At 72.2% G+C, this 54667-nt stretch carries 57 protein-coding genes and 3 tRNA genes (1 of these 60 cut by a window edge); 31 read left to right on the forward strand and 29 right to left on the reverse strand.

Features of this window, described 5'->3' with window-relative positions; translation table 11 throughout:
• Positions 1-124: 124 nt before the first annotated feature.
• Complete coding sequence (locus JQN70_RS18030; RefSeq protein ID WP_204132774.1) at positions 125-1243, forward strand: type IV toxin-antitoxin system AbiEi family antitoxin domain-containing protein; 1119 nt, start codon at positions 125-127, stop codon at positions 1241-1243.
• Here JQN70_RS18030 and JQN70_RS18035 read toward each other — a convergent pair.
• The 4 genes from JQN70_RS18035 to JQN70_RS18050 form a co-directional block, all read right to left on the reverse strand.
• Entirely contained in the window at positions 1216-2172 is a 957-nt protein-coding gene (locus JQN70_RS18035; protein ID WP_204132865.1) for an inorganic phosphate transporter, read from the reverse strand. The two genes, JQN70_RS18030 and JQN70_RS18035, sit on opposite strands and share 28 nt — an antisense overlap.
• 45 nt (positions 2173-2217) lie before the next feature.
• On the reverse strand, positions 2218-2841 hold the full coding sequence (locus JQN70_RS18040; protein ID WP_204132775.1) for a DUF47 domain-containing protein: 624 nt from the start codon (positions 2839-2841) through the stop codon (positions 2218-2220).
• A gap of 91 nt (positions 2842-2932) precedes the next feature.
• Positions 2933-3151: a hypothetical protein gene (locus JQN70_RS18045; protein ID WP_204132776.1), complete on the reverse strand. Its 219-nt coding sequence runs from the start codon at positions 3149-3151 to the stop codon at positions 2933-2935.
• Between the two features lie 289 nt (positions 3152-3440).
• Complete coding sequence (locus JQN70_RS18050) at positions 3441-4085, reverse strand: hypothetical protein (protein WP_204132777.1); 645 nt, start codon at positions 4083-4085, stop codon at positions 3441-3443.
• Positions 4086-4227: 142 nt separating this feature from the next.
• Between JQN70_RS18050 and JQN70_RS18055 the strand changes: the two genes are divergently transcribed.
• The 6 genes from JQN70_RS18055 (at position 4228) to JQN70_RS18080 (ending at position 9589) form a co-directional block, all read left to right on the forward strand.
• On the forward strand, positions 4228-5361 hold the full coding sequence (locus JQN70_RS18055) for a YihY/virulence factor BrkB family protein (protein WP_204132778.1): 1134 nt from the start codon (positions 4228-4230) through the stop codon (positions 5359-5361).
• A 101-nt stretch (positions 5362-5462) separates the two neighbouring features.
• Positions 5463-6530, forward strand: coding sequence for a serine/threonine-protein kinase (locus tag JQN70_RS18060; RefSeq protein ID WP_307836072.1), 1068 nt, complete (start codon positions 5463-5465; stop codon positions 6528-6530).
• Between the two features lie 172 nt (positions 6531-6702).
• Positions 6703-6993 (forward strand): DUF4193 family protein, encoded by a 291-nt coding sequence (locus JQN70_RS18065; RefSeq protein ID WP_204132779.1) that lies wholly within the window; start codon positions 6703-6705, stop codon positions 6991-6993.
• A 40-nt stretch (positions 6994-7033) separates the two neighbouring features.
• Positions 7034-7678 (forward strand): PadR family transcriptional regulator, encoded by a 645-nt coding sequence (locus JQN70_RS18070; protein ID WP_204132780.1) that lies wholly within the window; start codon positions 7034-7036, stop codon positions 7676-7678.
• Between the two features lie 154 nt (positions 7679-7832).
• On the forward strand, positions 7833-8837 hold the full coding sequence (locus JQN70_RS18075; protein WP_204132781.1) for an ATP-binding cassette domain-containing protein: 1005 nt from the start codon (positions 7833-7835) through the stop codon (positions 8835-8837).
• Complete coding sequence (locus JQN70_RS18080) at positions 8834-9589, forward strand: ABC transporter permease (RefSeq protein ID WP_204132782.1); 756 nt, start codon at positions 8834-8836, stop codon at positions 9587-9589. The genes JQN70_RS18075 and JQN70_RS18080 overlap by 4 nt, the downstream gene beginning before the upstream one ends.
• A gap of 40 nt (positions 9590-9629) precedes the next feature.
• On the opposite strand, the gene JQN70_RS18085 is transcribed toward JQN70_RS18080, so the two are convergent.
• A complete protein-coding gene (locus JQN70_RS18085; RefSeq protein WP_204132783.1) occupies positions 9630-10133 on the reverse strand; it encodes a DinB family protein in 504 nt (167 codons plus the stop codon).
• Positions 10134-10312: 179 nt separating this feature from the next.
• Here JQN70_RS18085 and JQN70_RS18090 point away from each other — a divergent pair, with 179 nt between their 5' ends.
• Positions 10313-11272, forward strand: coding sequence for an endonuclease/exonuclease/phosphatase family protein (locus JQN70_RS18090; RefSeq protein ID WP_204132784.1), 960 nt, complete (start codon positions 10313-10315; stop codon positions 11270-11272).
• Between the two features lie 60 nt (positions 11273-11332).
• On the forward strand, positions 11333-12196 hold the full coding sequence (locus JQN70_RS18095) for a hypothetical protein (RefSeq protein ID WP_204132785.1): 864 nt from the start codon (positions 11333-11335) through the stop codon (positions 12194-12196).
• A gap of 14 nt (positions 12197-12210) precedes the next feature.
• Here JQN70_RS18095 and JQN70_RS18100 read toward each other — a convergent pair whose 3' ends face one another.
• Both JQN70_RS18100 and JQN70_RS18105 read right to left on the reverse strand, forming a co-directional pair.
• Positions 12211-13740, reverse strand: a complete 1530-nt coding sequence (locus JQN70_RS18100; protein ID WP_204132786.1) for a hypothetical protein — start codon at positions 13738-13740, stop codon at positions 12211-12213.
• On the reverse strand, positions 13730-14224 hold the full coding sequence (locus tag JQN70_RS18105) for a SigE family RNA polymerase sigma factor (protein ID WP_204132787.1): 495 nt from the start codon (positions 14222-14224) through the stop codon (positions 13730-13732). The genes JQN70_RS18100 and JQN70_RS18105 overlap by 11 nt, the downstream gene beginning before the upstream one ends.
• Before the next feature lie 231 nt (positions 14225-14455).
• Here JQN70_RS18105 and JQN70_RS18110 point away from each other — a divergent pair.
• The 5 genes from JQN70_RS18110 to JQN70_RS21175 all read left to right on the forward strand — a co-directional run bounded on the left by JQN70_RS18110 (position 14456) and on the right by JQN70_RS21175 (position 17200).
• Positions 14456-14531: transfer RNA gene (locus JQN70_RS18110), tRNA-Lys, on the forward strand.
• A gap of 221 nt (positions 14532-14752) precedes the next feature.
• Positions 14753-15076, forward strand: a complete 324-nt coding sequence (locus JQN70_RS18115; protein WP_204132788.1) for a histone-like nucleoid-structuring protein Lsr2 — start codon at positions 14753-14755, stop codon at positions 15074-15076.
• Between the two features lie 71 nt (positions 15077-15147).
• Positions 15148-15414: a hypothetical protein gene (locus tag JQN70_RS18120; RefSeq protein ID WP_204132789.1), complete on the forward strand. Its 267-nt coding sequence runs from the start codon at positions 15148-15150 to the stop codon at positions 15412-15414.
• A gap of 330 nt (positions 15415-15744) precedes the next feature.
• Positions 15745-16200 (forward strand): hypothetical protein, encoded by a 456-nt coding sequence (locus JQN70_RS18125; protein WP_204132790.1) that lies wholly within the window; start codon positions 15745-15747, stop codon positions 16198-16200.
• A 394-nt stretch (positions 16201-16594) separates the two neighbouring features.
• Entirely contained in the window at positions 16595-17200 is a 606-nt protein-coding gene (locus JQN70_RS21175) for a DUF732 domain-containing protein (protein ID WP_350339812.1), read from the forward strand.
• Between the two features lie 322 nt (positions 17201-17522).
• Here the strand turns inward: JQN70_RS21175 and JQN70_RS18135 are convergent, their stop codons facing one another.
• Complete coding sequence (locus tag JQN70_RS18135; RefSeq protein WP_204132792.1) at positions 17523-18461, reverse strand: hypothetical protein; 939 nt, start codon at positions 18459-18461, stop codon at positions 17523-17525.
• Positions 18462-18846: 385 nt separating this feature from the next.
• Here JQN70_RS18135 and JQN70_RS20405 point away from each other — a divergent pair, with 385 nt between their 5' ends.
• The 3 genes from JQN70_RS20405 to mraY all read left to right on the forward strand — a co-directional run bounded on the left by JQN70_RS20405 (position 18847) and on the right by mraY (position 23988).
• Positions 18847-18927, forward strand: a complete 81-nt coding sequence (locus JQN70_RS20405) for a hypothetical protein (RefSeq protein WP_326521463.1) — start codon at positions 18847-18849, stop codon at positions 18925-18927.
• 429 nt (positions 18928-19356) lie between these two features.
• Positions 19357-22671: an RCC1 domain-containing protein gene (locus JQN70_RS21110; RefSeq protein ID WP_204132793.1), complete on the forward strand. Its 3315-nt coding sequence runs from the start codon at positions 19357-19359 to the stop codon at positions 22669-22671.
• A gap of 204 nt (positions 22672-22875) precedes the next feature.
• A complete protein-coding gene (mraY, locus tag JQN70_RS18150; protein WP_204132867.1) occupies positions 22876-23988 on the forward strand; it encodes a phospho-N-acetylmuramoyl-pentapeptide-transferase in 1113 nt (370 codons plus the stop codon).
• A 28-nt stretch (positions 23989-24016) separates the two neighbouring features.
• On the opposite strand, the gene JQN70_RS18155 is transcribed toward mraY, so the two are convergent.
• The 4 genes from JQN70_RS18155 to JQN70_RS18170 form a co-directional block, all read right to left on the reverse strand.
• The gene (locus JQN70_RS18155) at positions 24017-24979 is read right to left on the reverse strand and encodes an aldo/keto reductase (protein ID WP_204132868.1); all 963 of its coding nucleotides are present in this window, start codon (positions 24977-24979) and stop codon (positions 24017-24019) included.
• 55 nt (positions 24980-25034) lie between these two features.
• Positions 25035-27188, reverse strand: a complete 2154-nt coding sequence (locus JQN70_RS18160) for a M1 family metallopeptidase (protein ID WP_204132794.1) — start codon at positions 27186-27188, stop codon at positions 25035-25037.
• Positions 27189-27347: 159 nt separating this feature from the next.
• A complete protein-coding gene (locus tag JQN70_RS18165) occupies positions 27348-28367 on the reverse strand; it encodes an NADP-dependent oxidoreductase (RefSeq protein WP_204132795.1) in 1020 nt (339 codons plus the stop codon).
• Positions 28368-28480: 113 nt separating this feature from the next.
• Positions 28481-28660 (reverse strand): hypothetical protein, encoded by a 180-nt coding sequence (locus tag JQN70_RS18170; protein ID WP_204132796.1) that lies wholly within the window; start codon positions 28658-28660, stop codon positions 28481-28483.
• Positions 28661-28732: 72 nt separating this feature from the next.
• On the opposite strand from JQN70_RS18170, the gene JQN70_RS18175 reads away from it, so the two are divergent.
• The 3 genes from JQN70_RS18175 (at position 28733) to JQN70_RS18185 (ending at position 30807) form a co-directional block, all read left to right on the forward strand.
• Positions 28733-29200 (forward strand): MarR family winged helix-turn-helix transcriptional regulator, encoded by a 468-nt coding sequence (locus JQN70_RS18175; protein ID WP_307836073.1) that lies wholly within the window; start codon positions 28733-28735, stop codon positions 29198-29200.
• A 228-nt stretch (positions 29201-29428) separates the two neighbouring features.
• Positions 29429-30007: a TMEM165/GDT1 family protein gene (locus JQN70_RS18180; protein ID WP_204132797.1), complete on the forward strand. Its 579-nt coding sequence runs from the start codon at positions 29429-29431 to the stop codon at positions 30005-30007.
• Positions 29998-30807: a transglutaminase-like domain-containing protein gene (locus JQN70_RS18185; RefSeq protein WP_204132798.1), complete on the forward strand. Its 810-nt coding sequence runs from the start codon at positions 29998-30000 to the stop codon at positions 30805-30807. The genes JQN70_RS18180 and JQN70_RS18185 overlap by 10 nt, the downstream gene beginning before the upstream one ends.
• Positions 30808-30817: 10 nt before the next feature.
• Here JQN70_RS18185 and JQN70_RS18190 read toward each other — a convergent pair whose 3' ends face one another.
• The 11 genes from JQN70_RS18190 to JQN70_RS18240 all read right to left on the reverse strand — a co-directional run bounded on the left by JQN70_RS18190 (position 30818) and on the right by JQN70_RS18240 (position 41507).
• The gene (locus JQN70_RS18190) at positions 30818-31123 is read right to left on the reverse strand and encodes a glutaredoxin domain-containing protein (protein ID WP_204132799.1); all 306 of its coding nucleotides are present in this window, start codon (positions 31121-31123) and stop codon (positions 30818-30820) included.
• Positions 31124-31155: 32 nt separating this feature from the next.
• The gene (locus JQN70_RS18195; RefSeq protein WP_204132800.1) at positions 31156-32322 is read right to left on the reverse strand and encodes an AGE family epimerase/isomerase; all 1167 of its coding nucleotides are present in this window, start codon (positions 32320-32322) and stop codon (positions 31156-31158) included.
• Positions 32319-33152: a D-hexose-6-phosphate mutarotase gene (locus JQN70_RS18200; protein WP_204132801.1), complete on the reverse strand. Its 834-nt coding sequence runs from the start codon at positions 33150-33152 to the stop codon at positions 32319-32321. The genes JQN70_RS18195 and JQN70_RS18200 overlap by 4 nt, the downstream gene beginning before the upstream one ends.
• Positions 33153-33216: 64 nt before the next feature.
• A complete protein-coding gene (locus JQN70_RS18205) occupies positions 33217-34275 on the reverse strand; it encodes a TerC/Alx family metal homeostasis membrane protein (protein ID WP_307836074.1) in 1059 nt (352 codons plus the stop codon).
• A 362-nt stretch (positions 34276-34637) separates the two neighbouring features.
• On the reverse strand, positions 34638-36002 hold the full coding sequence (locus JQN70_RS18210; RefSeq protein WP_204132802.1) for a cryptochrome/photolyase family protein: 1365 nt from the start codon (positions 36000-36002) through the stop codon (positions 34638-34640).
• Between the two features lie 13 nt (positions 36003-36015).
• The gene (locus JQN70_RS18215) at positions 36016-36738 is read right to left on the reverse strand and encodes a CPBP family intramembrane glutamic endopeptidase (protein WP_204132803.1); all 723 of its coding nucleotides are present in this window, start codon (positions 36736-36738) and stop codon (positions 36016-36018) included.
• 10 nt (positions 36739-36748) lie between these two features.
• Complete coding sequence (locus JQN70_RS18220; RefSeq protein WP_204132804.1) at positions 36749-37786, reverse strand: NAD(P)H-binding protein; 1038 nt, start codon at positions 37784-37786, stop codon at positions 36749-36751.
• A complete protein-coding gene (locus tag JQN70_RS18225) occupies positions 37783-38214 on the reverse strand; it encodes an SRPBCC family protein (RefSeq protein ID WP_204132805.1) in 432 nt (143 codons plus the stop codon). Before JQN70_RS18225 ends, JQN70_RS18220 begins: the two co-directional genes overlap by 4 nt.
• Positions 38211-39467: an SAM-dependent methyltransferase gene (locus JQN70_RS18230; protein ID WP_204132806.1), complete on the reverse strand. Its 1257-nt coding sequence runs from the start codon at positions 39465-39467 to the stop codon at positions 38211-38213. The genes JQN70_RS18225 and JQN70_RS18230 overlap by 4 nt, the downstream gene beginning before the upstream one ends.
• Positions 39464-40219: a DUF1365 domain-containing protein gene (locus tag JQN70_RS18235; RefSeq protein WP_307836075.1), complete on the reverse strand. Its 756-nt coding sequence runs from the start codon at positions 40217-40219 to the stop codon at positions 39464-39466. Before JQN70_RS18235 ends, JQN70_RS18230 begins: the two co-directional genes overlap by 4 nt.
• Positions 40220-40223: 4 nt before the next feature.
• Entirely contained in the window at positions 40224-41507 is a 1284-nt protein-coding gene (locus tag JQN70_RS18240) for an NAD(P)/FAD-dependent oxidoreductase (RefSeq protein ID WP_204132807.1), read from the reverse strand.
• Positions 41508-41607: 100 nt separating this feature from the next.
• Between JQN70_RS18240 and JQN70_RS18245 the strand changes: the two genes are divergently transcribed.
• The 3 genes from JQN70_RS18245 to JQN70_RS18255 all read left to right on the forward strand — a co-directional run bounded on the left by JQN70_RS18245 (position 41608) and on the right by JQN70_RS18255 (position 44766).
• The gene (locus JQN70_RS18245; RefSeq protein WP_239111842.1) at positions 41608-42603 is read left to right on the forward strand and encodes a MerR family transcriptional regulator; all 996 of its coding nucleotides are present in this window, start codon (positions 41608-41610) and stop codon (positions 42601-42603) included.
• A 73-nt stretch (positions 42604-42676) separates the two neighbouring features.
• Positions 42677-43969, forward strand: coding sequence for an SAM-dependent methyltransferase (locus tag JQN70_RS18250; protein ID WP_204132872.1), 1293 nt, complete (start codon positions 42677-42679; stop codon positions 43967-43969).
• A complete protein-coding gene (locus tag JQN70_RS18255; protein ID WP_204132809.1) occupies positions 43969-44766 on the forward strand; it encodes a DUF1295 domain-containing protein in 798 nt (265 codons plus the stop codon). Before JQN70_RS18250 ends, JQN70_RS18255 begins: the two co-directional genes overlap by 1 nt.
• Here the strand turns inward: JQN70_RS18255 and JQN70_RS18260 are convergent.
• The 3 genes from JQN70_RS18260 to JQN70_RS18270 all read right to left on the reverse strand — a co-directional run bounded on the left by JQN70_RS18260 (position 44706) and on the right by JQN70_RS18270 (position 46754).
• Entirely contained in the window at positions 44706-45206 is a 501-nt protein-coding gene (locus tag JQN70_RS18260; RefSeq protein ID WP_204132810.1) for a DUF2177 family protein, read from the reverse strand. The two genes, JQN70_RS18255 and JQN70_RS18260, sit on opposite strands and share 61 nt — an antisense overlap.
• A 26-nt stretch (positions 45207-45232) precedes the next feature.
• Positions 45233-45412, reverse strand: a complete 180-nt coding sequence (locus tag JQN70_RS18265) for a YegP family protein (protein ID WP_204132811.1) — start codon at positions 45410-45412, stop codon at positions 45233-45235.
• 94 nt (positions 45413-45506) lie between these two features.
• Positions 45507-46754 carry a DUF445 domain-containing protein gene (locus tag JQN70_RS18270; protein WP_239111843.1) on the reverse strand — a complete coding sequence of 416 codons (1248 nt, stop codon included), beginning with the start codon at positions 46752-46754 and terminating at the stop codon, positions 45507-45509.
• A 60-nt stretch (positions 46755-46814) separates the two neighbouring features.
• Between JQN70_RS18270 and JQN70_RS18275 the strand changes: the two genes are divergently transcribed.
• Both JQN70_RS18275 and JQN70_RS18280 read left to right on the forward strand, forming a co-directional pair.
• Positions 46815-48251 carry a GuaB1 family IMP dehydrogenase-related protein gene (locus JQN70_RS18275; RefSeq protein WP_204132812.1) on the forward strand — a complete coding sequence of 479 codons (1437 nt, stop codon included), beginning with the start codon at positions 46815-46817 and terminating at the stop codon, positions 48249-48251.
• 21 nt (positions 48252-48272) lie between these two features.
• Positions 48273-49487, forward strand: coding sequence for a cysteine desulfurase-like protein (locus JQN70_RS18280; RefSeq protein ID WP_204132813.1), 1215 nt, complete (start codon positions 48273-48275; stop codon positions 49485-49487).
• A 44-nt stretch (positions 49488-49531) separates the two neighbouring features.
• Here JQN70_RS18280 and JQN70_RS18285 read toward each other — a convergent pair whose 3' ends face one another.
• Positions 49532-49987, reverse strand: a complete 456-nt coding sequence (locus JQN70_RS18285; protein ID WP_204132814.1) for a hypothetical protein — start codon at positions 49985-49987, stop codon at positions 49532-49534.
• A gap of 114 nt (positions 49988-50101) precedes the next feature.
• Here JQN70_RS18285 and JQN70_RS18290 point away from each other — a divergent pair, with 114 nt between their 5' ends.
• Both JQN70_RS18290 and JQN70_RS18295 read left to right on the forward strand, forming a co-directional pair.
• Positions 50102-51151: a PHP domain-containing protein gene (locus JQN70_RS18290; protein WP_204132815.1), complete on the forward strand. Its 1050-nt coding sequence runs from the start codon at positions 50102-50104 to the stop codon at positions 51149-51151.
• Positions 51152-51303: 152 nt separating this feature from the next.
• Positions 51304-52149: an aldo/keto reductase gene (locus JQN70_RS18295; RefSeq protein ID WP_204132816.1), complete on the forward strand. Its 846-nt coding sequence runs from the start codon at positions 51304-51306 to the stop codon at positions 52147-52149.
• Between the two features lie 13 nt (positions 52150-52162).
• Here JQN70_RS18295 and JQN70_RS21115 read toward each other — a convergent pair whose 3' ends face one another.
• Both JQN70_RS21115 and JQN70_RS18305 read right to left on the reverse strand, forming a co-directional pair.
• Entirely contained in the window at positions 52163-52729 is a 567-nt protein-coding gene (locus JQN70_RS21115) for a Clp protease N-terminal domain-containing protein (protein ID WP_204132817.1), read from the reverse strand.
• Between the two features lie 3 nt (positions 52730-52732).
• Positions 52733-52945: a helix-turn-helix domain-containing protein gene (locus tag JQN70_RS18305; RefSeq protein WP_239111834.1), complete on the reverse strand. Its 213-nt coding sequence runs from the start codon at positions 52943-52945 to the stop codon at positions 52733-52735.
• A 146-nt stretch (positions 52946-53091) separates the two neighbouring features.
• Here JQN70_RS18305 and JQN70_RS18310 point away from each other — a divergent pair, with 146 nt between their 5' ends.
• The 4 genes from JQN70_RS18310 to JQN70_RS18325 form a co-directional block, all read left to right on the forward strand.
• On the forward strand, positions 53092-54063 hold the full coding sequence (locus JQN70_RS18310; protein WP_204132819.1) for a hypothetical protein: 972 nt from the start codon (positions 53092-53094) through the stop codon (positions 54061-54063).
• On the forward strand, positions 54060-54449 hold the full coding sequence (locus JQN70_RS18315) for a GntR family transcriptional regulator (RefSeq protein WP_204132820.1): 390 nt from the start codon (positions 54060-54062) through the stop codon (positions 54447-54449). The genes JQN70_RS18310 and JQN70_RS18315 overlap by 4 nt, the downstream gene beginning before the upstream one ends.
• A 107-nt stretch (positions 54450-54556) precedes the next feature.
• Positions 54557-54629 (forward strand) — tRNA-Glu (locus JQN70_RS18320).
• Positions 54630-54648: 19 nt separating this feature from the next.
• Positions 54649-54667 (forward strand) — tRNA-Asp (locus JQN70_RS18325); it runs 55 nt beyond the window's last position.

Here is a 54667-nt window from a genome sequence, read left to right on the forward strand (position 1 = left end):
GCGGCGGAACTCGCAATGAGTGGGAGGTCGACGCGAATCCACAGGCGCTCCCGAGGTGGGCCGCCGTCCACAGATGCTCGTCCGGGCCTGTCCGGGACGCGGTGGCGCCCGGAGCATCAGTCGGATGTTGCTGCTTCCCCGGCTCCTGGCGCTGCCCCAACCGTTCTTCCTCGACGACGCCGCGCAGGCTCACCTGTCACGTCACCAGGTCACCCGCGAGGTCGAGCGCGAGGTGCTCACGCGGCTGCACCGGGGCCTGTACGCGGTGACGGACACCTGGCACGCCACTCCTCCGTGGGACCAGCACCTCGGCCTGGTCCACGCTGCGCACCGGGCGCACCCCGGGTACGTGACGAGCCACGTCAGCGCCGCGCGCCTCCACGGCCTCCCCCTGCCCGGTCGCCGGCTCCCGCAGGCCGTCCTCACCGTCGACGACGACTCCACCACCAGCGGGCACGAGTGGCTCGACCTGCGGCGCGGCGAGCTCCCCGGCGACGAGCGCACCACGCTGGCGGACATCGACGTGACGACGATCCCGCGCACGGTCGTCGACTGCGCGCGCTCCCTCCGGCTCCCCGAGGCGGTCGCCATCGCGGATGCCGCCCTCCGGGCCGGCAGGTGCACCGCGGACGACCTCGTCCGGGTGCGTCGTGGCCAGCGTCGCTGGCCCGGCGTGACCCGCGCCGACGTTGTCTTCGCCCACGCAGACCCCCGGCGCGAGAGCTGGCTCGAGTCGGCCTCCGCGGTGACCTTCCACAGCTGGGGTGTGCCCCTCGGCGTCCCTCAGGTCGACGTGTTCTCGCCGGACGGTGAGTGGCTCGCGCGGGTGGACGTGGCGTGGGCCTCCCTCGGCGTCGTCGGGGAGGCCGACGGACGCGGGAAGTTCCTCGGCGCCCCCGAGCTCGGTCTCGGGGACGTGCCGGCCGACGTCGCCCGGAGGCTGCTGCGCTCGCACGACCGTGCCGAGTCCCTTCGCGGCCTCGGCCTCCAGGTCGTGCGCTGGACCTCGCAGGAGCGCGCGTCCTCACCCCGTACGGTCGTCGCACGCTGGCACCGTGCGGTCGCGGCGGCGGCGGCGTCCTCGCACCGCGCGGTCTTCCGGTGCTCGTGCTGTCGGTTACCGCCCACTGATTGCGAGTTCGACCGCTTTCCCGGGCTCACATCGGCGCGTCGAGCGGCACAACTCGCAAGAAGTCGGGTGGGGCGGGGGTGGGGTCAGACCAAGGGGGAGAGGACGACGTAGACGAGGGCGGCGGCGAGGCCCGCGCCGGGGAAGGTCAGCACCCACGCGACGACGATCGAGCGGGCCACGCCCCAGCGCACCGCCTTGGCCGACCGGGTCGACCCCACCCCGGTGATCGCCGCGGTGATGGCGTGCGTCGTCGAGATCGGCGCGCCCGTCATCGTCGCGACCCAGAGCACCGACGCCGCCGTCGCCTCGGCCGCGAACCCCTGCGGCGGGTCGAGGTGGATGATGCCGCGCCCGAGCGTCCGCATGATGCGCCACCCGCCGGCGTACGTCCCCGCCGACAGCACGACGGCCGACAGCGCGATGACCCACCACGGGATCGACCCGTCCGTCGCCGACCGGTGCCCGCCGGCGACGAGCGCCAGCGTCACGACGCCGGCCGTCTTCGACGCGTCCTGCATCCCGTGCCCGAAGGCCATGGCCGCCGCGGACACCGTCTGCGCGTACCGGAACCCGCGCACCGCCGGGCCGGGCCGCGCCCGCCGGAACAGCCAGAGGATGAGCGTCATCACGGCGAACCCGCCGACCAGCCCGACGACCGGCGACAGCACCATCGGGACCGCGACCTTGTCGATCACGGTGTCCCACTTGACAGTCGCCCCGGCAGCGAGCGCCGCTCCCCCGAGCCCGCCGATCAGCGCGTGCGTCGACGACGACGGCAGCCCGCGCCACCAGGTCAGCAGGTTCCACCCGGTCGCCCCGACGAGGGCCCCGATGCACAGGAGGATGCCCGCCGACCCCACCGGCACCGACACGATGTCGCCGCCGATGGTCTCGGCCACCCGCACGCCGACGAACCCGCCGAGCAGGTTCATCACGGCGGCCAGGCCGAGCGCGATGCGGGGCGTCAGCGCCCGCGTCGAGACCGAGGTCGCGATGGCGTTCGCCGCGTCGTGGAAGCCGTTGGTGTACGTGAACCCCATCGCGAGGACGACGACGAGGGCGGCGGGCCACCAGTCCACGGCCGGTCAGGACTCCCGGACGGCGATGGCCTCGACGGTGCGCGCGACGTGCTCGAAGCCGTTGGCCGTCGCCTCGAGCGCGTCGATGATGTCCTTGTGCTTCATCACCGTGATGGCGTCGGCCTTCTTCGCGGTGAAGAGGTCGGCGAGCATCCGGCGGTACTGCTTGTTCGCGCGGTTCTCGAGCCGGTTGATCTCGACCCAGTACGCGCCCATCTCCTTCATCGAGCGCAGCTGCGGCATCGCGTCGTGCGTGAGGTCGGCCATCCGCGCGATGACCTCGACCTGCTTGGCGACCCGCGGCAGCACCTCGTCGACCTGGTAGAGCACGATGAGGTCGACCGCGGCCTCCATGAGGTCGACGCACTGGTCGAGCGCGACGGCGAGGGCGTGGATGTCGGCCCGGTCGAAGGGCGTGACGAACGACCCGCCGACCTTGCGGATGATCGCGTGCGTCGCCTCGTCGGCCGCGGCCTCGATCTCGTGCATCCGCCCGAGGATGACCTCGCGCTCGTCGCCGTCGGCGCCGAGGAGCGCGGTGAGCTCACCCGCGCCCTCCACCAGCTGGCGCGCCGACGCGGCGAACAGCTCGTAGAAGGTGGGGTCCTGGGGGGTGAGGCGAAAGCCCACGATGTGCGTCTCCCGGGGAACGGCCTGGTGCTGGGTACAGGCTAGGGCCACGACGGGCCCCCCACGCAGCGGACCCCCGAACCACCCCCGCTCAGCCCGGCCCGGAGCCCTCCGGCCCGCCGCCGTCGGCGTCCGACCCCTCGCCGTCCGACCCCTCGTCATCGGACCCCTCGCCGTCGACGCCGAGGATCTCGTCGATGCGCTCCTGGCTCATCGGACCGGTGCTCGCCGACGCCTCGAGGACGAGCGCACCGACGAGGTCGATCTCGTCCTGCAGCGCGTCGTCGGTGAGTGAGGGGTCACCGGTCATCGCCCCACCGTAGAGCGTCGGGCGGGCGCGCCGACAGTGCTCGACGGGCGACTTTGGGTCCATGCCCGGACAACGCGCGAGGGGGGTGGCGGGTGCCGGACCGGGAGCGCCTCACGGCGCGTGGCCGCTCGGAGCGGCTGATGTTGGGACCCGGGGCTGCCGCGGTCCGGCACCCACGAGAGACCCTAACGCGTCGGTCGCCCGACGGTGTTCCCGATGCCCGATGTTCTCCCACCCCGGACGCGTCGTCGCAGGTCAGCCGGCCGGGGCCGTCACCACGCCCGAACCCTCAGTCGAGGTCGCCGGCCCGCCAGAGGTTCGCGCAGGCGCGCAGGTCCTCGCCGGTCGCGAGCAGGGCCGACCCGGTGCGGGTCAGCTCGCTGGCGCCACCGGGGTCGAGCCGGTCGCTGTCGTGGGCGAGCTCGGCCCGCCCGGCCGCGATGACGGCGCAGAACGCGGCGGCCCGCTCGAGGGCCACCGCGAGGTCACCCGCGAAGACGCCGGCGAGGATCTGGTCGGCGACCCGCTGCAGCTCCTCGGGCTGCGGGGGCTCGGCGATGCCGGCCACGGCGTGGGCGACGTCGGTGAAGCGGATGCCGGCGGCGTACTCGCGGCTGGCCTGCTCGGGGCTGCGGCGCACCCACTCGCGCAGCGCGTAGAGCCGCCACAGGGCGCCGGGCAGCGAGCGGGCCGGGCGCGAGGCCCAGAGGTCGGCGACGGTGGACAGCCCCAGGTCGTCGACGAGCGAGACGAGGCGGGTCGTCACCGCGGGGTCGTGCGCCGAGCGGCCCGTCCCGACGAGGATCGCCGCCGTCTGGTGCGCGACCTCGGTGGTCTCGGCGGGGCCGGGCAGCATCCCACCGTGCGCCTCGAGCGCATCGGGCCCGAAGTGCACGGGGCGGCGCGGCAGCGGCCGGCGTCCCTCCTCACTCATCCCCCGAGTCTGTCACCCCGGTCCCGCCCGCGGTCCGGGGACGGCGACCACACCGTCCCTGACGTGCACGGACCCCGCCCTGCCCCGTTAGGTTGGGAGGGACCCGGCGCCCGCGTGCGCCACCGACGGCGTGAGGACGACGATGGCGACGCAAGGAGCAGCGCGCGAGCGCACCGCACCACCCGCCGACCACGGCGCCACGGCCGACTCGCCCACCGACGTCAGCCCCCGCGGGTGGCGCACGACGGCGACCTCGGCCTTCTCCGAGTTCCAACGCGACCAGTGCACCGACCTCGCCGCGGCCCTGACCTACTACTCCGTGCTCGCCGTTTTCCCCGCGATCCTCGCGCTCGTCTCCCTGCTCGGCGTCTTCGGGCAGGGCGAGTCCACGACCCAGGCCCTCCTCGACGTCGTCCGCCAGCTCGGGCAGACCGACGCCGCCGCTCAGCTCGAGGAGCCCGTGCGGGCGATGGTCGGCGCGAGCGGCGCCGGTTTCGCCCTCGTGCTCGGCATCGCCACCGCCCTCTTCTCGGCCTCCGGCTACGTGGGCGCCTTCGGGCGGGCGATGAACCGCGTCTACCAGGTCCCCGAGGGGCGCCCGGTCTGGAAGCTGCGCCCACAGCAGGTGCTCATCACCCTCGGGCTCGTCCTCATGGCCGCGATCGTGCTCGTCGGGCTCGTGGTCAGCGGGCCGCTGGCCAAGGTCGTCGGCAGCCGCATCGGCCTCGAGGACGCCACCGTCACGGTCTTCGACGTCGCGAAGTGGCCGGTGATGCTCGGCGTCGTCGTCGTCATGGTCGCCGTCCTCTACTACTGGACCCCGAACGTCCGCCAGCCCCGCTTCCGCTGGGTGTCGGTCGGGGCGGGGGTGGCCATCGTGGCCTGGGTGCTGGCGTCGGTGGGCTTCGGGTTCTACGTCACGACCTTCGGGTCGTACGCCAAGACCTACGGTTCGCTGGCCGGCATCGTCGTCTTCCTCCTGTGGCTGTGGATCACGAACCTCGCGCTGCTCTTCGGCGCCGAGGTCGACGCCGAGCTCGAGCGGGTCCGCGAGCTGGAGTCGGGCATCAAGGCCGAGCGCTCGGTGCAGCTGCCGCTCAAGGACTCCTCGGGCGCCGACAAGGCGCGGGGGAAGTACGACGAGCGGGTGCGCGAGGGTCGGCGCATCCGCCGCCGCGCGGGAGCGCCGGATGCCCGCGGGGCCGACGGCGGCGCCGGCGCGACCCTCGAGCCGCTGCCCTCCGAGACGGCCCGCGCCGGCCGCCACGACCGCTGACCGGCGGGCTCGGCGGGGCGCTTCGACAAACCCTGAACATCGCAGGTCGGAGAGGCCTTCCGGGGCGCTACGATCCTCGACGTGCACACAGGCCCCGTCCGGTGAACCGGCTCCAGCCCGAGTATCTCCTCGGTCACCGCTACCGCCTGGGCGCCCGCATCGCCTCCGGGGGCATGGGCGACGTCTGGCGGGCCGAGGACACGGTGCTCGACCGGACGGTCGCGGTCAAGGTGCTGCGGCCCAGCACCGACGGCGAGCCGGTCTTCGTGCGGCGCTTCCGCGACGAGGCCCTCTACGCCGCCGCCCTCAGCCACCCGAACATCGCGGCGCTCTTCGACTACGGCGAGGAGGACTCGCTCGCGTTCCTCGTCATGGAGCTCGTCGAGGGCGAGCCGCTCTCCGAGCTCGTGCGCCGCGAGGGTCCCCTCCCGGTCGAGCGGGTGCGCGCGGTGCTCGCCCAGGCCGCGCTCGCGCTCGGCGCCGCCCACGAGGCCGGGGTCGTCCACCGCGACGTCAAGCCGGCCAACATCCTCGTCACCGCCGACGGCACGGTGAAGCTCACCGACTTCGGCATCGCCCGCGCGGTCGACGGCAGCGGCCACACGCAGACCGGCGAGATCGTCGGCACGCCGCACTACCTCTCCCCGGAGCAGGCGCTCGGCGAGCCGGCCACCGGCGCGAGCGACCTCTACGCCCTCGGTGTCGTCGCGCACGAGATGCTCACCGGCCGGCGACCCTTCGACCGCAACACGCCGGTGGCCACGGCGCTGGCGCAGGTCAACGACCCGCCTCCCGCCCTGCCGCCGCACGTGGGCGGCAGCCTGCGCGCGCTCGTCGAGCAGTGCCTCGAGAAGCGGCCCGACGCCCGCCCGGCGAGCGCCCGCGAGCTCGGCGAGCGACTGGGGCTCCCGGAGTCCGACCTCGGCGAGGCCGGCCGGGTCGCGGTCGAGGTCGTCGGCAGCGCGGCGCGCGTCGAGGCGCACGGGACGCCGGTCACCGACCCGACGCCCACCCCGGACGTCCCGGAGGCCCTGTCCCGGCGTCTCGGACGACGTCGAGTGCCGCGCCAACCGCGACCCGCCGCGCCCCGGGTCCACTGGGCCTGGGTCCCCGCCACCGGGGTCGTGGCGGCCGTCCTCGTCGCCCTGGCCCTCGGGCTGACCCGGTGAGCGCCCGCCCGTCGGGGGCCGTCGGGAACACCCGGGCCCGGCCCACCGTTGTGCGGTCACGACGACCACCGCCACGGCGAGGACGTCCCACCGACCAGCTCAGCTCACCTCGACCCCTCGGCACCCCGGTCCACCGGCGACGCCGACCCCGACTCTGATGGGAGGGCCACCCATGGCCACCGACTACGACGCTCCTCGGGTCCGCGAGGGCGAGGAGGACAAGCCCGACAACCTCGTCGAGCTCGGCGCCTCCCGCGCCCGCGCGACGACCGACCTCCTCGAGGAGGACACCGAGGCCGTCGACGGGCACACCCTGCCCGGCGCCGACCTGTCCAACCTCTCGCTCGAGGTGCACGTCGTGCCCCGCCAGGCCGACGAGTTCTCCTGCATCAGCTGCTTCCTGCTGGTCCACCGCTCGCAGGAGTCCAAGCCCGGCACGAGCATCTGCCGCGACTGCGCCTGACCCCGGGGGACTTCGGGGGTCCGGCTCCTACACTGCCGACATGGCGGCCACCGAGACGCGTCTGCTCCTCCTCGGCTCGGTGATGATCTTCGAGCCGGTCAACGGCTACCAGATCCGTCGCGAGCTGGTGTCGTGGAACGTCGAGGAGTGGGCACACGTCAACCCGGGCTCGATCTACTCGGGACTGACCACCCTCGCCCGCCGCGGCGAGCTCGAGCGGCACGACCTCGTCGACGGCACGCGCCCCGTGGCGGTCTACACGACGACGCCGACCGGGCGCGAGGCCTTCGGGCGGATGTGGCGCGAGGCGGTCGAGACCGTCGACCTGCTCTCCCCGCTGGGGTTCCACACGGCGATCGCGCTCATGGCCCTCGTGCCGCGCGAGGAGGTGGCCGACGCCCTCGCCGCCCGGCTCTCCGCCCTCGACGTCGGTGTGCTGCGCCAGGTCGAGACGCAGGGATCGATGGAGCACTCGCCGCCGCACGTGCGCGCGATGGCCGACCTCTGGATGGGGTTGGCACAGACCGAGCGTGAGTGGATCGTCACGACGCTGCGCCGCGTGCGCGCCGGTGAGCTCGACCTGCTCGGCGAGGAGCCGACCTGGGCCCCCCGTGCCGACGACCCGGGGTGGGAGATGGCCCGCGACCGCGCGCGCTACGTCGAGATGATCGCCGCCCGCGGCTGACCCGGCCGCGACCCTTGCCCCCGCCCCGACCGATGAGTTCCTGTCGGTGGGCCGGTCCATCCTGTCCGGAGGCGCCGCTCCATCCCGCTTGACGCCTCTTGTTCAATGTTGAACACTGATCGGTGTTCAAGCTTGACCACCCAGGAGGACCACCATGATCCACGCACGAGGGCTCGTGCAGACCTTCACGACCCGGGAGGGCCGCCAGAAGAAGGAGGTCCGGGCCGTCGACGGGGTCGACCTCGACGTCGCCGAGGGCGAGGTCGTCGGCTTCCTCGGCCCCAACGGCGCCGGCAAGACGACGACGCTGCGGATGCTCACGACGCTGCTCCGGCCGACCCAGGGCACCGCCACGGTCGCCGGCTTCGACGTCGTCCGCGAGTCGGCGCAGGTGCGCCGCAACATCGGCTACGTGTCGCAGAGCGGCTCGACCGGCAGTTTCGCCCGGGCCGGTGACGAGGTCGTCGACCACGGGATGCTCTACGGCCTCTCGCAGGCCGAAGCGACCCGGCGGGGCAAGGAGCTCTTCGACCAGCTCGACCTCCCGGGGCTCTGGACCCGCCAGCCGAAGTCGATGTCCGGGGGCCAGCGCCGCCGGCTCGACATCGCGATGGGCCTGGTCCACGACCCCACTCTCGTCTTCCTCGACGAACCGACCACCGGGCTCGACCCCCAGGCCCGGGCCAACCTCTGGGAGCACATCGCCGGGCTGCGCACCGAGCGCGGGGCGACCGTCTTCCTCACGACGCACTACCTCGACGAGGCCGACGCCCTCTCCGACCGCATCGTCATCATCGACCATGGCCGCATCGTCGCCGCCGACACGAGCGACAACCTCAAGGCCCAGGTCGCCGGCGACCTCGTCGACCTCGAGGTCAGCGACGCCTCCCGCGTCGGCGAGGCGGCCGCCCGGCTCGAGGCCGTCGCCGAGAGCGTCGAGGTCGACGGCTCGCACGCCCGGGGTCGGGTGCCGCGGGCGGCCAAGGTCGTCCCCGGCCTGATGGCCGACCTCAGCGGGGCCGGCCTCGAGCTCGCGTCCATCGAGGTCAAGCGCCCGACGCTCGACGACGTCTTCCTCACCCTCACCGGCCGCTCGCTGCGCGACGCCGAGTCCGGTCCCGCCACACCCGATCCCGTCGAGGCAGGAGTCCCCGCATGACCTTCCTCCGCCAGTCCTTCATCGTCTTCCGCCGGCAGCTGCGGATGAACCTGCGCAACCCCGCGTGGGTGCTCATCGGGCTCATGCAGCCGGTGCTCTACCTCTTCCTCTTCGGTCCGCTCCTCGAGCCCATCGCCAAGCAGTTCGGGTACGCCAACCACTGGACGTTCTTCGTGCCCGGGATGCTCGTGCAGCTGAGCCTCTTCGGGGCCTTCTTCGCCGGCTTCGGGCTGATCTCGGAGTGGCGCGACGGCGTCGTCGAGGCCGAGCGGGTCACGCCGGCCAGCCGCGTCGCGCTGCTCACGGGGCGCCTGATGCGCGACGAGCTCCAGCTGCTCGTCCAGGCCGGTGTCCTCATCGGGCTCGGCTACGCCCTCGGGATGGACGCGGCCGGCGGTGGCGCGGCGATGGGCGTCGTCATCACCCTGCTCGTCGGTGGCGCCTGCGCCGCGGCCTCGAACGCGCTTGCGCTGACCACGAAGAGCGAGGACGTCATGGCGCCGGTCATCAACGTCGTGATGATGCCCGTGCTGCTGCTCTCGGGCATCCTCCTGCCGATGACCCTCGGCAAGCAGTGGCTGCAGACCGCCAGCGACTTCATGCCGATCAAGTGGGTCACCGATGCCGTCCGCTCGACCTTCCTCGGCGAGTTCGGCAACGACAAGGTGCTCTACGGCACCCTGTGGGCGGTGGGACTGTTCGTCGTCGCGATGTGGTGGGGCACCTCGACCTTCCGCAAGGAGGACACCTGAGCATCGACCGGGCGTGACGGCCGGCGGCGTCGCCCGGGGGTCAGTCCCCGGTGACGCCGTCGGCCATCTCGCGCAGGAGGTCGAGGTGGCCGTTGTGGCGGGCGTTCTCCTCGATGAGGTGGAGCAGCACCCAGCGCAGCGTCGGGTGCTCGCCGGTGCGGAACGGCGTCACCGCACGGTCGTCGAGGTCGAGGTCGGCGATGATCGCGTCGGTGACCCGCGCCTGCTCCTCGTAACCGGCGAGGACCTCGGCGAGCGGCAGGGTGGCACCGTCGACGAACTCCTGGTCGGGCGACTCGTCGGTCCACGGCCCGCGGTCGGGGCCGCCGACGAACCGGTTCTCGACCCACGAGTGCTCGACCCAGCGCATGTGGTTGACCACCCCGCCGATGCTCATGAGCGGTGAGGTGCCGAGCGGCGCCTCGGCAGAGCGTCCGTCGGCGAGGTCGCGGCACTTCTCAGCGGCGGTGTCACGGGTGTATTGGAGCATCGTGAGGAGCGTCGTGCGCTCGTCCCAGGCGGCGGGGGTGTCGGTTCTCGGCATGCCGCCACAGTAGGCCGGACCTCCGACGGGTTCATCCCCGATTCGTGCGCGACGGCGCGCACCGTCGGTCGTCGACGGCTTTGCGAGTTCTCGCAGTGCGCTTGCGGCGCGCGGACCCCCGGGCTCAGGATCGGCGTCGAGCGCCCTGCGTGGGGGCGCCGAGACGAAGGGGGATTCCCATGGGGCTCAGGACGATTGCTGCACGGCTGGCGCCGGGGGTGGCGCTGGCCGCCGCCGTCGCCGGCGCTCCGGCACTCCCGGCGCAGGCCGCCGCCACCGCTCCGGAGGCGTACCGGCTCAAGGTGGTCGAGCACAACATCGAGGGCGGGCCGGGCTTCGGTGGGGCGCCCGAGGCCCTCGCCGGCGTCAACGCGCAGATCACCGCGTTCGACCCCGACGTCGTCATGCTCACCGAGGTGTGTGCCAACCAGCGCGACGAGTTCGTCAAGAAGCACCCGGGGTGGACGGTCTACTTCTCGGTCATGGTCGAGGTCCAGGCCAGCTGTGGGAACAAGAGCACCAACCCGAACCTCCGCCAGGGCCAGCTGCTCGCCTCCCCGCACCACCTGAGCAACGTGTCGAACGACAACCTCGGCGACGCCGACGCCGACGACCCGAACCGGGTCAAGCAGTTCAAGCTCCTGTGCGCCGACGTGAAGATCGGAACCCGGGCCGATGACAGCCTCCGCGCGTGCGTGACGCACCTGCGCGCGCACCGGGAGCCCGAGGACCATGCAGCGCGTGAGCGGCAGACCGCCCGCATCCGTGCCCTGCTGCACGACCGCATCTGGACGCAGGGGCAGGCGGTGACCGTCGGCGGCGACTTCAACGCCCAGCCGAACTTCAACGCGATGGACAGCATGTACTACCTCAAGCGCGACAGCACGTTCGGCGGCTCGGGCGACTTCCACGAGGCCGAGCAGACCGACCCGCAGTGGTTCTCCACCCACGGACCGTCCGTCACCTGCCGGGCCACCGTCTGCCGCACCGGTGAGCGCACGATCGGCACCGATCTGAAGTACGACTACCTCTTCATCTCGCGCAACGTGACCCACGGCGGACGGGTCAGTGGACTGGTGCTCGACACGTACGAGTCCGACCACCACGTCTACCGGGCGTTCTTCGACATCACCTACTGAGGCGGTGGTCCGACGCGGCCGGTGGGCCCGTCGGGCGCTCCCGCCTGCGAGGATCGGGGGATGGGTCTCGCCGACATCGCCTCCGAGCTCTACGGGCTGCCGCCCGAGGAGTTCACCGCGGCGCGCAATACCGCTGCGGCAGAGGCGAAGTCGTCGGGAGATACGGACCTCGCGGCGGCGGTCAAGGCGTTGCGCAAGCCGTCGGTCGGCGCCTGGCTGCTCAACCGGCTCGTGCGCGAGCACGGTGCGGAGGTCGAGCAGGTGCTCGAGCTCGGTGCCCGGCTGCGAGCCGCCCAGGGGACGCTGGCGGCGGCCGAGCTGCGAGCGCTCGACACGCAGCGTCGGGCGTTGACGCGGGCCGTCGCTGGGCAGGCGGTGGCCATCGGGCAGTCGTCGGGGAGGTCGGTGTCGGCCGCCGTGGCCGCCGCCGTCGAGGAGACGCTGCGCTCGGCGATGGTCGACCCGGACGCCGGGACGGCACTGACGTCGGGCCTGCTCGTCGACACCTTCTCGGCCTCGGGCCTCGACCCCGTGGACCTGTCGCGCGCGGTGGCCGTCGAGGGCGCCGCGCCCCGACCCCGCCGGACCTCGACGTCGGAGGGTGACGACGGGCCCGACCCCGCGGCCGTGGCCGCCGCGCGGCGCGGCGTCGAGACCGCGGAGACCGGGTTGCGGCAGGCGCGTGAGGCTGCCGAGTCCGCCCGCCAGGTGGGGGTCGCCGCCCGCCGGCAGCGCGACGAGGTGGAGTCCGAGCTGGCTGCCGCCCGGCGCCGGGTCGAGGAGCTCGAGGAGCGGCTGGCCACGGCCACCACGGCCGACGAGGACGCTCGACGCCGCCAGCACACCGCGACCCGCGACGAGCGCACCGCGGTCGAGGCGGCCCAGAAGGCCCAGCGCGCGCTCGACGCGCTCCTCGACGGCTGATCGCCCGGGCCCGCCTACAGGCCCGCGTCCCGGAGGACCTGGCGGGCGAGGACCAGCTCGGCGTCGACGAGCGCCCGCTGCTTGCGCAGGGGCCCTTGGTACTCGACCACGAGCGGCGCCTGCGCCGCGGCGAGGAGGTCGGCCAGACGCTGCACGGTGTGGGTCTGCTGCTTGCACGTGACGTCGGCGACGGCAATGGCCACGTCGCCGGACTCGACGCGTCCCTCGTCGAGTGCACCGGTGTCGATGCCCGCCGGCACCAACGACCCGGGCTCGGTGGTCAGCCCGCGCGCCTGCATGCACCGCGCCCAGTCCTCGATCGCCTGGCGGTAGGGCGCCGACTGCTCGGCGCGGGTCTCGGCGGCCGGGATCTCGGTCGACCAGGCACCCTCGTCCGGCTGCCGGTTCAGCTGCCGGAGCACCGGGTCCTCCCGCGCGCACGCGGCCGCGGCGGCGGCCTGCCGTGCGGCGAGCTGGGGGTCGGTCGTCGACCGGTCGGCGAGCGCGGCAGCCTTCGCGCTGGACGTGTACTCGAGGTATCCGTACCGCGTCGCGTCGGCCATCCGCCAGACCCCAAAGCGACGCGGCGGGGGGTCGGGGATGACGCGCCGCAGCGGGTCGGCCGGGGTCACGCCCCTGGCCTGCTGGCAGTGGATCATCGCGACGCGGGCGGCCGAGACGATGTCCTCCGACTCGGCCTGGGTCGGCCAGTAGGCGTCGTAGGGCAGGGCGATCGTGCCGGTGGCCTCGTCGACCGTGGCGGTCGTCGGCACCGGGACGGCGGGCACCGTGTCGGCGGCCGCCGCGAGCTGCGGCAGCGCGGCATCGACCGTGCGCTTGCCGGAGCAGATGCGCAGCGTCGCGCCCGCGAGGTCGGCCGCGCCGGTGACCACCCCGAACGTGGCCGACCAGCCTGCCCCGGCCGCGACGGTGGAGGTCTTCGCGAGCTCGACGGGCTCGGCGTCGGCCTCGAGCGTGACGCCGCAGACCCGTTGCCCCTCGGGCAGGAGCACGACGACGTCCACGGTCACCGGGGTCGGGTTGCCGAGGCGGTCGAGCGGGCTGCCGTCGACGCCCCCCACCCAGAACGCGGCGTCCGGCCGGCCGGTCAGCGGGGTGGTCGTGACGGCGGCGGACACCGTCCGGCCCCCTCCGCGGGACACGGCGACCGCCAACCCCTCGCACGTGTCCGTGTGCACCTGCACGCGGACGGACCGGTCGCCGGTCGGAGGTCCGGAGTCGAGCCACGGCGTCCCACCGACGTCGACGCCGTTCTCGGCGTTCGGGGGCGTCCCGCCGGGCGCGAGGTCGGCCAAGCGGCAGTCGGTCTGGCCCGTCCGGGCCGGGCTCGGCGCGAACACCGAGCGCGGCCAGGGGGCGGTCAACACCGGCACCGCGACGGCCGCGACGAGTGCTGCGGCTCCCCCGCGCCGGAGGCGGTGCCGCAGCCGTCGACGTCGGCCGCCCGCGAGGACGGCGTCGGCATCGAGGGCCATCGGAGGCGCGATCACTCGCTCGAGGAGGTCGGTCAGCTCATCGGACATGGGGGTTCTCCTCCCGCTGGTGCAGGACACGGAGCTTGGCCAGACCCCGTGAGGCACAGGACTTGACGGTGCCCGTGCTGACGTCGAGGGCGTCGGCGGCCTCCGCCTCCGACAGTCCGACGTAGTAGCGGAGGACGACCACCTGGCGCTCGCGCAGCGGCAACCCCCGCAGAAGGGCGACGACGTAGTCACCGTCCTCGGGGCCGACGTCCGTGCTCCCGCGCTCGGGCGGTGTGGCCATCGCGACCTCCCGGCCGGAGCGCCGCTGCTGGTCCAGGTGCAGGTTGAGGACGACCCGGCGCGTGTAGGCCAGCGGGGAGGTGTCCCGCAGGTGCCCCCAGCGGAGGTACACCCGCTCCAGCGCGGCCTGGACCAGCTCCTCGGCCTGCCCGGAGTCGCCGCAGATGAACCACGCGGACTTCAGGAGGCGGGGGGAGACGGCGCGGACGAACTCCACGAACTCCTCGTCGCGCTCGCTCGTCACGCGTCCCCCCGTTCCACCACCGGTCGTGTACACCCCCTCAACGCAGAACCCGCGGCGGAGGTTGAGTCCCACGCGCGACTTTCTGCCCACCCTCACACCGCGATGCCGCACGGTACCGCTCCGGCCCCTGGGGTCGGTCGGGTTCGTGGCCGGGGCCGGCACCTCGGAAGCGACGGACTACCCTCGGCCCATCGGAGACGGGCCGGGCAGCACCCCGGTCGGCGCCGCCGAGGGCCTCTAGCTCAATTGGCAGAGCTGCAGACTTTTAATCTGTAGGTTGTCGGTTCGAATCCGACGGGGCCCACCATCGCCGCAGGTCAACTGCTGTTCCGCCGATCCGCTCCATCCCAGAAAGCACGCGATGTGGCGATGCGTGTGGCTACGTGCCGTCACATCCGCCGCCTCGGCTGGAACATCTGCCATGAGCACCGGCCCCGCCAGGTCACGGTCCCGGCGACGGCTTGCGATGTGGTCAGCGACACTTGCTGTGGTTGACTCCGACGAACGAAATTCCTGGAAAGGAACCTCATGGCCCAGCGAACGGTCACGATTCTCTCGGACGACCTCGACGGCAAGGAGAGCGCGGACATCCAGACCGTGGCTTTCGGCTTCGACGGTGCGAGTTACGAGATCGACCTGTCGAAGAAGAACCGCGCTGCAATGGAGAGGGCTCTTGCGCCGTACCTCAACGCCGCGCGCAAAGCGACGAGCACCCGCGCACGAACGACCCCTTCTCGCCGCGCCACCGTGACGTCCGATGACCGTGACTGGCTGCGCAAGAATGGCTTTCCGGACGTCAAGGACCGGGGCCGGCTCACCAAAGCGGCGACCGATGCGCTGAAGGGCCGCTGAGCACCGACCTTCATTCGCAGCGCCTGCACGGTCCGCTTCCTCACTGTCTGTTGACCGACGATGTGATCGCGGTGCAGCCCGTCGACGCGAGCGAGTTCGACCTGGATTACATTGCGACGGCCCTGCAGAGCGCGGTCACGGCGGGCGGATTCCTTTACGAGGCCAAGTTGTTTGCCACTCGCGTCAAGGAGCTCAGCATCGCGGTCCCAATCGACGAAGCGGGCGCCTTGGATCTCGACCAGCAGCGGCAGATCGCATCAGCATCCAAGCGCTTCCAGTCAATCGTGGCGCGCCTTGCTGAGGTTGGCCGATGGAGCACAGAGGCACGCATAATCTGAGCTCGCGTCAATAAGGAAGCGACCGCGATGACCCACGTGCTGGACCTCATCCTCAGCGTCGCCGCGGCCGGTACCCGACACCGCGGGAAGGACCCGCCCGGAACGTCTTTCGTCGATCCGCACCACCTCGACCAACACTTGCAGCTATCGTCTGAGTTCGAGGTGCTGGACGCCGATCCGTCCGTGCTCCCGGGGGACATTCACGCTCATTCTGACCGACAGCTCATGCTTGAGCGAACCGGACAAGATCACTATGAGCCTGAACCTCACGGTCGACTCTGTGCTCAGCGCCCTCGAGTCCATCGACGTGTTCTGAGCAAGGAGATCTTCGTGTCCAACACCGTCATGACCGCCGCTTTCGGCTCGAGCCGGCGCTTCTCCGGACTTCCCGGCTTCGTCACCGTGTTCGCCGAGTATGTCGTCGGAGGAAGCGGTGTCATGGTCTTCCACGATCTCGACAGCGGGCGGCGTGTCCGCATTTGCCCGGGTGAGGTCACGGAGCCGGTGGCTCTCATGGCCGGATTCGCCCTGATCTCCGGGATCGAGCTCGGCGATGCCGCTGATCTCGCAACGCGTCTTCAGGCCTCGGGATCCGACGTTGAGCTCTCGGCGGAGGACGCCGAGGTCCTACAGGCGGTGGTTAGCGGCTATGAAGTTTCGCTCGTCGTGACGTTCCTGAGTGGCGCTGCCAATCTCGCCAGCGCTGACTTCGCCGACACAAGCTGGACTGTGCGCGTCGCGGTGGCTGCCGACTATCCCGACCCCTCCTTTGCCACCGTCGGCTGACTCAGCTCACGCCTAGGCCACCCGGGGCAAAAGAAACGTCCTCGCACGACCGCGTTGGCCGAAGCCACAGCCGGTGGCGTACCCGTTGTGCGCCAGCAGACTTGGCCCCACTCAACCCTGATCCGAGCCCTGATCTGTGACGGGCTGGACTCGCGAACGCGCCACGGTGCTCGAGAGCAGGACGCAGATTCGACAAACCCTTGCGGGGACTCGCGCCCCCTGTTGATCGAAGGTCACAAGCATGAACTCACAGAACAACATTGAAGGCTGGTCCCTTCAGTACCTTCCAGACGGACGCTGCCGTCACTGCAGCAAGCCTGTCGAGGCGGCCGCACGATCGATCCACCCCAGGTACTGCTCCGCCTTACAACTGGAACCGGTGCAGCCGACGGGCATGCCGCATACGGATCCGCGGGACGAGTCGGCTGAAGTGCCTCCGCCAGTTCCACCAGTTCCTCCGGCGGGTTGGCATGCCGACCCGAGTGAGCCGCGGCAGTGGCGCTTCTGGGATGGGGCCCTCTGGACCGAACATACCCACCCAATCTCAAGCGACCAGCCCATTCTGCCGCAAGCAGATCTCGCCCAGAATCCCACGGCCGAAGGGACCTCAGGACAGTCGCAGCACAGAGCACGATCCCGCACTCGAATTGCGTTGCTGGTTGCTGGCGGTCTCTGTCTGTTAGTCGTCGCCGTTGGTTGGGCAGGTGCAGCTGTCTTGAAGTCACACGCCGACGGTGCATTCTTGGAGGAGATGCACCAAGACCCAGGGTGGTCGGGGTTCGGAGACGAGGAAGCCGAACTGCTAGTAGAGTTTGGACGAGGAGTCTGCGAGGGCTTCGACAATGGAATGGACGGGGTTGAGGTCTACGCGACGCTGGTCAACTCGATCGGAACCGCCAACGATCCAGATGGGATCCCTGCCCAGCAGGTTAGCAGCTTGATGGACCACGCGATCGCGGCCTACTGTCCGGCCCGCGCTAATCTCTGGACTGACCATTAAGCAGTTCAGAGTCGCCCAACCCTGCCGATGAACCGAACGAAGCGGCAAGTAACGGTCGTTCGAGAAGAGCGGTTGGACTGCAAGCCAAGGTTGAGGCCAAAGCCGCCTGGCTGTTCGAGCGCAGAGCATCGGGGCAGCGACTCGGGAGCTGGCCCGGTATGCGCGTTCCGCTTCGATGGCCACCTTCTGGCCAACCACGTCTACGGTGACACCGCCAACCATTCGCCCGTTCTCCATCTTCGTCGCGTCATCGGAGGCCGACTCTTCGACAACCATCTGGGATCACACTCGAGGCGGTACGGGAGAGCGTAAGCGCCGATCACTACGGCGACGAAACACCTGCCGTGTCAGGGTGAATGGCGAGCATCTCCTGCACAATTTCCACGCCGGGAACCGAGATCGTCGCCGTGTTGATCTTCTCTTGCGCCCTGAGCGGTTGGGTTCCGTCCAAGAAATCGTCCGAAACGTCACGTAGGCTGACGAGTTCTTCCCGTCGATTCGATTCAGAAAGTGGCTGCGAGTCGATAAGTTCAGTGTAGTCGCAGATCTTTGTACCCTCCTTCAACTTGCCTGCTGTCGTAACGCCGAACGCGTAGTTGTTGAAGGATGCTCCTTGGAAGCCTGCCACTTCATAGTAGTTGAGGATGTGGGCCCCACAGCCCCCTCCCATCGCCCGAAGTCCGTTAGTGGATCGCTCGGCCTCTACGAAAGTGGTCTTACCCAGAATCAACCAAGGTACATCCTTCTCTGCGTTCCCCGTTGCTGGGTTGTAGACGTAGTGTCGACCAACAGTCATTTCATCATCTGTTCGACTGGTAAAAGTGAGCGCCACTACGTCATCGTTGTCCGAGATAAATGCTTCAATGTACAGTGTGTCGAGGACGTACAACTCGTCACGAAGTGTGGTTCCGCCTGCTTCAATGTCACGCCGAATCACCGATACCGGCTCGCGGTCCAGCGCCTTTTCAAGACTGTCGCGGGTGCCTCCCAGTGTGATCGCGTCCACCGCCCTTTGATCAAAGCCGGGCTGGCGGTGTGTCCACCAACTATGTACCCACCCAGAGATTGGGCCGAGACCCAACACAGCAACAACTATCAGAGATAGAATTCGGCCAACGAAGCTCAGATTCTCCCACCAAGCCTTAAACTTCTCCATCTTGGAGTTCGTGCTCATCTTTGCTTCGGCGGCTGGACTAGCCTTCGCCTGCACTTTGCCCGAGCTCCCGCTCTTTCCCTTGGCGTTCTTAGCGCTCTTTGACACCCCCGCAGGCTCCCACAGTGCCCGCCAAAGCGCCTACCGAACGAGCGAGGTTGACCAGCCCGCGTCCAGCGCCAGATCTTGAGAGACACCACGCGCTAGTCCTCCGTGCATGAGACCTTCCCGCAACCCTGATCAAGGCTGCCTGCCTTCGGCCACGGCGATGCCCGGCAGTGCCGAGCGCATGCACCGCCATGGTCGTTTCCATGGGGAGGATCGACAACATCGATGATCCTGAGCGCCGCGCGCCCACAGCGCGGTGCCCGTTGGTGGTTGCAGTCGTGACCGACGACCGCGGACGGGTGCTGCTCATCCACAAGACCGGCAATGATCTGTGGGCGCTGCCGGGGGAGGCCACGAGATCGGGGAGTCGATCGTGGACACGGTGGTGCGGGAGGTGAAGGAGGAGACGGGGTTCGACGTCGAGGTCGAGACCATCACGGGGCACCTACACAAAGCCGTCGGCTAGGTTCGCGAGCATTGCTGAAGGTCAGCGCCGGCAGACACGGGCGGGGACACATGTGCGGTCACATCACCCACCGAAGAACGACCACCAGCCACCGCGTGCATGAGGCATTCGCGCAGTTCATCGCCCTGTTGCAGCCTGCCTGAGAACAGGCTCTCAGCCTTCCGTAGGTTGTGGGTTCGAGTCCCACGAAGACCGCAGTACTGCTTCCCCGATGCTGGACGAGCGGGCCGACTGTGGGCAAGGGGAACCCCAGGCCGCGGAGGGGTCTGCCGGTCGCGGTCCGTCGACGTCGGTCCTCCCTCCGACGTCGTCGGCGAACAAGCCCTTCCGTTCGCGTGCGGCGTCTGCCAGCATCCAGCCACCGATCGGTGCGATGTCGATTCAGCAGGGGGCATCATGCGAGCTCATCCGACTCGTTGGTTGGCCGTCGTGGTCACGGTCGTCGTCGGCGCCGCCGGGGCGCTCTCCGGTGCGACGGCGTCTGCCGCTGCCACCGCGGACGGCACCTACAGACAGCAGGGCGTCGGGTTCGTCCCCTTGACCCCGGCTCGGCTGCTGGACACGCGGATCGGGTTGGGCGCCCCGTCCGCCCGAGTCCCGGCCGGCGGCTCGGTCACGGTGCAGGTCACCGGACGTGGCGGCGTCCCCACGGATGGGGTGGCCGCGGTCGCCGTCAACGCCACCGCTGTTCAGCCGGCCAAGGCTGGCTACGCGACCGTCTACCCGGCCGGGTCGTCGCGCCCGGTCGCCTCCAACCTGAACTTCTCCGCGGGCGCCACCGTCGCCAACCACGTGCTCGCCAAGCTCGGCGACGGAGGCCGGCTGACGCTGTACTCCAACGTCGCCACGGACCTGCTCCTGGACCTGTCCGGCTACTACCCGGACGACGCGAAGTACGCACCCCTCGCGCCCGCACGCATCCTGGACACCCGCTCCGGGCTCGGCGCCCCCAAGGCTCGGGCTGCCGCTGGCGGTACCGTCACGGTCACCGTCCTCGGCCGAGGAGGCGTCCCTGCCGTCGGCGTGGACGCCGTCGTGCTGAACGCGACCGCGGTCGCCGCCTCGTCCGGTGGATACACCACCGTGTACCCCGGTGGACAGCCGCGCCCGTCCACGTCCACCCTGAACTACGCGAGCGGCGGAACCGTGCCAGCTCTCGCCATCGTCAAGGTCGGCGCGAGCGGGGCGGTGTCCCTGTACACCTCGAGCGGGGCCGACCTGCTGGCCGACGTCATGGGCTACATCCCCGCCGGGTCCGACTTCGCGCCGCTGGCCTCCCCCACCCGACTGGTCGACACCCGCAGCGGCACCGGCGCCCCCAAGGCCCGCTTGAGTGCCGGCGGCCTCCTGACCGTGACGGTGGCCGGCGCCGGTGGGATCCCGGACACCCAGGTCGGCAGCGCCATCCTCAACATCACTGCCGTCAATCCCGCCCGATCCGGGCATCTGACGGTGTACCCCACCGGCTCGACCCGCCCCAGCACGTCCTTGGTGAACTACACGGCCGGCACCAACAGGGCGAACTCCGTTCTCGCCCGACTGGGAGGCACCGGGCAGGTCACGGTCTACTCCGAGTCCGCCACGGATCTCGTCGTGGACGTGTCCGGGTACGTCGCGACACCGCTGACCGTGACGATGACCCAACCGGCCACCACCGCGGTGGTCCCACCCGAGACCACCACCGCCGTGACTGCCCCCGCCGACATCGGAGGCGCCGGCACCGTCACCACCACCGCCCCGGTGCCCGATCCCGGTGGGTACCTGTACCTGCCGCCCGGCGGCGCCAACGGCGACGGAGTCGTCGGCAAGGTGACCACCGTCACGAGCTCGAGTGGGGTGACCACGGCGGACATCGTCGCCGTCCCGCTCGAGGAGGCCTTCCCCGCCGGTCACATCGAAGGGACCACCAGCGCCGCCGACCCGCTCCTCGATCTGGCGCCGATTGCCCCGGGCCAGGCGCCGGCTCTCCGCTCCGGCGCGCGAGCGTCAGGGATCGTGCCGAGGTGCACTACCGGCACCAGCGCCGGGGTCACCCTCAGGGCGTCTGCCCCCATGCGCGTTAGCGTCCTCGCAGACTGGGGCATCGGGGTACGCACGCACGTCCGCGTGTCCGTCACGACCTCCCTGACGTTCGAGGGCGCGGTGGAGCTCAACGGTGGGGTCACGTGCTCGTGGTCCTCGACACCGGTTCCGCTCGGCATGGCAGGACCCTTCGTGGCGAGCGGGACGGTGGAGGTCAACCTGGAGGTGAGTGGCGCCTTGCAGGCCGGTGTCGCGTACACCACGACGACGACGGATGGGTTCGACTGGTGGGACGGTGAAACGCCCACCCGCATCCACACCCAGAGCAAGGACGTCAGCTGGAAGACCCCGAACGGTGTGGCGAAGGTGCGCTTCTCCGTCGGCCCGAGTGTCTCACTCAAGCTCGGCGGGGCAGTGGGTCCGTACGTCTCGGCCGGTGTGTACGCCGAGTTCACGGTCGACCCGGCAGGGGCGCCGTGGTGGACCTTGGAGTTCGGCATCGAGGCCAAGGCAGGCGTCAAGCTCGACATCCTGTTCCTGGCACACCAGGACTACTCCCTCGCACAGGCGGTGGTCTTCCACACCCAGGTCGCGCAGGCCACCAACCCCTACCCCGGGGCAGGAAAGTGGGGCAAGACGATCAGCGTCGGGCGGACCCACGCGTGCGCAGTGACACCGACCGGCGGCGTGAAGTGCTGGGGCGACAACGGGTCCGGCCAGCTGGGAAACGGCACCTACACCTCCTCACGAACGCCGGTGCAGGTGAGCGGCCTTGCGTCCGGCGTCGTCGCGGTCACCGCAGGCAATCGCTTCACGTGTGCCTTGACCCGTCTGGGTGCCGTCAAGTGCTGGGGCCAGAACCTGGACGGGCAGCTCGGCACGGGCAGCACGCCGGAGTCAACGAACACGCCTCTGCCGGTCAAGGGGCTCAGCTCCGGGGTGGCCCATCTGGGCAGCGCCGGACTGTACGGTGCGTGCGTGGCGACCACCTCCGGCACTGTCATGTGCTGGGGGGCCACTGACGCAGGGTTCCGCCCCACGCTTCCTGTCACAGTCGGCGGCCTGCCAGGGAACGTGACGGATGTTGGCGGGTCACCCATGGTGGCGTGCGCCGTGGCCGGCGGGGGCGCTGTCAAGTGCTGGGGCGACAACGAAGTCGGTCAGCTCGGCAACGGCACGTACACCCGGACCCCCAGCTCATTGCCGCCTGTCCAGGTCAATGGCCTGACCTCAGGGGTGCAGTCCGTGAGCGGCGGCGACGGCACCAACTGCGCGATCACCGGAACCGGGGCCCTCAAGTGCTGGGGTCTCAACAGCGACGGGGAGCTCGGCATCGGAACGGTGTCAGGCTTCTCCACCGTTCCGGTTCAGGTGAAGGGCCTCACCTCGGGTGTCGCGCAAGTCAGCGCGACGACCCCCACCGTGTGTGCCGTCACGCGCGCAGGAGCCGCCAAGTGCTGGGGCGACAACACCAGCGGTCAGGTCGGCAACGGTTCGACCACCCGGATGACCAGTCCCGCACAGGTCACCGGATTGACCTCGGGAGTCACCGGCATCAGCGTCGGCGGCGGCACTCTGGGCCAGGACAGCGAGGGCGGGGGCACGACCTGCGCGACGACGACCGGAGGTGTCATGTGCTGGGGCAGCAACATCTCGGGCCAACTCGGGAACGGGTCCAGCGCACGCAACTCGGCGGTCCCCGTCCACGTCCAGGGGCTGTGAAGCCGGCGATCACCCAGGACCGCCACTCGGTACGCCGTGGGTGACCCAGGAACCGACGAGGGCCACGGCTGATGCCGGTCGCGGCGCGCCCACCGGGGACGACGAGCCGGTCCGCGTACGGTTGTCGACCGGGGGCAGGCGGAGCGAGCCGTGCTGTCGACCGGACGCCCGGCCGACGCCCCCAGACCGAACCCGGGAGAGTCGATGGTCAACGTCATGCTGGCGGGCGGTCTCGCCCTGCTCGTGTCGCTGCTCGGGACACCGCTGTTCGTCCGCTTCCTCACCCGCCGCGGCTACGGCCAGCCGATCCACGACGACCTCACGCTGCACCACGTCAAGCGCGGCAAGCCGACGATGGGCGGCGCGGTCGTCATCGGTGCAGCGCTCGTCGGCTACTTCGGGTCGCACCTGGCCGTGCTCGGCATCGAGGCCGGCGACATCGGGCAGGTCACGAGCGACCCGGTGTCGCTCAGCGCACTGCTCGTGCTCTTCCTCCTCGTCGGCCTCGGGGCGGTCGGGTTCCTCGACGACTTCACGAAGATCCGCGCCGAGCGCAGCCTCGGGCTGACCTCGCGCCAGAAGCTCGCGGGACAGACCGTCGTCACCATCGCCTTCGCCGCGATGGCGCTGTGGGTCACCGACGACAGCGGCCGCGCCCCGGCGTCGACGGCGATCTCGTTCGTCCGTGACACACCGCTCGACCTCGCCGTCGCCGGGCCGGCCCTCGGCGCCCTGCTCTTCCTCCTGTGGGCCAACGTGCTCATCACCGGCGCCTCGAACGGCGTCAACCTCACCGACGGCCTCGACGGACTGGCCACCGGCACGAGCGTCATGGTCTTCGGCGCGTACACGATGATCAGCCTCTGGCAGCACAACGAGAACTGCTCCGTCGCACCGGGACCCGGCTGCTACCCGACCCCGAACGCGCTCGACCTCGCCGTGGTCGCGGCCGCCGTCGCCGGCGCCTGCTTCGGCTTCCTCTGGTGGAACGCCGCTCCGGCCTCGATCATCATGGGCGACACCGGCTCGCTGTCCCTCGGCGGGGCGCTCGCCGGGCTGGCCGTCCTCACCCGCACCGAGCTGCTCCTCGCGGTTCTCGGCGGCCTCTTCGTGGTCATCACCCTATCGGTCGTCATCCAGGTCGCGAGCTTCAAGCTGCGGGGCAAGCGGGTGTTCCGCATCGCACCCCTGCACCACCACTTCGAGGTCGTCGGCTGGGCCGAGATCACCATCGTCATCCGGTTCTGGATCGTCGCCGGCATCTTCGTCCTCGCCGGACTCGCCCTGTTCTACGGCGAGTGGGTCGTCGGCACCTGAGCCCCGACGCCGGCAGCAGCGCGGGGCCTCAGGCGAAGGTCGTGTACGAGAACGCCGGGTCCTCGCCGAGCGCGTCGAGGTCGGCGAGGTCCTCGAGGGTCGGCTCCCAGAGGCCGGCCTCGACGTTGGCGCGCACCTGCTCGGGGCGGGTCGCCCCGCTGATGACGCTCGCCACGGCCGGCTGCGCCGCGAGCCCACCGACCGCCAGCTGGAGCATCGAGACGTCCCGCTGGCGCGCGAAGGCCTCGAGCGCCTCGATGCGGTCCCAGCGCGCGGACTCCAGCCGCGATGCCTGGCTCGAGGCCGCGAGCCGGGTCCCCTCCGGCGCTGCCTCGCCGCGCCGGTACTTGCCGGTGAGCAACCCGTAGGCCAGCGGGAAGTACGGCAGCAGACCGACCCCGACCTCCTCGCAGGCCGGCACGAGCTCGGTCTCGGCCATCCGGTTGTACAGCGAGTACTCGTTCTGCGCCGACACGAAGCGCTGCGTCCCGGCGGTCCGCGCCACCCAGTCGGCGTCGACGACCTGCCAGGCCGACAGGTTCGAGGACCCGATGTACCGCACCTTGCCCTCGGTGACGAGCTCGCTCATCGCGCCGAGCGTCTCCTCGACGGGCGTGATGGGGTCGGGCCGGTGCAGCTGGTAGAGGTCGATGTGGTCGGTGCCGAGCCGTCGCAGGCTCGCCTCGACCGCCCGCCGCACGTACCGCCGCGAGCCGTGCGCGCCGAAGTGCTCGGCCTCGTGGTCGCCCATCCCGAACTTCGTCGCGAGCACGACCTGCTCGCGCCGGGCACCGAGCGCCCGCCCGAGCAGCTCCTCGCTCGCGCCGTCGCCGTAGGAGTCGGCGGTGTCGAAGAGGGTGATGCCCGCGTCGATCGCGGCGTCGACGACGGCCCGGGTCTGGTCGGCGTCGATGCGCGAGCCGAAGGCGTTGCACCCCACCCCGACCACCGACACCATGAGACCGCTGTCGCCGAGGGGCCGGTGGCGCATGTCGCTCATCCGGCGACCCTACGCCGCCGTCCCGCCGCGACGGCCCGTCGGGGCCTCAGCGGCCGGCCACGCCCTCCCTCGCAAACCGCAGCTGGGCGGCCCGCGTGGCGCTCGGCAGGGACGACGCCGTCGCCGAGCGCTTCGAGGTCGGCCGGTCGACCTCCGGCAGCCCCGGCGTGTACAGCCACTCCCGGAAGAGCGTGTCCAGCTGCTGCCCCGACACCTTCTCGGCCAGCCGGACGAACTCTTTCGTCGTGCCGTTGCCTCCGCGGTGTTGTGCCGCCCACCGGCGCAGGATGGTTCGGAAGTCCCTGTCCCCGACGGTGACCCGCAGCTGGTGCAGGGTCATCGCCCCGCGGATGTACACGGGGTTGTCGAAGAGCTGGTCCGGGCCCGGGTCGCCGATGACGAGGTCCCAGAAGGGCGAGTCCTGCGGCACGAAGTCGCCGCTGTACCAGCCGTCGAAGATCTCCTGCGCGGTCCCGGTGCCCTGGTCCTCGCTCCACAGCCACTCGGCGTAGGTGGCGAAGCCCTCGTTGAGCCAGATGTCCTTCCACCGCTCCAGCGCGACGCTGTCGCCGTACCACTGGTGGGCCAGCTCGTGGACGATGACGCCGACGCCGCTCGTCTCGTCGCTGAAGAAGTCGCGCGAGTAGATCGGGCGGGTCTGGTTCTCGAGCGCGAACCCGAGGCCCTGCACGTCGTCGACGATGCCGCCCGAGGTCCGGAACGGGTACGGCCCGAACGTCGAGGAGAGGAAGTCGAGGACCTCGCCCTCGCGCGCGAAGGAGGCATCCACGACGGCGCCGGTGCTCGGCGGCACGAGCTCGGTGCCGCCGACCGTCCAGTCGTCCTCGTTGCCGGGGCTGCCGGGTGGTGGACCGGGCACCGACCACCCGTCGAGCGGGTCGGCGTCGGCCTCGAACGACGTCGTGCCCTCACCGGTGGACACCACGACGTCGTCGACGAAGACCCCACCCAGCTGGACGACGTCGTCGCTCGCGTAGCTGAGCGACACCTCCACCTGCTGACCGGCGTACGGGGAGAGGTCGATCCGCCACTGCTCGGGGCCGTCGCTGAGCCCCGTCGCCGCGTTCCACGAGCCGGTGGTGCCGGTGGGCGTGCACGGCTCGTCGGCGCCCGCGGCGGTCTGGTAGTGCTCGAGGAAGGGGTGGATGTCCAGCCACCCGGGGCAGCTGTTGCCGGTGCTCGTCGAGGTGTGGCCGTTGGCGTCGGGGAGGGTCGTCCACGCGTCCGAGCCCACCGGGTGGGCCTCGACGAAGAAGTGGTCCCACGACTCCTCGGTGGCCCGGGTCACCCAGAACGACAGCTCCGCCCCGCTCGCCGGCACCGTGACCGTGTGGACGAGTCGCTTGTACGACGAGTCGGCCTGACCGCTGGCGACGAAGGCGGAGCCGGTGCGTGGGGCGGCGACCGGGTCGTAGAGGTCGGGGTCGACGGCGTCGATGATGCGGATGCCACCGTGCCGGCGCGTGCTGAGCCGGAACTCCCCGACGCTCGCGGTCGCGAGGTAGGACGCCATCGGGTCGGGCTCGTCCCAGACCCACGTCGTCCAGCCGTGGGCGGTCCGGTGGCTCACGAGCGAGCCGTTGGAGACCGCCGTCAGGCCCCGCGGCACGGTGACGGCGACGTGGTAGCGCGCCTTGTCGCTGGGGTGGTCGTTGACCGGGAACCAGGTGTCCGCGACGTGCGGCTGCCCGACGACGAGCGCGCCGTCATCGGTGTGGATGAACCCCGACGGCCCGCCGAACTCGACCGTGGGTTTGGGCACCCCGTCGTAGCGGACGACGGTCGTGAACGTGTGCTTCCGCTCCAGCCCGCGTGCCGGGCGGACGGTCAGCTCGTCGGCCCGCCGCGACCACCGCGCCGGCTTGCCGTCGACGAGCACCTGCCGCACGGTGAGCCCGTCGAGGTCGAGCGTGAACGTGGAGAGGTTCTGCGTGGCCCGGGCCCGGATCGTCGCCCGCCCCGCGAGGACGTCGGTCGACGGGGTGTAGCGCAGGTCGAGGTCGTAGGCCTGGACGTCGTAGCCACCGTTGCCGTCGCCCGGGAAGTACGGGTCACCGATGCTCGTCGCACCCGGCGAGAAGCCGTGCCCGCCGTGGGCCGTCGCCGCACCCCCTCCCGTCAGGCCGAGACCGAGCACAACCGGGACCACCAGGACACGGACGACACGCACGAGAACCACCCCTCGACCGGAACGAGCGTCGCGACCCGGCCCCTGGGGGCGGACGCGCCGCGCCCGCCGATCCTCCTCCCGTCGGAGGGGTGTGTCCATGGCTCCCCCGGGCCATCTCCGCACCTCACCGGTGGGCGGACCCGCCCGGTGGGGTGCGGAGGGGCGGGGTCAGAGGCGGACGACCATCTTACCGGTGTTCTCGCCCCGCAGCACGCCGAGGAAGGCGTCGACGGCGTTCTCGAACCCGTCGACCGAGGTCTCCCGCAGCGAGAGCGTGCCGTCGGCGAGCCAGCCGGCCGCGCGGCGGAAGTACTCGCCGGCGAGGTCGTAGTGGTCGCCGACGAGGAAGCCCTCGATCCGACCGCGCGTCTGGATGAGCCGCGCGAGGTTGCGCGGTCCGGGGGCCGGCTCGGTGTCGTTGTAGACCGAGATCATCCCGCAGACGGCGATCCGCCCGCCGAGCCGCAGCGACCCGATGGCCGCCTCCAGGTGCTCGCCGCCGACGTTGTCGAAGTAGACGTCGATGCCGTCCGGGGCCAGCTCGCGCAGGTGGTCCGAGACGCGGCCGTCGCGGTACGAGAAGGCCGCGTCGAACCCGAGGTCCTCGGTGAGGTGGCGAACCTTCTCGGGCGAGCCGGCCGAGCCGATGACCCGCGAGGCGCCGAGCGCCCTGGCCACCTGGCCCACCGCGCCGCCGACGGCACCCGCCGCGCCCGAGACGAACACGACGTCGCCCTCCTTCAGGGACGCGGTCCGGGTCAGGCCGGCGTAGGCGGTGAGGCCGGTCATCCCGAGCACGCCGAGGTACGCGGATGCCGGTGCGGCAGAGGCGTCGAGGACGCGGGCCTCGGAGGCGTCGAGCACCGCCACCTCGCGCCAGCCGAGCCCGTGCAGCACGTGGTCACCGACGGAGAACCCGTCGGCGCGCGACTCCTCGACGACGCCGACGGCCCCGCCGGTCATCGCCTCGCCGAGCTCGTAGGGGGCGGCGTAGGACTTGGCGGCGCTCATCCGGCCGCGCATGTACGGGTCGACGGAGAGGACGACGTTGCGCACGCGGACCTGACCGTCGGCGAGCTCGGGGACCTCGCTCTCGGCGAGCTCGAAGTCGTCCGGGGTGGGCCAGCCGGTCGGGCGGGTCCGGAGGCGCCACTCGCGCGCGGTCGTGGTCGGGGCGGACTCGGTCATCGGGGACCTCCAGGGGTGTCGGGGGCGGGGAACCGAGAAGGTCCAACGACAGCGGGGGCGCCGGGTATGCCGTGACCTCGTTCACCCGGACCGCCAACGCCCTCGGACGCAGGTCAGGAGGCCTCGCGACGGGCTCGCGCAGCGGCCACCTTCCGCTCGCGCTCGCGCCGCAGGCGCAGCTGGGGGTCGTCGGTGCCCAGCTGGGCCGGACCGAAGACGCTCGTCGTGACGTACCGGAACCGCCACCCGAGGCGGTACAGGAGGGAGAGCCCCTCGGACGACTGGCGGGCCATGATCACTCCATCTACTTAGTGCACTAATGATTCGTCCACGATCCTACGCTCCCGACACCGTAGGATCACACCGTGTCCCCCACGCGCCACCCCGCACCCGAGGAGGCGGTCGACCTCCTCGCCCTCGACCGCCAGGTGTGCTTCGCCCTCGCGGTCGCGAGCCGCAACGTCATCGGCCTCTACCGGCCGCTGCTCGAACCGATGGGCCTGACCCACCCTCAGTACCTCGTCATGCTGGCGCTCTGGGAGGAGTCGCCACTGCGGGTCTCGGAGATCGCGCGACGTCTCAGCCTCGAACCGGCCACGCTCTCGCCCCTGCTCAAGCGGCTGGAGGTGGCCGGCTTCGTCGACCGCCGTCGAGACAGCGGCGACGAGCGGGTCGTCACCGTCGCCCTGACGACGGCCGGGCGCCGGCTGCGACGCCGGGCCGAGCAGATCCCCCCGGCGGTCATCGAACGGCTCGGGATGGACGTCGCCGAGCTCGAGGAGATCCGCGACCGGCTCGGTCGCCTCATCGACGCCACGCGCAGCACCCGCTGACGGCGGGCCGATTTCGCGTCGACGGCGCATCGCCGCTACCGTTGGCCGTGAAAGGGAGTAGTCCCCAATCGCCGTGTCGACACACTGACCCCCGGGTCCGGTACGGCGGGCCACCACCGGTGGCGGACGAGACTTTCGGCCAGACGCACGTGCCCATCACCGGACGTGCCGGCCGAGAGGTCCGTCCCGCGGCACTCCTCGTCCGGCACGAGGAAGAGCCCCCACCACATGTACGCGTTCCTGCTCAGCACGGCCGTCATCTTCGTCGCCGAGCTCGGCGACAAGAGCCAGCTCATGGCGATGACCTTCGCCACCCGCTACCGGGTGCGTGACGTCCTCATCGGCATCACCGCCGCCACGGCCGTCGTCCACCTCGTCTCCGTCGGCATCGGCGCCGCCGTCGGGACCGCCTTCGAGCAGTACCAGGGCGTCATCTCGGTCGTCGCCGGCGTCGCCTTCCTCGTCTTCGCCGCGTGGACCCTGCGCGGCGACGAGCTGACCGACGACGAGGCAGACAAGGCCCGTCGCAGCACCGGCGCGGCGCTCCTCGCCGTCGGCACCGCCTTCTTCCTCGCCGAGCTCGGCGACAAGACGATGCTCGCGACCATCACGCTCGCGACCCAGGAGGGCTGGTTCGGCACGTGGGTCGGCAGCACGGTCGGGATGGTCGCGGCCGACGCGCTGGCCATCGGCGTCGGCGCGGTGCTCGGCCGCAAGCTGCCCGAGAAGGTCATCAAGTACGGCGCCGCCGCGGCCTTCCTCGTCTTCGGCCTCGTCCTCATCGCCCAGGGGCTCGGATGGCTCTGACCTCGACCTCCGTCACGCTCGACCTCCGCACCGAGGTCGTGGCGGCCGGTGAGCTGGCCTTCTGCCTCGCCGTCGCCGCGCACCTCGACGCGGAGGAGTCACTGACCGTCTCCGGGCCGGACGGCGACACGCTCGCCGTCCGGGAGGTGGCGCTCGGCCACGGCACCCGGCTGCACCTCGTCGATGCGCCGCTCGGCGACCTGCGCGTCGAGTACGCCGCCACCGTGTCGGCCGGTTCGCGCCCCGCACCCGTCACGGACGCCGACCGCTTCACGTACGTGCTGCCGAGCCGGTACTGCCCGAGCGACCGCGTCGCCGGTTGGGCCGCAGGCGAGTTCGGCGGCGTCGACGACCCGTGGCAGCTCGCGCTGCGGGTCGTCGAGTGGGTGGGCGCGCGCACGGAGTACACGCCGGGCTCGACCGACGCGGGCGACGACGCCCTCGTCCCGCTGCACACCGGGCAGGGCGTGTGCCGCGACTACGCGCACCTCACGACGACGCTCCTGAGGGCGCTCGAGGTGCCTGCGCGGTACGTCTCGGTCTACGCGCCGGGACTCGACCCGATGGACGCGCACGCCGTCGTCGAGGTGGCGGTCGGCGACGAGTGGCGCCTGCTCGACGCCACGCGACTCGCGCCCCGTGCCTCGATGGTGCGCACGGGCACCGGGCGCGACGCGGCCGACGTGGCGCTGATGACGACGCTCGGGGCCGAGACCGGGCCGTTCGCCCTCGGCGTCACCGCCGTCGCCGACCCGGACCTGCCGCAGGAGGACCCGAGCGCGGTCGTCGTCCTCGCCTGACCAGCTGCGCTCAGCGCCGCAGGGCGTCCCGGACGAGCCTCGGGTCCGGGTTCGTGTGCGGCACGCCGTCGATGACGATGGTCGGCACGGTCTCGTTGCCGTCGTTGACGCTCGCCACGTACGCCCGCGCGTCGTCGTCCTCCCAGATGTTCACCCAGCGGGCACGGGACCGCTCCCGGCGCACGGCCATCCGCAGGCGCCCACAGAACGGGCAGCCGGGACGCCAGTACACAGTGGCGCCGTGCTCCGCGTGGGCGAGCGCCTCGGCGTGCGGGGTCGCCTCCGGGTGGCCGGCGACGAGGTCGACGAGTCCCATGAGCGGAGGGTACGCCCCACGGTGGGCGCGGGTCAGGCCTCGAGCGGGCCGGCCAGCGCGCCGCCGCAGTGGTAGACGTCCGGTCGGCCGGGCCAGATGGTGCCCGCCTCCTGCATCTGCTCGTCGAGCTCGTTGCGCCACGTGCCCCGCTCGTCGACGAAGTAGCGGGCCGCGTGGTCCCAGAGCCGGCGGTACCAGCCCTCCCAGTGCTCGTCCCCGGTGCGCCGGACGAGGGAGGCGGTGAGCTGGAGGCCCTCGCACACCGGCCAGTGCAGCCGCACGTCGGAGACCGGCCGGCCGTCCCAGCCGACGGTGTAGACCAGCCCGGGGCGACCGTCGAGGGCCCACCCGCCGTCGAGGGCCCGGCGGGCGAGGGCGTCGGCGGCCTCGACGAGCCAGGCCGGTGACCCGACGAGCGGCGACTCGTCGAGCTGGAGGAGGAAGCGACCCCACTCGAGCGAGTGCCCGAAGGTCGCGCCGTACGGACGGAACGGGTGGTTCGGCTCGTCGCGGTTGTACTCCGGGAGGACCTGCCAGTCGGCGGTGTAGTGCTCGGGGAGCAGCCACCCCTGCTCGCGCGCGAACCCGTCGACGATGCGCTCGGCGACGGCCAGGCCCCGCCGGTGCCAGACGGCGTCCCCCGTCGCGGTGCCCATCGCGAGGAACGCCTCGAGCCCGTGCATGTTGGCGTTGGCGCCGCGGTAGTCCTCGGAGTCGGACCAGTCCGGCGCGAACGACTCGCGCAGGGCCTCGCTCGCGGGGTCCCAGAGGTGGGCGTCGACGACCTCGACGACCTGCTCGAGCAGCGCTGCCGCGGAAGGGTGCCCGACACCCAGCGCCGCGGACGCCGCGAGCCCGACGTGCACGTGGTCGTAGGTCATCTTCCGCGTCTCGGTCCCCGGTTCGCTGAGCCAGCCGCCGTGCACGTGGTCGGCGTGCAGGCCGGTGAGCGAGGACATCGCGTGGTCGAGCAGCTCGCCGGAGCCCGGGACCCCGTGCCGCACACCGGCGGCCGCGGTGTAGGCCATCCGGGCGGTGAGGAACAGCTGCGGGCCGCGGTCGGGCAGCGGTGTGCCGTCGCCGTCGAGGTGGTGGAAGCCGCCGTCGGGACGGATCGACCCGAGGGCGAAGCCGAGGACGTCGGCGAGTCCGCGCCCCAGCCACTCACGGTGCGCGGGGGTGTCGAGCCAGCTGGTCACAGGTCCTCCACGGACAGGCGGTAGGTCATCCACCGGGTCTGGCCCGGGTCGACGGTGACGACGTCGTCGAGGACGTTGGCGGCCTCGACGCAGAGCAGGTGCGGCCACTGGTCGCCGATGTCGTCGAGGCCGATCGCCTTCTCGGACCACGGGTTCCACACGACGCGATCGGCGGCCCCGGTGGTCGAGACGGTGAGGCGCCGGCCGAGCACGGGGTCGGTGACGACGACGTCGGCGCTGCTGCGGTACACCCGGTCGGTCTCGCCGGTGAGGACGAGGTCGCCCTCCTGGACGAGGTCCTCGCCGAGCACCTTGTCGTGGAAGGGCGTGCCGTCGAGCCCGCCGACGACGACCCGGCGGACGTCACCGACCGCGAGGTAGGCGTGCAGCGCCTCCTCGACGACGAAGGGCTCGTCGCCGGTGTTCGTCGTCGAGAGGGTGACCTCGAGAGTCGTGCCGAAGCGGGTGACGAGGTCGAGGTGGTACGCCTGCGACCAGTCGGGGTGGGAGGCGTCGTCCGGCGTCAGGCGATGACGCAGGACGCGACTGTCGGGCCCCTCGTCCTCCCCGAGGAACTGCCACGTGCTCGACCGGGCGAACCCGTGCGAGGGCGTCATCCCGCCGCCACGCCCCGGTCCGAACCACGGCCAGCACACCGGGATCCCGGCGTGGGGCGGTGTGCCGGACCGCACCGGGACTCCGGGGTGCGCGAAGAGCACCGGCGCGTGCCCGGTGGGGGCCCAGGCGAGGACGAGGCCCCCCTCGTCGAGGACGGTGCCGGTGCAGCGGTCGGTGTCGACCTCGCGGGCGAGGGGTCCGGGTGCGCTCACTCCCCCACCGTATTGACCGGGGCGAGGGCGCACCAGCGGCGCCCACGCCCCGGCCGTGGCGGGCTCAGGAGTGCTCGGAGCCGACCTGCTCGAGCGGCTCCTCGTCGAAGCTCTCGCCGCGCGCCTCGGCCCGCCGCTTGGCGAGCAGGCTCGTCACCGTGACGGTGGCGAGGATGCCGACGATGACCCCGAGCGAGGCGAGCGTGGGCACCTCCGGGGTGCCCGGCCAGATGCCGTGCGCCCAGTGGAGGACGAGCTTGACGCCAATGAAGGCGAGGATCGCCGCGAGGCCGTGCCCGAGGTGGACCAGCGAGCCGAGCGCGCCCTCGAGGACGAAGTACAGCGCCCGCAGGCCGAGCAGGGCGAAGGCGTTCGTCGCGAAGACGAGGTAGGCGTCGCCGGTGATGCCGAACACCGCCGGGACGGAGTCGACGGCGAAGACGATGTCGGTGCCGAGGATGGCCACCGCGACGAGCCCGAGCGGGGTGAGCGCACGCTTGCCGGCCTCGCGGACGGTGAGGTTCGGGCCGCGGTAGTCCTCGACGACCGGGAAGAAGCGGCGCAGCACCTTGACCGAGCGCAGCGAGCCGATGTCGACGGCCTGGTCCTCGTGCGACATCGCGTCCTTGAGGACCTTGACCGCCGTGACGAGCAGGATGACGCCGAAGAGGAGGAAGGTCCACGAGAACATCGAGATGAGCTGGGCGCCGAGGGCGATGAAGATGCCGCGGAGGACCAGCGCGCCGGCCACGCCGATGAGCAGCACCCGCTGGCGCAGCTCCTTGGGGACCGCGAAGGCGGTGAGCAGGAGCATGAAGACGAAGAGGTTGTCGACCGAGAGCGACTTCTCGACGAGGTAGCCCGTGTAGTACTCGAGCCCGCGGTCGCCGCCGTACTGCGTCCAGATGTAGACGCCGAAGGCCAGCGGGAGGGCGATGTAGAAGCTCGACCAGGCGACGGCCTCCTTCATCGAGACCTCGTGCGGCTTGCGGGTCAGGAGGAAGTCGAGGGCGAAGAGGGCGAGGACGGCGCCGATCGTCACGCCCCAGAGCAGGGGCGTTCCGACGGAGGACTCGGCGGCGGCGGGCTCGGCCGCGGCGAGCAGGGTGGGGAGGGTGGACACGATGGCTCCTCAGGGCACGGTGAACGGTCCTGAGGTCTCCTTCACCGCCCGGGGGCGGCGCCGCACCGGGAGCGCCGTGGGGCGCTCGTACTGACCGGAACGGACTTGGGAAGTACTCCCCTCGTCGTCGTGGAGTCTACCGGCGGCCGCGTCTTTTCCCCAAGTCCGTGTGTGGAAAAGGCGCCGACCTTCGACAGCGCCCCGGCCGGTGTCCACCAATCGACACATTCGTCAGTTCGTGGACGGACGCCTGCCAGCCGGTGTCCACCAATCGACACATTCGTCAGTTCGTGGACGGACGCCTGCCGATCGATGTGCAGCAATCGACACATTCGTCGAAAGATGCTCGGACGTCTGGCCGGTCAGCGACGGACGGCGGCGTACCGGTCGAGGGCCTCCTGACGCTCGGCCGCGTGGTCGACGATCCGCTCGGGGTAGTCGTGCGCGTAGCCCTCGTCGTGGTCCCACGGCCGGTGCGCGGCCTTGCCGTCGAGGTGGCGCAGCTCGGGGACCCAGCGCCGCACGTAGTCGCCGGACGGGTCGAACTTCTCGCCCTGGGTCACCGGGTTGAAGACGCGGAAGTACGGTGAGGCATCGGTCCCCGTGCCCGCCACCCACTGCCAGCCGTGGTTGTTCGACGCGAGGTCGCCGTCGCACAGCCGGTCGAGGAAGTGCCGCGCCCCCACCGGCCACCACACGTGCAGGTCCTTGGTGAGAAAGCTCGCGGTGATCATCCGGACCCGGTTGTGCATCCACCCCTCGGCGAGCAGCTGACGCATCCCGGCGTCGACGACCGGGTACCCGGTGCGGCCGGCCCGCCACGCCTCGACAGCGTCCTCGTGCTCGTCGTAGCGCATGCCCTGCAGCGCCGGCCGCAGGTCGGCCCACGCGCTCTTCGGGTTGTGCCACAGGACGTCGGCGTAGAACTCGCGCCAGGCCAGCTCGTCGCGGAAGGTCTCGACCCCCGAACCGCGCCGGTCCGCGACCTCGGCGAGGAGGGTGCGCGGGTGGACGACCCCGAGCTTGAGGTACGGCGACATCCGCGACGTGGCGTCCTGGGCCGGGCGGTCGCGGGCGTCGGCGTAGTCGCCGAGCGCGTCGTCGCGGAAGGCCCGCCAGCGCCGCAGCGCCGCCTCCTCGCCGGCGGGCGGCAGCTCGGGCAGGTCGGGCGCCGACAGCGCGGCGTCGAGGGCCGCCGTGGCGTCGGCGTCGTTGCGCGCGTGCCGCAGCGGCAGCGAGCGCGGGGTGGGCGCCGGCTCGGGCCACCCGTGCTGCCGCCAGGCCCTCGAGAAGGGGGTGAACACCTTGTACGGGTCGTCCGACCCGTTGCGGACGATGCCCGGGCCGACCGCGTACGGCGTGCCCGTCTCGACCCACTCGACACCGTCGCCGAGCGCGTCGCGCACCGCCTCGTCACGGCGGACGCCGGAGGGGGTGGTCTCGCGCGAGACGTGGACCGACGAGGCCGAGACCCGGTGCGCCAGAGCGGGGACGACCTGCCGCGGGTCGCCGTGCAGCAGCGTGAGGTTGCCGTCGAGGGACTCGTCGAGGGCCCGGAGGTTGGCGGCCAGCCAGGCCCGCCGGACCGGCCCGCCGCCGTCCCAGAACCGGGGGTCGACGACGAAGGCGACGACGAGGTCGCCGTCCCCCGCGGCGTCGCGGGCGGCGACGAGGGCGGGATGGTCGCGGCGGCGCAGGTCGCGGCGCAGCCAGAGCACGGAGGTCATCGGGGGTCGCTCCTCACGAGAGGCGGTCGAGGACGGGGGGCAGGAGGAGAAGCATCCCGAGCGACCACGTGAGGTGCGTGACGACCGGGCCGAGGATGCCGCCGGTGACCCGCCGCTGGAGCCCGACGACCAGCCCCACGAGGGCGGCGGCCAGCACGAGCAGCGGGATGCCGGAGGTGGCGGTGACGAGCGCGTAGACGAGCGTCGTCACGGCGACCGCGTGCCGCCGCCCGACGCCGGCGTACAGCGCCCCGCGGAAGTACAGCTCCTCCGCGACCCCGTTGACCACGGTGATGACGGCGACGACCCCGAGCGACCCGAAGCGGGCGTGGTCGAGGAGCTGCTGCACCGGGTCGCGCAGCACCGGGACCCGGGCGACGACGACGGAGCCGGCGAGGAAGAGCGCGAGCAGCAGCAGGCCGAGCGCGAGGGACTGCACCACCGCCCGGCTCTCCCGGCCGCCGACCCGGCGGTGCGCCCGCCCGAGGTGCAGCGGCCCGGACGCGAACGCGCCGACGGCCCACACGGCGGCGAGCGCGAAGGTGGCGACGTAGAAGGTCGGGTCACCGGGTTCGATGCGCAGGGCCCAGGCGAGGATGCCGGCGCCCACGACGAGGGTGACGACCGCGACCCGGCGCCGGCGGCGGAAGGCCGCGTCGGACTCGGTGTGGTCGCGGGGCACGGGGTCGACGAGGGCGGCCCGCACGAAGGCGCGGAGCTCGGCGACCGGGTTCACCGCGGACCCCTCACGACCCGGCGCCGCGACCGCCTCCGGCCCACGCGGGGTCGGCCGCGGTGACCCGCGCCGGGTCGACGGTGCCGGGTTCGGGGCGGGGGTCGGCACCGTCGCCGGCGATGGCGTCGGTGACCGCGCGGTCGTAGCCGAGGGCACCACCGGGCGGCGGGCCGACGAGCTCGTCGACGTCGGACTCCTCGCAGACGACCTCGTGGAGCAGGCTCTCCACCAACGGTTTCGCCAGTCCGGTGGGCACCGGGGTGACGAACCCGACCCACTGGCTGGCCAGCCGCGGCGTGAGCACCGGGACGGTGACGATGGTGCGCGGGAACATGCCGGCCAGCCGCGCGAAGCGGGTGATCATCTCGCGGTACGTGAGGACGTCGGGGCCGCCGACGTCGAGGGTGCGGTTGACGTCCGGGGGGAGGTCGGCCGCGCCGACGAGGTAGTGCAGGACGTCGCGCACCGCGATCGGCTGGATGCGGTTGTCGAGCCACTTCGGGGTGACCATGACCGGCAGCCGGCTGGTGAGGTGCCGGAGCATCTCGAAGGACGCCGACCCCGAGCCGAGGATGATCGCCGCCTGGAGGACCGCGGTGGGCACCCCGCTGGCCATGAGCAGGTCGCCGACCTCGACCCGCGAGGCGAGGTGGTCGCTGAGCGGCCCCTCGTGCGGGTGCAGCCCGGAGAGGTAGACGATGCGCCCGACCTCGGCCTCGAAGGCGGCCCGGCCGAAGGTGCGGGCCATCTCGCGGTCGCGCTCGACGAAGCCGCCCTCGCTGTCCATCGAGTGCAGCAGGTAGTAGGCGACGTCGACGTCGGCGAGCGCCTCGGCCAGGTCGGTCCGCGAGGTCGCGTCCCCCTCGACGACCTCGGCGCGCTCGACCCACGTGCGGTCCGACACCTTGTCGGCGTCGCGGGTGAGGACGCGCACGGTCCACCCGCGCTCGAGCAGCGCGGGGACGAGCCGCGAGCCGATGTAGCCCGTGGCCCCGGTGACGAGCGCCCGGCGGCCGGCCCCGTCGTGGTGTGCTGCGCTCTCGCTCACCGGCGGTCCAGCGCCTCCTTGAGCTGGGCGGCCGTGCGGTCACCCAGCCGGCCGAGCAGCGGCGTCATGATCGGCGCGATGAACCGTGCGAGGCCGGTGAACTCGAAGTCGGCGCGGTAGGTGACGACCGACCCGGACCCCTCGGGCCGGACGGTGATCGTGTCGTGGCTCATCGTCGTCTCGTTGCGGCCGACGATGACGAAGCGCGGCTCGGAGACCTCCTCGGTCGTGTACTCGAGCTCGACGGTGTTGCCGGCGAACTTCGAGACGTTCTTGTACGTCGTGCCCGGCCCCCCGTTACCCGAGACCCGTTCGCACGAGACCGTCCCGGCGTCCCACTCGGTCGCGTTGCGGAAGTCGACGAGGTACGGGAAGACGGTCTCGGCGTCGGCCGAGGTGCGGATCGTGCGTTCGACGGTCAGGGTCATCGGTCCTCCTGGCGGGTGAAGCGGATCTGGGCGACGTCGAGGTACCCCGTGGCGAACCCCGCCTCGCAGTACGCGAGGTAGAACTCCCACATCCGCCGGAAGGTCTCGTCGAAGCCGTGGTGCTCGATCTCGTCCCACCGGGCGATGAAGGTCTCGCGCCAGCGACGCAGGGTCTCCGCGTAGTCGGCCCCGAACGCCTGCACCCTCTCTACCCGCAGCGTCGTCGACTCACGCGTCACGTCGCGGATGGCCTGCAGCGAGGGGATGAGACCGCCCGGGAAGATGTACTTCTGGATCCAGCCGAAGGACCCCTTCGTCGCGAGCAGGCGGTGGTGCTCCATGAGGATGGCCTGCACCGCGACCGCGCCGCCGGGAGCCAGCAGGGAGTCGATCTGCTGGAAGTAGGTCTCCCAGTACTCCTCCCCGACGGCCTCGATCATCTCGACGCTGACGATCGCGTCGAACTGGCCGGTCGTCTCGCGGTAGTCCTGGAGGAGCACCTCGACGCGGTCGGCGTACCCGGCCGCGGCGATGCGCTCGAGGGCGAGGTCGCGCTGCTCCGAGGACAGCGTGACCGAGGTGACGGTGGCCCCGCGCGCGGCGGCGCGGATGGACAGCTCGCCCCACCCGGTGCCGATCTCGAGGACGCGCGAGCCGGCGCGGACGTCGGCGGCGTCGAGGATGGCCTCGACCTTGCGCACCTGGGCCTCGTGGAGGTCCTGCTCGGCGACGGGGCGCGCCGGGTCGAAGAGCGCCGAGCTGTACGACAGCGACGGGTCGAGGAACGCCGAGAACAGGTCGTTCGACAGGTCGTAGTGCGCGCTGATGTTGCTGCGCGAGCCCTCGAGCGTGTTGCGCTGGTGGCGCGGGATGGCGCGGTCGACGAGCCCGCGCAGCGAGAGCAGCGGCTTGGGGACGAGCTCGCCCATCCGGGCCGCGAACGGCATGAGGGCCCGGGCGAGGTCGGTGCCCTCGCCGGCCCGCCAGTCACCGGCCATGTACGCCTCGCCGAGCCCGATCTTCGGGTGCGCCTCGAGCCGGCGGAAGAGCGCGCGCGGCCGCACGACGTCGAGGATCGGGCTGTCCGGGCCGCCGTCGCCGACGACGGTGCCGTCGGGGTAGCGCATCCGGATCGGCATAGGGCGCACGGCGACCTCGGTGATGGCCTTGGCCACGGCGCCGCGGGTGAGGACGCGGGGGAAGGTCAGCCGCGGGGCGGCGAGCTCGAGGCGGGGGGTGTCGGCGGTGGTCATCGCACGCTCTCCAGGGAGTGGTCGGGGCGGGGGCGGACGGGCAACCTCCGCAACCACAGCCAGATGCCGTGGACGCGGATCAGCCCGCTCACCCGCTGGGGCATCAACGGGTGCCGCAACGCGCTGTGGGCGACCGCCGAGGTCGTCGCCGGCCTCGGCTCGCCCGTGACGGTCGCGGTCACGAGGGGTTCGTCGTGCACCCGCAGACGGATGGCCACCCCGACGGTCCGCGGCGACATCGTGAGGCGGATGGCGTACTCGCCCTCGACGTCGTTGAACGGGGAGACGTAGAAGTCCTTGTCGGTGCTCGCCCGGCCGCCGGCGTCGGGGCGCAGGACGTACGCGTGCCGGCCGCCGTAGGTGTTGTGCACCTCGACGAGGACGGCTCGCAGCGTGCCGTCGGGGGCGAAGACCCAGAAGGCGCTCATCGGGTCGAAGACGTGGCCGAGGACCCGGGCGTGGGCGAGCATGACGACGCGGTCGGTGGGGCCCGTGGGGACGCCGTCGCGCTCGAGGACGCGCAGGACGTTGCCCTTGAGCGCGGCGAGGCCCGGGTTGCCGGAGAGGTGGTCCTCGCCCCGGAAGGACGCGAGCGGCCGCAGCCAGCGGGGCAGGCGCGGGACGTCGTCGAGGTCGACGAGCCACTGGGTGTGTGCGTGGGTGAACGCGTGCCGCACCGGGCGGTGGCGCGTGTGGTGCACCCGGCCCACGACGAGCGCGGGCAGGGTGGGCAGGTCGGCGGTGGTGGTCACCGGGTCACCAGTCGACCCCGAGGGCCCGGGCCGCCTCGACGCCGGAGCGGCAGCCGTCCTCGTGGAAGCCCCAGCCCTGCCAGGCGCCGGCGAACGCCGTGCGGTCGGTCGTGATCTCTGGGATCCGCCGCTGGGCACGCACGGCGTCGACGTCGTACAGGGGGTGGGAGTACTCCATGGTGGCGACGACGCTACCGGGGTCGATGCGGTCGGCGGCGTTGAGCGTCACGTAGAACGGCTCGTCGGCCGGCAGGCCCTGCAGGCGGTTCATCCAGTAGGTGACGACCGCGCCCTTCGACGGGTCGTCGCCGACGAGGTAGTTCCACGACGAGCGGGCCAGGCGGGCGCGCGGCATCAGCGAGCCGTCGCGGTGCAGCACCGTCTCGTTGCGGGAGTACCGGAACGCGCCGAGCACCTCCTTCTCGGCCGGCGTGGGGTCGGCGAGCAGGCGGAGCGCGTCGTCGGCATGGGTCGCGACGACCACCCGGTCGTGGCGGTCGAACCGGCCTCCGGCCGTGCGGATCTCGACACCGTCGGGCGTCCGGGCCACCGACGTGACGGGGTCGCCGACGTGCACGGCGGGGAGCCGGGCGGCGAGCAGGTCGACGTAGGTGCGCGAGCCACCGACGACGGTCATCCACTGCGGTGAGTCGCCGACCGACAGCATCCCGTGGTGCTCGAGGAAGCGGAACAGGTAGCGGGCGGGGTAGTCGAGGGCCTGGCCCTCGCCGCTGGACCACACGCAGGCGACGACGGGCACGGCGTAGAGCCGGGTGAAGGACTCGGGGAAGCCGGCGTCGCGGATGAACTCGCCGTAGGTCGTCGTGTCCTCGTCGTCGGTCTCGGCGAGGAACCGGGCGGCGAGCGCGTGGAAGCGCTTGACGGCGCGGAGCATCCCGACGTACTCGCGGTCGAGGAGCTGGCGCGGACGGGCGACGAAGCCCTTGACGCCGCGGCCGCCGGCGTACTCGAGGCCGGTGGACTCGTCGCGGATGCTCATCGACATCTCGGTGTCACGCGCCTCGACGCCGAGCTCGCGGAACAGCCTGCGCAGCAACGGGTACGTGCGGTCGTTGTGCACGATGAACCCGCTGTCGACCCGCAGGTCGCCGTGCCCGGTCGGCACGGTGTGGGTGTGCGCGTGCCCGCCGAGCCGGGCGTCGCCCTCGTAGAGCGTCACCTCGTGACGGCCGGAGAGGACGTGGGCGGCGGTGAGTCCCGAGACCCCTGCCCCGACGACGGCGATGCGCTCGGGCGCCGTGGAGCGCTCCGCAGGGGTGGGCGGCATGGGCATGACCGTAGAACCTTCCGTCGACCTTCGTCAAAGGTTTGTCAAATCTCCGGCCAGCGCCTACCGTGGCCGTGTGAGGCGTTCGGTCCCCCCGTCGATGCGGATTGGCGAGCTGGCTGCCCGAGTGGGTGTCAGCACCCACGTCCTGCGCGCCTGGGAGTCCCGGTACAACCTCCTCGACCCCGTCCGCTCCCCCGGCGGCTACCGCCTCTACGGCACCGACGACGAGCGCCGCGTGCGTGAGGTCCTCGCCCTGCGCGAGCAGGGGGTCAGCGCGATGGAGGCCGCCCGCCAGGTGCTCGCCGCCGAGCGCGCCGGGGCCGCCGCGGCCATGGGCGCGCTCGCCGACGGTGACCTCCCCGCCGACGTGGGGCAGTCCGCGCGCGACACGATGCGCGCCGACCCGCCGGTGCTCGTCGCCCAGCTGCTCGACGCCGTCACCGCGCTCGACGAGGACCGCGCGCACGCCGTCCTCGACACCGCCTTCCTCGACCGCTCGGTCGAGAGCGCCATCGTCGACGTCCTCGTGCCGTTCTTCGTCCGCGTCGGCGAGATGTGGGAGCTCGGCCGCATCGGCATCGCCCAGGAGCACTTCGCGAGCAGCCTCGTCCGCCGGCGCCTCGGGGCGCTGTCCCTCACGTGGGGCATCGGCACCGGGCCGGTCGCCGTGCTCGCCTGTCCCCCGGGCGAGTTCCACGACATCATCCTGCTCGGCTTCGGGGTCCTCCTGGGCCGCGCCGGGTGGCGCATCCGCTACCTCGGCCCCGACACCCCCGTCGCCTCGCTCGCCTCCGCCGCCGACCTCACCCGCCCCGACGCCGTCGTCCTCGCGTCGCGCCGGCCGTCGGGGTTCCGGGCCCACGCACCGGCGCTGCGCCGGCTGGCCCAGGCCCACCCGCTGTGGCTCGCCGGCCGCGGCACCACCCCGCGGGTGCTCGAGGAGATCGGGGCGATGCACCTCGGTCCCGACCTCGTCGCCGACGTCGCGCTGCTCACGGCCGCCGCCCGCGACCGTCGCCGCGCCCGCGAGGAGTCGCACGAGGCGGCCCACGAGGAATCCGGCGCGTCGGCCGACTCCGAACCCCGTTCGTGACGGCCGGAGCGCCTCCAGCGCCCCGTCCACGCAGCGTCGCCCGACCCACCGACCCCAGGAGCAGCACGTGACGATGACCGAGCACGGCCGGACGACCACCACCGCGGGAGGTGTCGCGGGGCGCATCGAGGCCGCGCTGCGGCCGCTGCTCGGGGGGCCGCTGCCCGTCCGGCTCCGCACCTGGGACGGGTCCGAGGCCGGGCCCGCGGACGGGATGCTCGTCGAGCTCCGCACCCCGCAGGCCCTGACCCGGCTCCTTTGGCACCCGGGCGAGCTCGGGGCGGCGCAGGCCTACGTCACCGGCGAGCTCGAGGTGCACGGCGACGTCGGCGACGCGCTCGACCTGGTCCGCGAGACGGTGGCCGCCCGTTCCCTGCCGCCGCTGACGCCCGCCCGGCTGGCCCGCCTGCTGCCCGACCTCGTGCGCCTCGGCCGCGACACCAGGGCGCTCGCCCGTCCGCCGGCGCCGCCGGCCACGCAGGCCGTCATCAAGGGTCGGCTGCACTCGCTGGCCCGTGACCGCGCGTCGATCAGTCACCACTACGACCTGTCGAACGAGTTCTACGAGTTCCTCCTCGACCCGCACATGGCCTACTCGTGCGCGTTCTTCGCCGACGGGCCGGACATGCCGCTGCAGGACGCGCAGGCCGCCAAGCTCGACATGGTGTGCCGCAAGGTCGGGCTCTCCGAGGGCATGCGCTTCCTCGACGTCGGCTGCGGCTGGGGGTCGTTGTCGCTGTACGCCGCCGAGCACTTCGGGGCGCAGGTCACCGGCGTGACCATCGCCGCCGAGCAGAAGGCGTTCATCGACGCCCGCATCCGCGAGCGGGGCCTGGAGGACCGCGTCGAGATCCGCCTCCAGGACTACCGCGAGGTCCGCGACGAGCCGTTCGACGCCGTCGCCTCCCTCGAGATGGGCGAGCACGTCGGCGAGAAGAACTACGACACCTACGCGTCGGTGCTGCACCGTGCCGTGCGCCCGGGCGGGTACGTCCTCGTTCAGCAGATGTCGCGCTTCGCCGGGCACCACCCGGGCGGCGGTCCGTTCATCGAGCAGTTCATCGCCCCGGACATGACGATGCGGCCCGTCGGCGACACCCTGAACTTCCTCCAGGACGCCGGCTTCGAGGTCCGCGGGGTGCACGCGCTGCGCGAGCACTACGTGTGGACCGTCGACGCGTGGGCCCGCACCCTCGAGGAGAACTGGGACCGCGCCGTCGAGCTCATCGGCGAGGAGGGCGCGCGCGTCTGGCGGCTCTACCTCGTCGGCGGCTCGCAGGCGTTCCGGGACAACCGGATGGGCGTCGACCAGCTGCTGCTGCGCCGTCCCGGCGGCCCGGCGGTCGTGTCGGACCCCGCCCGCTGATGGGCTCCTCGTTCGACGGGGGCGTCCTCGTCGTCGTCCTGCTGGGGTCCCTGGTCACGTCGGCCCTCGCGATGGGCGTCACCGCGGTGGTCGCGAAGCGGCTCGGCCGGGTCGCGGTCGTCGACGTCACCTGGGGGCTGGTGTTCGTCGCCATCGGCTGGGTGGCGTACGCGCTCGGCCAGCACTCGGTGCGCTCGCTCGTGCTCGCGGTGCTCGTCACGCTCTGGGGCGGCCGGCTCGCGTGGCACATCCGCGGCCGCGCGCTCGGGCATGGCGAGGACCCGCGCTACGAGAAGCTGCTGTCCTCGCAGCCGCCGGAGAAGCGGTTCCGGTACGCGCTCGTCCGGGTCTTCGGCACGCAGGGCGTCGCGGCGTGGTTCGTCTCGCTGCCGCTCCAGGTCGCGGCGGCCACCGACTCGGCCCTCGGCTGGGTCGGCGCGCTCGGGGTGGTCGTCTGGCTCGTCGGGGTCACCTTCGAGTCGGTGGGGGACGCGCAACTCAAGGCGTTCAAGGCCGACCCGTCGAACAAGGGCAAGGTCATGGACCGGGGGCTCTGGGGCTGGACCCGCCACCCGAACTACTTCGGCGACTCCGCCGTCTGGTGGGGCCTGTTCGTCGTCGCCGCCGAGGCCTGGCCGGGGGTGCTGACGGTGCTGTCGCCGGTCGTCATGACGTACTTCCTCGCCTTCGCGACCGGAGCGCGACTGCTCGAGTCGGAGATGGCCAAGCGCCCCGGCTACCCCGAGTACATGGAACGGACGTCGATGTTCTTCCCGCTCCCGCCGAAGAAGCGCTGACGCGTCGGGTCAGGAGCGGGGCCGCGGCGGAGCAGCACCCCGAGCACCACGGCCGCCGTCACCGTGCAGAGCACCGTTCCCCACGCGAGGTCGACGAGCACGACGACCAGCGGCACGTCGCGGAACACCGCCATCGCCGTGAGGTCGAAGGTCGCGTAGGTGACCAGCCCGAACGCGGCGGCATCCCGGAGCCCACGCGTCCTCGACCGCGCCTCGAGGGCAGGTCGCAGCACGAAGTGGGTGAACCCCAGCAGGTACACGACGTAGAACGCCACCGCGGCACCGGCATCCGGTGACTCCGCCAGCAGGTGCCCGATCTGCTCGTCGTACAGCGCGCCCGAGCCGACCGTGAGCCAGAAGGCGTCGAGCGCCCCGAAGACGACGGCGGCGAGGAGCAGCGCGGGGACCAGGCGAGGACGCTCCGCAGGCACGGTGGTCATCCACCGAGCCTAGGTGGGCGCGGCGCTCAGGTCTGGTCGTCGATGGTGGCGCCCGGCGCGTTCTTCTGCACCGAGGCGACACCGTTCAGCGCGCTGGCCTTCGTCTCGTAGGCCTCGCCCACGGCGATCACCTGGCCGTTGCCCGCCTTGAGGCGGAAGCGGAATTTGCCGGCCTTGTCCTTGTAGACCTCGAACTTGCCTGCCATGACCAGCTCCCTTCACCGGGGCCCACGCCCGTGTGGGCCTCCCCACGCTAGCGGCGGCGCGTCGTCCTGCCAACGCCCGTCCTCGGACCCGGGCTCAGGCCAGCAGCTGCCCGACGGCGTGGATGCCCAGCCCCGCGAGCGCGCCGACGACCGTGCCGTTGATCCGGATGAACTGGAGGTCGCGGCCGACGTGCAGCTCGATGCGTTCGGCGGCCTCGCGCCCGTCCCAGCGCTCGACGGTGACCGAGATGACCTCGGCGAGCTCGTTGCCGTAGGTGTTGACGACGAACGAGACCGCCTCCCCGAGACGGGCCTCCAGCATCTCGGACCACTCCGGGTCGTGGACGAGGTGCTCGCCGAGGTGCTCGAGCAGCTCGTCGCCGCGGCGGTGGAAGTACGAGTCACGGTCGTCCATCGCCGTCTCGAGCGCCGCCCGGAACGAGCGCCACAGCCCCACGGCGGTCTCGGCGGCCTGCGGGTGGGTGAGCAGGCGCTCCTTGAGCGACTCCGCGCGCTCCATCACCGACGGGTCGTGCTGGAGGTCGTGGGCCAGGGTGCGCAGGAGGTCGTCGAGGGCGAGGCGGGCCGGGTGCCGGGGGTCGCGACGGATCTCGCGCAGCCAGGTGAGGACCTGCTCGTAGGTCCAGCCGATGACCCGCTCGTCGAGCCACGGCGGCGTCCACCACGGCGCCCGGGTCGTGAGGACCTCTGAGTAGGTGCCGGGGTTGTCGCGCAGCCAGTCGTGGAGCTGCTCGAGCCCCAGGTCGACGAGGCCGTGGTGCGTGCTCTCCTCCACGACCCCCTCGAGCAGCGCCCCGGCGATCGGGCTGACCGGCTCGCGGACCAGCCGCGGCACGAGGAAGTCGGCGACGAGCGTGCGCACCTCGTCCTCGTCGAGCCGTCCGAGACCGGCCCGCGCCACCCGCACCACCTCGGTGAGGACCCGGTGCCGGTGCGAGGCCACCCCGAGCCAGCGACCGATCCGCTCGCTGACGTGGGCGGCGGCCAGCCGTTCGCGGGCGATCTCCTCGGTGAGGAAGTTCTCGGTGACGAACTCCTGGAGGTTGCGGCCGATCTCGTTCTTGCGCTTCGGGATGATCGCGGTGTGCGGTACCGGGAGGCCGAGCGGGTGCCGGAAGAGCGCGGTGACCGCGAACCAGTCGGCGAGCGCACCGACCATCGCGGCCTCGGCCCCGGTGTTGACGTAGCCCCACACGCCGGAGTCGTCGAGGCGCAGCGTCGCGAGGAAGACGACCGCGGCGAGCAGCAGGAGGGAGAGCGCGACGAGGCGCATCCGGCGCAGCCCGGCCCGGCGTCGGTCGTCGGCCGGGGAGGGCGCCATGAGGCTCACCCGCCCGATCCTGCCCCATCCGCGCCGCCGGGACGCACCTACGCTGGTGCCGTGCGCTTCCTCAACGACCTCCGGCCGCAGCACGACCTGACGTACGACGACGTCTTCATGGTGCCCAACCGCTCGTCGGTCGCCAGCCGGCTCGACGTCGACCTCCGCAGCTCCGACGGCACCGGCACGACCATCCCGCTCGTCGTCGCGAACATGACGGCCATCGCCGGCCGTCGGATGGCCGAGACCACCGCCCGGCGCGGGGCGTTGACGGTCATCCCCCAGGACATCCCGGCCGACGTCGTCGCCGAGGTCATCGCGTGGCAGAAGAGCCGGCACCTCGTCTACGACACCCCGATCGTCCTCGACCCGACGACGACCACCGGCGAGGCGCTCGTCCTCCTGCACAAGCGCGCCCACGGGGCGGCCGTCGTCACCGAGGGCAACCGGCCGGTCGGCGTCGTCACCGAGACCGACCTCACCGGCGTCGACCGGTACACCCAGCTCGCCGACGTCATGGTCCGCGAGATGGTCACCCTCGACGACGGCGTCGACGTCGAGAAGGCCTTCGACACCCTGTCGCACGCACGCCGCCGGCTGGCGCCCGTCGTCGACGTCGACGGCCGGCTCGTCGGGCTGCTCACCCGCGCCGGGGCGCTGCGGGCGCACCTGTACTCGCCGGCCGTCGACGCCTCGAACCGGCTGCGCATCGCCGCCGCCGTCGGAATCAACGCCGACGTCGCGGCCAAGGCCGCGGCGCTGGCCGAGGCCGGCGCCGACGTGCTCGTCATCGACACCGCGCACGGGCACCAGGAGAAGATGCTCGAGAGCCTGCGGGCGGTGCGCGCCCTCGACCTCGGGGTGCCGATCGCGGCGGGCAACGTCGTCTCCGCCGAGGGCACGCGCGACCTCGTCGAGGCCGGTGCCGACATCGTCAAGGTCGGGGTCGGCCCGGGCGCCATGTGCACCACCCGGATGATGACCGCCGTCGGGCGTCCCCAGTTCTCCGCGGTGCTCGAGTGCGCCTCCGCCGCACGCGAGCTCGGCAAGCACGTCTGGGCCGACGGCGGGGTCCGGCACCCCCGCGACGTCGCGCTCGCGCTCGCGGCGGGTGCGTCGAACGTCATGGTCGGCTCGTGGTTCGCGGGGACGCTCGAGTCCCCCGGCGACCTCTACACCGACGAGCAGGGCCGGCAGTACAAGGAGTCCTTCGGGATGGCCTCGGCCCGCGCGGTGCGCAACCGGACGGCCACCGACAGCGCGTACGAGCGGGCCCGCAAGGCGCTCTTCGAGGAGGGCATCAGCAGCGCCCGGATGTACGTCGACCCGGCCCGGCCGAGCGTCGAGGACGTCATCGACGAGATCATCGCCGGCCTCCGGTCCTCGTGCACGTACGCCGGGGCGCGCACCCTCGAGGAGTTCCACGAGCGGGCGACGGTCGGCCTGCAGAGCACGGCCGGGTTCGCCGAGGGGCGGCCGCTCCACTCCTCGTGGTGACCCCTGCGCGAGGATGAGGGCATGGCCTACGACGTCGAGCGCATCCGCACCCACTTCCCCTCGCTGACGGCCGGGCTCGCCCACTTCGACGGTCCCGGCGGCAGCCAGGTGCCCGACGTCGTGGGGCGGGCGGTCGCCGACACCCTCACCGCGTCGATCTCCAACCGCGGCACGGTCACGGCCTCCGAGCGACGGGCCGACGCGGTCGTGTCCCGCTTCCGGCGGACGGCCGCCGACCTCCTCGGCGCCGACCCGCGGGGGATCGTCATGGGCCGCAGCGCGACCGCGCTCACCTACGACCTGGCCCGGGCGCTCGCCAAGCGGTGGGGTCCGGGTGATGAGGTGGTCGTCACCCGCCTCGACCACGACTCCAACATCCGGCCGTGGGTGCAGGTCGCCGAGGCGGCCGGCGCCACCGTCCGCTGGGTCGACTTCGACCCCGCGAGCGGCGAGCTGACCGTCGAGGACGTCGAGGCCGTGCTCTCCGAGCGCACCCGGCTCGTCGCGACGACGGCCGCCAGCAACCTCATCGGCACCCGCCCGCCGACCCGGCAGATCTCCGAGGCCGTCCACCGGGTCGGCGCCCTGCACTGGGTCGACGGCGTGCACGCCACCGCGCACGCCTCGGTCGACGTCCCGGCGCTCGGTGCCGACGTCTGGACCTGCTCGCCGTACAAGTTCCTCGGGCCGCACTGCGGGGTGCTGGCCGCCGATCCGGCGTTCCTCGAGACGCTGCACCCCGACAAGCTCGCCCCCTCGTCCGACGCCGTGCCCGAGCGCTTCGAGCTGGGCACCCTCCCCTACGAGCTGCTCGCCGGCACGAGCGCCGCCGTCGACTTCCTCGCGGCCCTCGACGACCTCGACACCCCGGTCACCGACGAGAACCGTCGGGACCGGCTGCTCGCCTCGATGCGGGCCCTGGGGGAGCACGAGGAGAAGCTGCTCGCCGTCCTCGAGCCCGCGTTGCGCGGGATGGCCGGCGTGACGGTGTACTCGAACGCCGAGAGCCGCACTCCCACACTGCTGTTCACGGTCGACGGCGTGGACGGGCAGGACGTGTACCGCGGCCTCGCCGAGCACGGGGTCAACGCCCCGGCCAGCAGCTTCTACGCCCTCGAGTGCTCACGCCACCTCGGCCTCGGCGACACCGGCGGCGTGCGCGTGGGGCTGGCCCCGTACACCGACGAGGCCGATGTCGACCGGTTGGTCACCGGCCTCGAGTCCCTGCTGGGCTGACGGTCCGGCGCCACCGCGGACGGCGGCGCCGGACCCTCGTCACCTCAGCCGCTGCAGGTCGGCGCCACGGCGGCGCCGTGGACCCAGGTGTCGCCGAAGCGGTCGCCGCGCCACTGCACGTGCGCGGAGGCCCGGATGCGGCTGCCCCGGGACTGCAGCTCCATGCAGCCCCGGCGCAGGCCGAGCCCGGTGTCGGTCACGCCGTGCCAGCCGTCGGCGTCGACCGCGTTCGACGACAGGACGTCGACCCACCGGACGCCGTCGTAGGCCTGGATGCGCACCTCGTCGACGCGGACGTCGACCTGCACGCCGTCGCCGGCGGTGTCGGTGATCGTCCCCTCGGCCTGCCAGACCCCGTTGGCGACCGACAGCGAGGCGCACCTCTCGACGGCGGTTCCGTCGCACGCGGAGCCGACGGCGGACGCCGCGCCGGCCTGGACGGTGAGTGCGGTGGCGGCGAGCGCCGCGACCGTCGTGAGACGTCGGATGGATGTGGACATGGTTCCCCCTCGATGGTTCGGGGGACCCCCCATGGTTCCCCCCGCGGGAACGGTAGCGCCGGCCGGGTGCGGCGGCAACGGCTCGCGTCGGCCGGGGTGTGACAGCATCGGAGGATGGTCGCGCTGCTGCCTCCGCTGGAGGCCCCGGTCGACCCCGTCGACGCCCTGCGCCGCATCGCCTTCCTCCTCGAGCGCACGCGCGCCGGCACCTACCGGGTCGAGGCGTTCCGCAACGCGGTGAAGACCCTGCGCACGGTCGACGCCGACGAGCTCGCCGAGCGGGCGGAGGCCGGCACGCTGCAGGAGATCCCCGGCATCGGGAAGTCGACCTCGGGGGTCATCGCCGAGGCACTCTCGGGCGAGCTGCCCGGGTATCTGGAGTCGTTGCAGGACAAGGTCGGTGGGCCTCTCGTCGAGGGCGGGGAGGAGCTCTACGCGATGCTGCGCGGCGACTGCCACCTCCACTCGGACTGGAGCGACGGCGGCTCGCCCATCGACGAGATGGTGCTCACCGGCGTCGAGCTCGGCCACGAGTGGATGGTGCTCACCGACCACAGCCCGCAGCTGCGGGTGGCGAACGGTCTGACCGTCGAGCGGCTCAAGCAGCAGCTGAAGATCGTCGACGGTGTGAACCGTTCCCTCGCAGGGCACTTCACGCTGCTCAAGGGCATCGAGGTCGACATCCTCGACGACGGCTCGCTCGACCAGACCGACGAGATGCTCGGCCGGCTCGACCTCGTCACGGCCTCGGTGCACTCGAAGCTGCGGATGAACGCCGACCCGATGACCCGCCGGATGGTGGCCGCCGTCTCGAACCCGCGCGTCAACGTGCTCGGGCACTGCACGGGCCGGCTCGTCGAGGGCTCGCGCGGCACGCGACCGCAGTCGGAGTTCGACGCCCGCGCCGTGTTCGAGGCCTGCGCCGAGCACGGCACCGCCGTCGAGGTGAACAGCCGACCCGAGCGCTGCGACCCGCCGGACGAGCTCGTGACGCTGGCCCTCGACATCGGGTGCCTGTTCAGCATCGACTCCGACGCCCACGCGCCCGGGCAGCTCGACATGAAGGCGTACGGGTGCGAGCGGGCCGAGCGGCTCGGCATCCCGCCCGAGAGGATCGTCACCACGTGGGACGTCGACCGCGTCCGCGAGTGGGCCGCTCCCTGAGGACGGCCGCGCACCTCGACGTGCAAGAAGTGACACATTCGTCGATTGCTGCACGTCACGACGTGCAAGAAGTGACACATTCGTCGATTGCTGCACGTCGGGAGCCGGCGCGCGGCCGGAATACCTGCCCCGCCGCGGGCGCTGGCCCTGACATGAGCGTTCCGACGATCACCCTGAACACCGGCCGCACCATCCCCCAGCTCGGCTTCGGCGTCTTCCAGATCGACCCCGCCGACACCGTCGCCGCCGTCACGACCGCCCTCGAGGTCGGCTACCGGCACATCGACACCGCCGAGATGTACGGCAACGAGCGCGAGGTCGGCGAGGCCATCCGCCGGTCCGGCCTCCCGCGTGAGGAGGTGTTCGTCACCTCGAAGCTCAACAACGGCTTCCACCGCCCCGAGGACGCCGAGCGCGCCTTCGCCGAGACCCTCGAGAAGCTCGGCCTCGAGCAGATCGACCTCTTCCTCATCCACTGGCCGCTGCCGACCCTCTACGACGGCGACTACGTGTCGACGTGGCGGACGATGGCCTCGTTCGTCGAGGACGGCCGCGCCGCGTCCGTCGGCGTCTCGAACTTCCAGCCCGCGCACCTGCAGCGGATCATCGACGAGACCGGTGTCGTGCCGGCCGTCAACCAGGTCGAGGTGCACCCCTTCCTCACGAACGAGGCGGTCCGCGCGGCCGACGCCGAGCACGGCATCGCCACCGAGGCGTGGTCGCCGATCGCGCAGGGCGGCGTGCTCGACGACCCGGTCATCGGCGAGGTCGCGGCCGCGCACGGGGTGACGCCCGCGCAGGCGACGCTCCGCTGGCACATCGAGCGCGGCGACATCGTCTTCCCGAAGTCGGTCACCGAGTCGCGCATCCGCGAGAACTTCGACCTCTTCGGCTTCTCGCTCACCCCCGAGGAGGTCGAGCGCATCTCGGCCCTCGACCAGGGCGAGGAGGGCCGCACCGGCCCGAACCCTGACGAGTTCGACTACATCCCGAGCTGACCGGGCGACCCCGTCAGGCGGTGCGGCGGCCGCGGTCCTCGAGGCTCGCCCGCACCGCCCGGGGGTCGACCTCCAGGCCGCGCAGCAGCAGGCGCACGGCGTCGTCGTCGTTGCGCAGGACCCCGAGGGCGATGTGCTCGGCCCGGATCTCGCGCGAGCGCAGGCGGACCGCCTCGCGCAGCGCGAGCTCGAGCACCTTCTTCGCGCCGCGCCCGAAGGCGACCCGGCCGCGGGTGGCGGGACGGCCGGCGTCCGGGGCGACGTCGTCGAGCGCGCCGGCACCGAACTGCCGCTCGACCGCCTCGCGGATGGCGTCGACGTCGATGCCGAGCGCGCGCAGGGCGGCCGCGTCGTCCTCGTCGACCGGCTCGGCGGCGCCCGGCGTCCCGGCATCCAGGGCTCGGCGGACCGCCGCTCGGTCGATCCCGTGGGCGGCGAGCACCCCACTGACGGCGGTGTCGTCGTCGGTGAGGGCGAGGAGCAGGTGGACGGGGCGGACCTCGTCGACCCCGAGCGACCGGCACTCCTCCTGGGACGCGACGACGACGGCTCGGGCGTCGGTGGTGAAGCGTTCGAACACGGTCTACCTCCGGGCGTGCTTGCGGTGGACGGTCTGCTTGGTGACCCCGAGGGCCTCGGCGATCTCCTGCCACGACCAGCCGCGGGCCCGCGCGTTGCGGACCTGGAGGGTCTCGAGCTGCTCGAGGAGCCGGCCGAGGGCGGCGACGGCGCGCAGGCCCACGCGGGGGTCGGTGCTGTCGAGGTCCCCGGCGAGGTCGGAGGCGGTCCTGGTCATGATCGTCAGCATATGCTGACGATGCCGGAGCGTCAACACATGCTGACGCGCCGCCCCCTCCCCATCCTGTTCATTCACTCAATGACTTGACACATTGGCTGAATCGCGCCATCCTCCACGCAGCCTCGACCGCGAAGGAGCACCCGATGGACGCCCTCGGCCTCACGCTCGGCCTGGCCCTCCCGGCCCTGTTCGTCGCGCTCGTCGTCCACGTCGCCCGGACCGTCTCGGCAACGCTCGGCCGGCGGGGGGAGGACCCCGTCGTCCGTGGGGCCCGACGCCGCACCGCCGGGGCGACCGCCGCCGCCGGCCTCGCGGTCGTGGTCGTCCTGGCCGTCACGACGGACCCGACCCCCGGGGCGAACCCGCTCGTCGGCTCGGTGGCCGTCCTCCTCGTCGGGGCCGTCATGGCGGCGACGGCCACGCTCGTCGAGCTCACCTGGCCGCGTCCGCGCGGCAGCGTGCGCACGGCGCCGGCGCGGCCACGTCCCGACGTCGGACCCCGCCTGCGCCGCCTGCGTCACGGCGGGGCGCTGGTGCTCGTCGCCCTCTGCGCGCTGACGGCGGTCCTCGGGGCCACCGAGGGCGTCGACCACGGTCGTCGGATGCCGGACCTCACGGCGTTCCGGATGGTCGGCGACGGCCTGTTCCCCGGTTGGCCCTACGGCCTCGGTCTGCTCGTCGCCCTCGGCGTGCTCGGCCTCGTCACCCAGTGGGGGCTGCGCGTCGTCGAGGCCCGCCCGTCGCTCGACGAGCAGCACGCGACGGTCGACGCGGCGGCCCGCCGCGCGGCCACGGCGCGCCTGCTGCGCTACGCCGCCTGCAGCACGTGGCTCGCCGTGCTCGGGGTGGCCTTCGTCGCGGGGTCCTCCCTCCACGAGTACGCCCAGGGGCTGCGCGGCAGCGGCTCGCCGTCGGCCCACCACCCGCCGCTCGACTGGCGCCAGGACCTCGCCTTCGGGCTGTTCGCGCTCGGGGTGCTCGCCGGTGTCCTGGCGTTCGTCTCGGCGGTCACCTCGCCGACCCCGCACGTCACGGCGTCATCCTCGGGGCGCCGGCCGGGGACCGGCACCGTCCTCCGGGCGACGTCCTCCACCTCCCCGGACCCGTCGCGATGACCACGTCGCTCACGGTCGACCTGTCCGCCGCCACCCCGCCCTACGAGCAGCTGCGCGCGCAGATCGCCGGGCACATCGCCACCGGACAGCTGGCCCCGGGTGCGCGGCTGCCGACCATCCGGGCCCTCGCCGGGGACCTCGGCATCGCCGGCGGCACGGTGGCCCGCGCCTACCGCGAGCTCGAGGCCCTCGGCCTCGTCCACACCCGCCGCCGAACGGGCACCGTGGTCGCGGAGGCCACCGCGCCGCCGACCGTCGACGTGCGTCGTGCCGCGGACGCGTTCGCCGGGCTGGCCCGCCGGCACGGGCTGAGCGAGGTCGAGGCGATCGACCTCGTCCGGGCGGCGCTGCGCCACCCCGGCCCGGCGAGGTCGGCCGCCGGCTGACGTCGGCCACCCCGTTTTGGTGGTCGGAGCGACGTCCCCTATGCTTTCCGAGTCCTCGACGGATCCGAACGCCGGGTCGCCTGACGTCAAGGGTCCGACGAGTTCGGGTCCCCATCGTCTAGCGGCCCAGGACCCCGCCCTTTCACGGCGGTAGCACGGGTTCGAATCCCGTTGGGGATACGGTCTTGCATCACACCAAGGCCCCGTAGCGCAGTTGG

Source organism: Phycicoccus sonneratiae (assembly GCF_016887965.1).
GTDB lineage: Bacteria > Actinomycetota > Actinomycetes > Actinomycetales > Dermatophilaceae > Phycicoccus > Phycicoccus sonneratiae.

Bases quoted from the DNA above. Each gene is read 5' to 3' on its own strand.
- JQN70_RS18030 (WP_204132774.1), top strand. From the start codon at position 125: ATGTTGCTGCTTCCCCGGCTCCTGGCGCTGCCCCAACCGTTCTTCCTC.
- JQN70_RS18035 (WP_204132865.1), bottom strand. From the start codon at position 2,172: ATGGGGTTCACGTACACCAACGGCTTCCACGACGCGGCGAACGCCATC.
- JQN70_RS18045 (WP_204132776.1), bottom strand. From the start codon at position 3,151: ATGACCGGTGACCCCTCACTCACCGACGACGCGCTGCAGGACGAGATC.
- JQN70_RS18050 (WP_204132777.1), bottom strand. From the start codon at position 4,085: ATGAGTGAGGAGGGACGCCGGCCGCTGCCGCGCCGCCCCGTGCACTTC.
- JQN70_RS18055 (WP_204132778.1), top strand. From the start codon at position 4,228: ATGGCGACGCAAGGAGCAGCGCGCGAGCGCACCGCACCACCCGCCGAC.
- JQN70_RS18065 (WP_204132779.1), top strand. From the start codon at position 6,703: ATGGCCACCGACTACGACGCTCCTCGGGTCCGCGAGGGCGAGGAGGAC.
- JQN70_RS18070 (WP_204132780.1), top strand. From the start codon at position 7,034: ATGGCGGCCACCGAGACGCGTCTGCTCCTCCTCGGCTCGGTGATGATC.
- JQN70_RS18075 (WP_204132781.1), top strand. From the start codon at position 7,833: ATGATCCACGCACGAGGGCTCGTGCAGACCTTCACGACCCGGGAGGGC.
- JQN70_RS18080 (WP_204132782.1), top strand. From the start codon at position 8,834: ATGACCTTCCTCCGCCAGTCCTTCATCGTCTTCCGCCGGCAGCTGCGG.
- JQN70_RS18085 (WP_204132783.1), bottom strand. From the start codon at position 10,133: ATGCCGAGAACCGACACCCCCGCCGCCTGGGACGAGCGCACGACGCTC.
- JQN70_RS18090 (WP_204132784.1), top strand. From the start codon at position 10,313: ATGGGGCTCAGGACGATTGCTGCACGGCTGGCGCCGGGGGTGGCGCTG.
- JQN70_RS18095 (WP_204132785.1), top strand. From the start codon at position 11,333: ATGGGTCTCGCCGACATCGCCTCCGAGCTCTACGGGCTGCCGCCCGAG.
- JQN70_RS18100 (WP_204132786.1), bottom strand. From the start codon at position 13,740: ATGTCCGATGAGCTGACCGACCTCCTCGAGCGAGTGATCGCGCCTCCG.
- JQN70_RS18115 (WP_204132788.1), top strand. From the start codon at position 14,753: ATGGCCCAGCGAACGGTCACGATTCTCTCGGACGACCTCGACGGCAAG.
- JQN70_RS21175 (WP_350339812.1), top strand. From the start codon at position 16,595: ATGCCGCATACGGATCCGCGGGACGAGTCGGCTGAAGTGCCTCCGCCA.
- mraY (WP_204132867.1), top strand. From the start codon at position 22,876: ATGGTCAACGTCATGCTGGCGGGCGGTCTCGCCCTGCTCGTGTCGCTG.
- JQN70_RS18155 (WP_204132868.1), bottom strand. From the start codon at position 24,979: ATGCGCCACCGGCCCCTCGGCGACAGCGGTCTCATGGTGTCGGTGGTC.
- JQN70_RS18165 (WP_204132795.1), bottom strand. From the start codon at position 28,367: ATGACCGAGTCCGCCCCGACCACGACCGCGCGCGAGTGGCGCCTCCGG.
- JQN70_RS18170 (WP_204132796.1), bottom strand. From the start codon at position 28,660: ATGGCCCGCCAGTCGTCCGAGGGGCTCTCCCTCCTGTACCGCCTCGGG.
- JQN70_RS18180 (WP_204132797.1), top strand. From the start codon at position 29,429: ATGTACGCGTTCCTGCTCAGCACGGCCGTCATCTTCGTCGCCGAGCTC.
- JQN70_RS18185 (WP_204132798.1), top strand. From the start codon at position 29,998: ATGGCTCTGACCTCGACCTCCGTCACGCTCGACCTCCGCACCGAGGTC.
- JQN70_RS18190 (WP_204132799.1), bottom strand. From the start codon at position 31,123: ATGGGACTCGTCGACCTCGTCGCCGGCCACCCGGAGGCGACCCCGCAC.
- JQN70_RS18210 (WP_204132802.1), bottom strand. From the start codon at position 36,002: ATGACCTCCGTGCTCTGGCTGCGCCGCGACCTGCGCCGCCGCGACCAT.
- JQN70_RS18225 (WP_204132805.1), bottom strand. From the start codon at position 38,214: ATGACCCTGACCGTCGAACGCACGATCCGCACCTCGGCCGACGCCGAG.
- JQN70_RS18230 (WP_204132806.1), bottom strand. From the start codon at position 39,467: ATGACCACCGCCGACACCCCCCGCCTCGAGCTCGCCGCCCCGCGGCTG.
- JQN70_RS18240 (WP_204132807.1), bottom strand. From the start codon at position 41,507: ATGCCGCCCACCCCTGCGGAGCGCTCCACGGCGCCCGAGCGCATCGCC.
- JQN70_RS18245 (WP_239111842.1), top strand. From the start codon at position 41,608: ATGCGGATTGGCGAGCTGGCTGCCCGAGTGGGTGTCAGCACCCACGTC.
- JQN70_RS18250 (WP_204132872.1), top strand. From the start codon at position 42,677: ATGACCGAGCACGGCCGGACGACCACCACCGCGGGAGGTGTCGCGGGG.
- JQN70_RS18255 (WP_204132809.1), top strand. From the start codon at position 43,969: ATGGGCTCCTCGTTCGACGGGGGCGTCCTCGTCGTCGTCCTGCTGGGG.
- JQN70_RS18260 (WP_204132810.1), bottom strand. From the start codon at position 45,206: ATGACCACCGTGCCTGCGGAGCGTCCTCGCCTGGTCCCCGCGCTGCTC.
- JQN70_RS18265 (WP_204132811.1), bottom strand. From the start codon at position 45,412: ATGGCAGGCAAGTTCGAGGTCTACAAGGACAAGGCCGGCAAATTCCGC.
- JQN70_RS18270 (WP_239111843.1), bottom strand. From the start codon at position 46,754: ATGGCGCCCTCCCCGGCCGACGACCGACGCCGGGCCGGGCTGCGCCGG.
- JQN70_RS18280 (WP_204132813.1), top strand. From the start codon at position 48,273: ATGGCCTACGACGTCGAGCGCATCCGCACCCACTTCCCCTCGCTGACG.
- JQN70_RS18285 (WP_204132814.1), bottom strand. From the start codon at position 49,987: ATGTCCACATCCATCCGACGTCTCACGACGGTCGCGGCGCTCGCCGCC.
- JQN70_RS18290 (WP_204132815.1), top strand. From the start codon at position 50,102: ATGGTCGCGCTGCTGCCTCCGCTGGAGGCCCCGGTCGACCCCGTCGAC.
- JQN70_RS18295 (WP_204132816.1), top strand. From the start codon at position 51,304: ATGAGCGTTCCGACGATCACCCTGAACACCGGCCGCACCATCCCCCAG.
- JQN70_RS18305 (WP_239111834.1), bottom strand. From the start codon at position 52,945: ATGACCAGGACCGCCTCCGACCTCGCCGGGGACCTCGACAGCACCGAC.
- JQN70_RS18310 (WP_204132819.1), top strand. From the start codon at position 53,092: ATGGACGCCCTCGGCCTCACGCTCGGCCTGGCCCTCCCGGCCCTGTTC.
- JQN70_RS18315 (WP_204132820.1), top strand. From the start codon at position 54,060: ATGACCACGTCGCTCACGGTCGACCTGTCCGCCGCCACCCCGCCCTAC.